33 protein-coding genes and 4 pseudogenes are annotated in these 41,852 nt (G+C 67.7%); 18 read left to right on the top strand and 19 right to left on the bottom strand.

The window, feature by feature from the left end:
* Positions 1 to 297 precede the first annotated feature (297 nt).
* Positions 298 to 558 carry a hypothetical protein gene (locus tag OG521_39580; GenBank protein WUW26530.1) on the bottom strand — a complete coding sequence of 87 codons (261 nt, stop codon included), beginning with the start codon at positions 556 to 558 and terminating at the stop codon, positions 298 to 300.
* Positions 559 to 834: 276 nt separating this feature from the next.
* On the opposite strand from OG521_39580, the gene OG521_39575 reads away from it, so the two are divergent.
* Positions 835 to 3,321 (top strand): Helicase associated domain protein, encoded by a 2,487-nt coding sequence (locus OG521_39575; protein WUW26529.1) that lies wholly within the window; start codon positions 835 to 837, stop codon positions 3,319 to 3,321.
* 219 nt (positions 3,322 to 3,540) lie between these two features.
* Here OG521_39575 and OG521_39570 read toward each other — a convergent pair whose 3' ends face one another.
* From OG521_39570 to OG521_39540, 7 genes are all read right to left on the bottom strand, one after another.
* Entirely contained in the window at positions 3,541 to 4,014 is a 474-nt protein-coding gene (locus OG521_39570; GenBank protein ID WUW26528.1) for an SLATT domain-containing protein, read from the bottom strand.
* 364 nt (positions 4,015 to 4,378) lie between these two features.
* A complete protein-coding gene (locus OG521_39565; protein WUW26527.1) occupies positions 4,379 to 4,582 on the bottom strand; it encodes a hypothetical protein in 204 nt (67 codons plus the stop codon).
* Positions 4,583 to 5,403: 821 nt separating this feature from the next.
* The gene (locus OG521_39560; protein ID WUW26526.1) at positions 5,404 to 6,738 is read right to left on the bottom strand and encodes a SpoIIE family protein phosphatase; all 1,335 of its coding nucleotides are present in this window, start codon (positions 6,736 to 6,738) and stop codon (positions 5,404 to 5,406) included.
* Between the two features lie 703 nt (positions 6,739 to 7,441).
* Complete coding sequence (locus tag OG521_39555; protein ID WUW26525.1) at positions 7,442 to 7,999, bottom strand: XRE family transcriptional regulator; 558 nt, start codon at positions 7,997 to 7,999, stop codon at positions 7,442 to 7,444.
* Positions 8,000 to 8,011: 12 nt separating this feature from the next.
* Positions 8,012 to 10,234, bottom strand: coding sequence for a helix-turn-helix domain-containing protein (locus OG521_39550; GenBank protein ID WUW26524.1), 2,223 nt, complete (start codon positions 10,232 to 10,234; stop codon positions 8,012 to 8,014).
* Between the two features lie 1,058 nt (positions 10,235 to 11,292).
* Positions 11,293 to 11,829: a hypothetical protein gene (locus tag OG521_39545; protein WUW26523.1), complete on the bottom strand. Its 537-nt coding sequence runs from the start codon at positions 11,827 to 11,829 to the stop codon at positions 11,293 to 11,295.
* Between the two features lie 371 nt (positions 11,830 to 12,200).
* Positions 12,201 to 14,012 (bottom strand): alpha-amylase family glycosyl hydrolase, encoded by a 1,812-nt coding sequence (locus tag OG521_39540; GenBank protein ID WUW26948.1) that lies wholly within the window; start codon positions 14,010 to 14,012, stop codon positions 12,201 to 12,203.
* A 155-nt stretch (positions 14,013 to 14,167) separates the two neighbouring features.
* Between OG521_39540 and OG521_39535 the strand changes: the two genes are divergently transcribed.
* A complete protein-coding gene (locus tag OG521_39535) occupies positions 14,168 to 15,583 on the top strand; it encodes a hypothetical protein (GenBank protein WUW26522.1) in 1,416 nt (471 codons plus the stop codon).
* Positions 15,580 to 16,332, top strand: coding sequence for a hypothetical protein (locus OG521_39530; GenBank protein WUW26521.1), 753 nt, complete (start codon positions 15,580 to 15,582; stop codon positions 16,330 to 16,332). The genes OG521_39535 and OG521_39530 overlap by 4 nt, the downstream gene beginning before the upstream one ends.
* Here OG521_39530 and OG521_39525 read toward each other — a convergent pair.
* The 5 genes and pseudogenes from OG521_39525 to OG521_39505 all read right to left on the bottom strand — a co-directional run bounded on the left by OG521_39525 (position 16,304) and on the right by OG521_39505 (position 22,876).
* Positions 16,304 to 16,665 (bottom strand): annotated as a pseudogene (locus OG521_39525) (hypothetical protein). The gene OG521_39530 and the pseudogene OG521_39525 overlap by 29 nt on opposite strands.
* 9 nt (positions 16,666 to 16,674) lie before the next feature.
* Complete coding sequence (locus OG521_39520; protein ID WUW26520.1) at positions 16,675 to 18,561, bottom strand: hypothetical protein; 1,887 nt, start codon at positions 18,559 to 18,561, stop codon at positions 16,675 to 16,677.
* A 456-nt stretch (positions 18,562 to 19,017) separates the two neighbouring features.
* Positions 19,018 to 20,148: a TniB family NTP-binding protein gene (locus tag OG521_39515; protein ID WUW26519.1), complete on the bottom strand. Its 1,131-nt coding sequence runs from the start codon at positions 20,146 to 20,148 to the stop codon at positions 19,018 to 19,020.
* Positions 20,145 to 22,274: a helix-turn-helix domain-containing protein gene (locus tag OG521_39510; protein ID WUW26518.1), complete on the bottom strand. Its 2,130-nt coding sequence runs from the start codon at positions 22,272 to 22,274 to the stop codon at positions 20,145 to 20,147. The genes OG521_39515 and OG521_39510 overlap by 4 nt, the downstream gene beginning before the upstream one ends.
* Entirely contained in the window at positions 22,271 to 22,876 is a 606-nt protein-coding gene (locus OG521_39505; GenBank protein WUW26517.1) for a TnsA-like heteromeric transposase endonuclease subunit, read from the bottom strand. The genes OG521_39510 and OG521_39505 overlap by 4 nt, the downstream gene beginning before the upstream one ends.
* 550 nt (positions 22,877 to 23,426) lie before the next feature.
* Between OG521_39505 and OG521_39500 the strand changes: the two are divergent.
* From OG521_39500 to OG521_39490, 3 genes and pseudogenes are all read left to right on the top strand, one after another.
* Positions 23,427 to 24,661 (top strand): annotated as a pseudogene (locus OG521_39500) (dihydrofolate reductase family protein).
* Between the two features lie 134 nt (positions 24,662 to 24,795).
* Positions 24,796 to 25,089 (top strand): hypothetical protein, encoded by a 294-nt coding sequence (locus tag OG521_39495; protein ID WUW26516.1) that lies wholly within the window; start codon positions 24,796 to 24,798, stop codon positions 25,087 to 25,089.
* A 552-nt stretch (positions 25,090 to 25,641) separates the two neighbouring features.
* Positions 25,642 to 25,980 (top strand): thioredoxin family protein, encoded by a 339-nt coding sequence (locus tag OG521_39490; GenBank protein WUW26515.1) that lies wholly within the window; start codon positions 25,642 to 25,644, stop codon positions 25,978 to 25,980.
* Positions 25,981 to 26,191: 211 nt separating this feature from the next.
* On the opposite strand, the gene OG521_39485 is transcribed toward OG521_39490, so the two are convergent.
* On the bottom strand, positions 26,192 to 26,446 hold the full coding sequence (locus tag OG521_39485) for a hypothetical protein (protein ID WUW26514.1): 255 nt from the start codon (positions 26,444 to 26,446) through the stop codon (positions 26,192 to 26,194).
* A gap of 325 nt (positions 26,447 to 26,771) precedes the next feature.
* Here OG521_39485 and OG521_39480 point away from each other — a divergent pair, with 325 nt between their 5' ends.
* The 5 genes from OG521_39480 to OG521_39460 all read left to right on the top strand — a co-directional run bounded on the left by OG521_39480 (position 26,772) and on the right by OG521_39460 (position 29,599).
* Positions 26,772 to 27,041 carry a hypothetical protein gene (locus tag OG521_39480; protein ID WUW26513.1) on the top strand — a complete coding sequence of 90 codons (270 nt, stop codon included), beginning with the start codon at positions 26,772 to 26,774 and terminating at the stop codon, positions 27,039 to 27,041.
* A 255-nt stretch (positions 27,042 to 27,296) separates the two neighbouring features.
* Complete coding sequence (locus OG521_39475) at positions 27,297 to 27,542, top strand: hypothetical protein (GenBank protein WUW26512.1); 246 nt, start codon at positions 27,297 to 27,299, stop codon at positions 27,540 to 27,542.
* Positions 27,543 to 28,081: 539 nt separating this feature from the next.
* Positions 28,082 to 28,219: a hypothetical protein gene (locus OG521_39470; GenBank protein ID WUW26955.1), complete on the top strand. Its 138-nt coding sequence runs from the start codon at positions 28,082 to 28,084 to the stop codon at positions 28,217 to 28,219.
* 54 nt (positions 28,220 to 28,273) lie between these two features.
* Entirely contained in the window at positions 28,274 to 28,642 is a 369-nt protein-coding gene (locus OG521_39465; GenBank protein ID WUW26511.1) for a DUF4259 domain-containing protein, read from the top strand.
* 165 nt (positions 28,643 to 28,807) lie between these two features.
* Positions 28,808 to 29,599, top strand: a complete 792-nt coding sequence (locus OG521_39460; protein ID WUW26510.1) for an IS5 family transposase — start codon at positions 28,808 to 28,810, stop codon at positions 29,597 to 29,599.
* On the opposite strand, the gene OG521_39455 is transcribed toward OG521_39460, so the two are convergent.
* On the bottom strand, positions 29,556 to 30,104 hold the full coding sequence (locus OG521_39455) for a hypothetical protein (GenBank protein ID WUW26509.1): 549 nt from the start codon (positions 30,102 to 30,104) through the stop codon (positions 29,556 to 29,558). The two genes, OG521_39460 and OG521_39455, sit on opposite strands and share 44 nt — an antisense overlap.
* Before the next feature lie 549 nt (positions 30,105 to 30,653).
* On the opposite strand from OG521_39455, the gene OG521_39450 reads away from it, so the two are divergent.
* The gene (locus OG521_39450; protein ID WUW26947.1) at positions 30,654 to 31,469 is read left to right on the top strand and encodes a class I SAM-dependent methyltransferase; all 816 of its coding nucleotides are present in this window, start codon (positions 30,654 to 30,656) and stop codon (positions 31,467 to 31,469) included.
* A 581-nt stretch (positions 31,470 to 32,050) separates the two neighbouring features.
* Positions 32,051 to 32,917: an aminoglycoside phosphotransferase family protein gene (locus OG521_39445; protein ID WUW26508.1), complete on the top strand. Its 867-nt coding sequence runs from the start codon at positions 32,051 to 32,053 to the stop codon at positions 32,915 to 32,917.
* Between the two features lie 395 nt (positions 32,918 to 33,312).
* Here the strand turns inward: OG521_39445 and OG521_39440 are convergent.
* From OG521_39440 to OG521_39430, 3 genes and pseudogenes are all read right to left on the bottom strand, one after another.
* Positions 33,313 to 33,479 (bottom strand): annotated as a pseudogene (locus OG521_39440) (IS5/IS1182 family transposase).
* Positions 33,480 to 33,806: 327 nt separating this feature from the next.
* Positions 33,807 to 34,016 (bottom strand): hypothetical protein, encoded by a 210-nt coding sequence (locus tag OG521_39435; GenBank protein WUW26507.1) that lies wholly within the window; start codon positions 34,014 to 34,016, stop codon positions 33,807 to 33,809.
* Positions 34,017 to 34,082: 66 nt separating this feature from the next.
* Positions 34,083 to 35,245 (bottom strand): IS3 family transposase gene (locus tag OG521_39430; protein WUW26506.1). Its coding sequence is split into 2 segments (ribosomal slippage): positions 34,083 to 34,958 and positions 34,961 to 35,245, totalling 1,161 coding nucleotides; the frame shifts between segments, so codons are not numbered across the junction.
* 261 nt (positions 35,246 to 35,506) lie between these two features.
* Between OG521_39430 and OG521_39425 the strand changes: the two genes are divergently transcribed.
* Positions 35,507 to 36,739, top strand: coding sequence for an IS4 family transposase (locus OG521_39425; GenBank protein ID WUW26505.1), 1,233 nt, complete (start codon positions 35,507 to 35,509; stop codon positions 36,737 to 36,739).
* Positions 36,740 to 37,099: 360 nt separating this feature from the next.
* Positions 37,100 to 37,429, top strand: a complete 330-nt coding sequence (locus tag OG521_39420) for a hypothetical protein (protein WUW26504.1) — start codon at positions 37,100 to 37,102, stop codon at positions 37,427 to 37,429.
* Positions 37,430 to 37,906: 477 nt separating this feature from the next.
* On the opposite strand, the gene OG521_39415 is transcribed toward OG521_39420, so the two are convergent.
* A complete protein-coding gene (locus OG521_39415; GenBank protein ID WUW26503.1) occupies positions 37,907 to 39,085 on the bottom strand; it encodes a beta-lactamase family protein in 1,179 nt (392 codons plus the stop codon).
* Positions 39,086 to 39,679: 594 nt separating this feature from the next.
* Between OG521_39415 and OG521_39410 the strand changes: the two genes are divergently transcribed.
* The 3 genes and pseudogenes from OG521_39410 (at position 39,680) to OG521_39400 (ending at position 41,681) form a co-directional block, all read left to right on the top strand.
* Positions 39,680 to 40,978 carry a lipase gene (locus tag OG521_39410; protein WUW26502.1) on the top strand — a complete coding sequence of 433 codons (1,299 nt, stop codon included), beginning with the start codon at positions 39,680 to 39,682 and terminating at the stop codon, positions 40,976 to 40,978.
* A gap of 256 nt (positions 40,979 to 41,234) precedes the next feature.
* The gene (locus OG521_39405; protein WUW26501.1) at positions 41,235 to 41,357 is read left to right on the top strand and encodes a transposase; all 123 of its coding nucleotides are present in this window, start codon (positions 41,235 to 41,237) and stop codon (positions 41,355 to 41,357) included.
* An 18-nt stretch (positions 41,358 to 41,375) separates the two neighbouring features.
* Positions 41,376 to 41,681: pseudogene (locus OG521_39400) on the top strand (IS5/IS1182 family transposase).
* The last annotated feature ends 171 nt before the right edge of the window (positions 41,682 to 41,852 follow it).

The following is a 41,852-nucleotide window of genomic DNA, read 5'->3' as shown; positions in this document are numbered from 1 at the left end:
GCGCAAGGCTTGTGAGGCCGTTTCACGGCCCGGGGGTCCGTCCGCTACGCTCCCGGACCAGTCCGGCTCCGCCGGGCAGCTGGCTACAGGGCAGGGGGTATCGGTGTGCCACGCAAAGGATCGCCGCGAGCACTTTCCCTGCCGCCCGTCAGGCCACCTCGTCCCAGCCAGCTCCACATCCCCGGGCCCGCATCCGCCCCGGGAGCAGATGCGGTCCCTCCGCCTCTTTCCAGGGCGGTGGCAGGAACGGTCCGAGCCGGGGAGCCTTGCGGTGGTGGCCACGAATCGGGCGGGGATTCACTCCTGCTGGGGGTGGCCGCCATCACCCTCGACCACGAGCCGGTCGGTGCCGGGCTCCTCGGCTCCCTCGACCACCGTCACGTCGATCTCCCCATCACCGGTGGTGTCGAACTGGTAGAGGTCGGCTGTGCCGTCGCCGGTGGTGTCTGTCATCCAGACGTCGGGTTTTCCGTCGCCGTTGGTGTCAGCACTGAGGACGACGTGATGTTCGTCCCCCTGTGTGGTGACCGCTTCTTCGGTGCCTTCGTTGGTTTCCATGACAGGCCGGTTGCCCCCGGGAGGCGGTTCGAAACTGTGTCGTACGAGCCACTGTAAAGGTGAGTGCTTCAAAATTTAGTTGAGATAGACTCTGGAATGAGGCAGGACACTTGATGAGGGTGCACCAAAACACCTTGCATGCTCTGCTGTTTCACTTGCGGTTTACGGGGTGCGCAGGCGGCCGGGCTGGATCGTGTGCGGCTCGGATTGGCAACTCATCTTGTTTCTGTGGGTGTTTGAGGTGAGTTGGTGAGCGTGGTACCGGAGGGAAGTGGCGTGCCGGCCAGAGAGCTGAGGCCTCATCAGCGTGAAGCGGTCGATGCGGTGTGCAGTGCGCTCGAAATCCCTGCAAGATCACGTGTGCTCGGGCAGGGCCTGCGTACACAGGTGATCATGGCGACCGGGTCCGGGAAGACACTCGTGGCGGTCCGCAGCTCGGAGGAGCTCCGTGCGGGCCGGGTGCTGGTGGTCGTGCCCTCTCTTGACCTGCTCGCCCAGACGGAGTCAGCATGGCGCGAGGGGGGCCGCCGGGGGCCGGTGATCGGGGTGTCCTCGTTGCGGGGCGAGGAGGTGTCCTTCCCCAACACCACGGACGTGGACGAGCTGGTGGAGTGGACCCGTGGCCTGGACAAGGTCACCGTGTACGCCACGTACGCCAGCCTCGGTCTGGGCACGCTGGAGCGGGCGCACGTCGCCGGCCTTTCGGCTTGGGACCTGATCGTCGTGGACGAGGCCCACCGCGTTTCTGGCCGGATCGGGAAGCCGTGGGCGGTCGTCCACGACAACCAGAAGATTCCGTCCCTGCGCCGCCTCTACATGACGGCCACGCCCCGGCTGTGGCAGCTCGGGGACGAGGACGAGACCGGCGCACCGGGCGAGCTGGTCGCGAGCATGGACGACAACCCGGACGGGCCTTTCGGTAGCCGCTGCTTCACGCTGACGCTCTCGGAGGCCATCGACCGGGGAATCTGTGCCCCCTACCAGGTTGTATGCGTGGACGTCACCGACACCGCGCTCCAGGCCGCGCAGCTCCTGGGCGCCGAAGGCCGCTCGGCAGAGGTCCGCGGGGCCCGGCTCGCCGCTCTCCAGACCGCGCTGGTGAAGGCATCCTCGGAGGAGGGCTTCCGCCGCACGCTGGTCTTCCACCACATGGTGAAGGAGGCCGAGGCGTTTGCGGCCGGCCTCCCCGACGTCGCCGCGCAGCTGCATGCCTCCGACCCTGAGCTGTATCCGGCCACGATCTGGGCAAACTGGCTGTGCGGCGACCATAAGCCGCTCCACCGGCGGCGTCTGCTGGGCGAGTTCGCCGACGGGATCGCCACCGATGGCACCGTGGTGGAGAAGTGTTTCCTGTGCTCGGTGAAGGTCCTGGGCGAGGGCGTCGACACCAAGCACTGCGACTCCGTCTACTGGGCCGACGTACGCGGTTCCATGCCCGACCTGGTCCAGGCCGTGGGCCGGGCGCTGCGGATGCAGCCGGGCGAGGGCAAGGTGGCCTCGCTCGTGGTGCCGGTGCTGCTCGGACCGGGCGAGACGGCGGACAACATGCTGACCTCCCGGGCGTTCGGCGGGCTGGCCAAGCTCTTGGAGGCGCTGCGGGCGCACGACGCGCGGATCGTGGAGGCCCTCGCGGAGCAGCAGGCCCCGAGCGCCTGCAAGCCCGTCAGCAAGGGGAGCGGCGAGGGCTCCGGGAGCGTGAGCTCCCCCGCCAGGGCCCTGCTGAAGTTCTCCACGCCACGCGACCCGGCTGCTTTGGCAGCGTTCATCAACCTGCGGGTCATCAATCCGGAGCATGAGCACTGGCGCCGGGGTGTGGAGGCCGCTGTGATCTACGCCCGCGAGCGCGGTGACCTGCGGGTGCCGTTCACGTTTCGTGTCCCGGCCGTCAACGACCAGGAGTCTGAAGGCCAGGGGTGGCCGGCCTCGCTCGCCGGGTTCCCGCTGGGGCAGTGGACCGCCGACGCCCGCCGCTTCTACGCCCGCGGGGATATGGACGAGGCCCGTGTCGCCCAGCTGGAGAAGCTCGGCATGATCTGGTCCCACTTCGACGTCGCATGGGAGGCGGGCCTGACCGCCGCGCGCGGGTGGGCCGCCGAACACGGCCACCTCCTGGCCCCGCTGGACGCCACCTTCCAGGGCGCGGCGGTGGGCATCTGGCTGAAGAACGCGCGGGCCGCCGCCCGCAAGGCTGCCGAGAACGAGCAGCGGCGTGCCGAGGGCCTGCTGGTGGGATCGGTGGCCGGGGCGCTGTCGGAGGACCGACGCGAGCAGCTGGAGGAGATCGACGCGTCCTGGTGCCCGTCGTGGCCCGTGACGTGGCAGCGGTGCTTCCACCTCGTGCGGATGCACCTGGACGCGGGCGAGGCGGTGCCCGCCGAGGCGGGCGAGGTCCTGCGCCAGGGTGAAGACCTCGGGCGGTGGGTGACGTCGGTTCGCTACGGGTGGGACCAGCTGAGTGGCGTGCAGCAGTGGATGTGCGAGCAGGTCCTCGGGGTCACGCCTGTGCCCGAGGAAGAGAAGCCGAAGCCGCGTCGTACGCAGGCCGATAAATGGGTCGCCAACCTCGCGGCCGCCCGGCAGTTCTTCGAGCGCGAGGGACACCTCAAGGTGCCACGTAAGCACGTGGAGATCGTGCTCTCCGAAGACGGCCACGAGGACCAGTTCCGCCTGGGGGCGTGGGTCAACAATCAGCGCAGCCGGGCCGCCGCTCTGACCCCGGAGCGGATGGAGCAGTTGTCCGAGGTCGGAATGCGGTGGGTGTAGCAGCGCGCGGGGCGGGTCGAAGCGCAGCCCATGCAACTGTTTCTCGTTAACGCCCAGGGAGAGTTCGCCCCTGCAGAGGATGAGCTTTCCCGTGTGCCAGTTGGCGCCGGCGCTCTCCGAGCTCTGTACGAAGAGGCCCCGCCGCGCACGGGGCGGGGCCTCTTGGCCGTCTGGGCGCTTGTGTGACCGCTGACCACGTCTGCCCGCGGCGCGTCCTCGTTACTCCTGGGTGCGGTCGCCGGGCGCCGCCGGGAGCGTCGGTGGCTGGGCTCCGGCCAGTGGGGTGCGGGTGAGGCTGCCCCAGTTGCTGGCATCCTGGCTGAGTGTCGCGTCAAGCAGTTCCATCGCCTCTTGCGCGATGGTCTGCCGGTCCTCGCCCGCCGCTTCGCGACGCTCGACATTTCTGATGATGCGTTGGAGTTCCGCAAGGATCAGGCTCCGCTGCTGCCACAGATCGTGGTGACGCATGAGGCCGCTCCACGCCGTGATCACGCCGATCACGCCTGCTACCGCGGTGCTGGCCAACCCGAGCCAGGGAGCGTAGGCCCGCCAGGCCGCGACTGCTACGCCCAGCACCGCGATCATTCCGTTCAGAGCGGCGATGCCCACCGTGGTCCGTCGCGCCTTCATCTTCATCAACTCGCGGGTGCGCGTGTACTCCCTGCGGAAATGTTCCAGGTAGTGGGTGGTCACCTCAAGGGCGTCGGCTCCGGTCGGAGGCGGTTCCGTCGGGCGCATGCCTGTGAACCTCTGCTGCCTTACGGCCTGTTGCTCCGTTCCGGGCCTCTGAGTCATGCACGGGATCCTAATCTCGGTAACTTCAGCCCCGGTCGGGGCCGTCCTGCCCGGCCGTGTGTATTCCTCACGTGCTGTCCGGACCCACCTGCGGCGGCGAGGGGTCCGCGTTGTCGTTCCATAGCCGTCCGACCAGGTTGGCCGTGGCCTGGAGCGAGGCCCGCTCGGTGGCCGTCCGCCCGATTTCGACGGCAGGGCATACAAGTTCGGTTGGGCCGGCCCCCTTGCCACCCGCTTCGGCGGAATGGGGTGCCGGCCGTTTTCAGAGATCCTCATCATCGTCCGGGGCATCCGGCGAAGCGAAGTGAAATGGCACGCCAAGATGGCGGGCCGGCGCCCGGCCCGCCTTGGCGGCGGCAATGCCGGGCGGAGAGCCGTCAGGGCGGCGGTAGTCGGTCGCCAGGCGGCTCGCCCCGTCTGGGGAATCCAGGACCGCGACCAGGAGCACGAACCAGTAGTCGTGCACGGTGTCGCCTTCCCGGACGCCTCCACCGCGGCCACCCGGCCCGGGAGGGCTGCGGCGCGCGCTGCGAGTGACGGAAGGTCGAGCGGATCCGGCGGGGTGTGCTGCACTCGGTCGCCGAGGGCCTCGTATCGTGTGTGGGCCACCCGCTCGGCCTCGTGCAGGCCTATCCCCGGCGGACGCGATGCCTCCCAGACGGACCTGACCGCCGACAGCCGACGATCCCGCAGCACGGCGGCGTCCACCTCCCGGCAGGTCCGTTCCTCCAGGTGGGCCCACCAGCCGCTCACTGGGCCACCGGTCGGGTTTTCAGGGCCTGCTGCGTCATAGGCCCGAACGTACGTCAGGGCCCGGAACCCGGACCAACGGCTCCTTGGTGCTGCAGGATCCCGGGCTCTGGCGCAACTTCCGTGCCCCGTCGGCCGGGGCTCGCGCTGGCCTCTGGACGCGCTGCTGGCCTGCTGGTTCGCCAGGGTCGCCGGCCTCGGACGCCGAGATCGGTACGGTTTCACGGAAGTTGTGCCAGAACCCAGTCTCGTGGAGAAGGCCAGGTGACGGACAGCCGTCCAAGGAAGGTCTCGTTCACAGGGCCGGGCAGGGCCGGGCAGGGCCGGGCAGGGCCGGGCAGGGGGTAGCCGGACGCGGCGGCGCGGGCAAAGGCTGTTCCGAATTCCGCATGGCTGTCCGGGCCCGCGATGCCTCAGGGGGCAGCACGTAGGTGTCAGGGCTATGGAACCGGGCGTTGGGGGCGGTCAGGTCGTGGTCGGGTCCGCCCGCGTGGTCCATCTGACCGGCATGTCACTCCTGGGGGCTGGTGGAGACCGTCAGGCGCTGGGGGGGGGGACGCGCAGGGCCAGCAGGGCAGTGTCATCGCTGGCCCACCCGCCGTGGTGATCGGACAGCACGGCGGCCAGCTCTTTGACCGTCGCGGCAGCGTCCAGGCCGGTCGTGGCGGCCAGCGCCGCGGCGAGCTCGGCCTCACCGAAGGTCGGCGGGGCGGCGGCCGGGGTACCGGGGCGCGGCCGGCCCTCACAGGCCCCGTCGGTGTAGAGCAGCAGCAGGTCGCCGGGCGCCAGGCGGTAGCGCACATCGGTCAGCTGCGTGGTGGGCAGCACACCCAGCAGCGTGCCCGGCGTTCCGAGCTGCTGGATACGGCCGTCGACGCGGCGCACCAGCGCCGGCAGGTGGCCTCCCAGTGCGATGCGCCCGGACAGCCCGGCCCGGGTGATGCGGAAGGCGGTGTATACGGCGGTCAGGAAGCGGGGGGCCCGCTGTTCCAGCATCGCGGTGTTCAGCCGGTCCAGAAGCGCGGCCGGTGACGGTGTCTGTCCGGCGTCGGCCCGAACCGTGTAGCGAGCCATCGAGGTCACCTGCGCTGCGGCCACGCCCTTGCCGCACACGTCTCCGAGCACCGCTCCGTAGTAGTGCCCGTGGGTGTGGAAGAGGTCGTAGAAGTCCCCGCCGACCTCGACCCCGGCCCGTCCGCTGGTCGATGCCGGGAGGTAGGACGCAGCGGTCTCCAGGCCCGGTACGGGGCGCAGTGTCGGCGGCAGCAGTCCCTGCTGGAGGCTGTGGGCGAGATCGGCGGAGACCCGGTGCGCCTGGCGGGAGGATTCCAGGCTCTGCCGCAGGTGAATTTCCGCCGAGACCGAGCGAGCCAGTGTTGCCAGGGTCGTCAGATCTCCCGGTGTCCAGGTGCGGGGTTTGTCGTCGATGACGCAGAGACTTCCCAGTACCTGCCCCTGCGGGGACAGAAGGGGGTAGCCGGCCCATGCGCCGATGCGCATGGGCGTGAGCGAGGGGTGGTCGCGGGTACGCGGGTCAGCGGCCGCGTCGTCCACGATGAAGGATTCCCCGTCCAGGCCGACAAGGAAGTAGCAGAAGCTCTCGCGCACCGCGTTCTGCCGGTCGGACAGCTCTTCGGCGTCCACGCCGATGCAGGTCTTCCAGAATGAGCGGTCGGCATCGACCAGGGTCACGAACGCCCGCCCGGAGCCGGTCACCCGCGCCGCCAGCGTCGCCAGGTCCTCGAAGGCCTCCTCCGGCCCGGTGTCCAGCAACCGCGTGGCCGCCACCGCTGCGAGCCGCACCGAATCCGACAGCGCCGCCGGCAGGCCGTCCGGCCGCACGCCCCCCGCGAAATGCACCCCGCTCACCACCGGTCCAGCAACTCCCTCGGGCCCTGTTCGGGCACATAGCAAATCACGCCCCCATCCCCCACGACAGCCTTCCTGTCGCCCGCCCTCGCTGACCACGATCAGTCACGTCCCCTCAGTGATCGGACGGCACATGCTCAAGATCGCGGTGGGCTCGCCGCATCACAGCTGTTGTCACCCGGACCCTCTGGGTTCGCCGGCATCACAGTCGTTGTCACCCGGACCCTCGTGGAGTCCTCGGCGAGGTCGGCGGCCGGCTCCCACGCCCAGGGGTGGGAGCCGGCCGGCGGGCAGGGTGGGCGCATCCGGTGGGAGCCGGGCAGCCCGGTCGTCCAGGTCGGCAAGGATGCCCAGTGCCTCTGTGAACCTCGTTGCGGGCCAGGTCTTCGCCTGCCGTCTGACCGAGGCCGGGCTTTTCGGCGAGCTGCGGGTCTGGGAGCCGCCGGATCTGCTTGACCGTGGGCTCTGCGCGGTGCGGTTGCTCATACAGTGCCGGATCACCCGCGTAAGGGCCTGGCCCTGTCCTGCGTTCGCAGCGCAGGGTCAGGTTGTCGAACGCCTCAAGCCGCTGTCTCATCCAGTCCTGATTCACGGGCCGCATTCCAGGCGCGGAGTCCGGCAATTCCCGGTCTCACCGGCTCGGCAAAGCCAGGAGCAGCGGTAAGGGCCCGCGCCCAGAGGGCGGTTCGGGCCCTTCCGCTGGGATCTACAGGTCGAACTCGAGGTGTTCGATGTCCGTGAACCGGACCTCTTCCAGGCTGCCGGCGCGGCGGCCGCCGTCCTGGAAGTACACCTCCTTGAGCGCTTCGGCCGCGATCTCCTGGAGCCGCTGGTCGGTGGCGCCTTGCTCCTGGGCGTCGAAGAGGCGGGCGGCGTAGCGGGGCGGCAGGGCGATGGTCAGGTGGCGGATGCGGTCCTGGTCCGTCGACCCGATCGGTGCGGTGTAGCCGATGCGGGCGCGGGTGTCGACGACGATGCCGCCCGTGGACGCGGCCTTCGCCTTGGCCTTGGCACGGATCTGCGGCTGCCAGCGGGCCTTCACCTCGCGCTCCAGGCGGGCGGCGAGGTCCGGGCGGGGCTTCCTGATCTGGTCCTTCACGTACCGCTCGACGGTGCGCTGGGAGATGCGCAGCATCTGGGCGACCGCCTTGGTGCCCCCCAGCTGCTTGACCAGGTAGCGCATCTGCGGGCCCGCGCTCTTCGGCGCCGGGCGGGTGAACGCCTTCTGCACCGCGGCTTCCAGGCCGTCCCCGAACAGGCTCATCGTCGCGTTCTCCTACTCTCCCCTGTCGACGTCGGTGACGGTGCCGTCCTTGATGTACCGGGCGAGGTTGAGCTCGGGGGCGTGGAACTGCTCGCGGACGCCCTCGCCCCACAGCACGCTCTGGGTGCCCTCCCACTTCACCAGGCCTGGGTTCACCCCGAGCTTGAAGCCGCCGGGCAGCGGCTTGCCGTCCCGGTAGGGCAGGAAGTCCAGCGGGGAGGGCCCCTGGGAGGCGTAGACGGCGCAGTCCGAGAGGACCGCGACCGGGTACTGCCCGGTGAAAGCGGCATGCCTGACGATCTTGCGGTGCATGTTGATCCGGGTCCGGGAGATAACGGCGGCGCGAATGTCCGGCCGCCAGGTGGGCCGGGCGAGGGCCCGCCAGGGCTGCCCAGGTTTCCAGCCCTCGCCGCGCGGGCGCTCGCGCAGCTTGCCGATGCCGCCCTTCACGGACGCCTTGACCGCGGACACCACGATCGCCAGCTCAGGGTCACGCTGCCGGTAGCCGTCCATCGCCTTCAAGAACTCCTCCGGCGACAGATCGGCGCCCACCCCGAGGTCGGCCATCGTAGCCAGGTAGGCGTCACGCAGCCGCTGGTACCAGCCGTCCAGGTAACGGCCGTTGTCGTACCGGACCCATGCCTCGATCGGTGTCACGTCGTAGCCGAGCTCCACCGCGTAGGCGACGGTGGGCGTGGCGTACCACGCCGGGCCCTCGGGCCGTTCACCCTTCGGTGTGAACGGGCTGGGCAGCAGCGAGCCGTCCAGGTCCGCCCACGTGTCCTTGGCCACCTTCACCCTCGACAGGTCGGCATGGGACAGGTCGACCAGCCAGGAGCCGGGCAGTTTCGCGTCGAAGACGGGGTTCTTGACGTGCACCGGTGCGCCCAGGCCGACCGTGAGGCCGTTCGCGCCGGCGGCGAAGGCCATGTTCACATCGATGCCCACCAGGTTGCGGTGCAGGCATTCGGCGTCAGTGAGCGGGCGCGCCCAGTCGTACGCCTCCTCCACCAGAACCTCCGCCGGGGTGCGGTGGTGGAAACGCGGCAGGTCCGCGAGCAGCGGGTGGCCGTCGGGAGCCTCGCACGGTGCACACTGAACCGGGTCCCTGCCCAGCGAGCCGGGGTTGTGCTCGGAGTGCCGCTTGCCCCTCTCATCGGGTTCGGAGGCACGGGTCGGCGGATGCAGGGCGGTCATCAGTTCCAGACCGGTCACGGCGGTCGATCCGCGCGGCGTCATCACCCGGGCCGCATACGTGCCCAGCAGCCGGGCCAGATCCGCCGGTGGCAGCTGCCCCGTGTCCGCCCAGTGCCGGGTGTCGAGCGCGTCCCACGACGGGATGCACAACTGCACGCACGCCCGCTCCGAGCCCTGCGCGGGGCGGTAGATCCGCGCCCACGGCCCGAAGCCGCGCTTGGTCAGCTGCCAGCTGGCGCGCGTCAGCTGCTTGATGACCTTGTGGCCCTCCGGGATCCGCCCGGCCAGGCGCTCCTGTGGTGCGAGCGTGACCGGCAGGCCGTAATACTCCAGCGCAGCCCTGGTGAGCACGAGCAGCGGATCGCCGTCCTTGCCCGGCCCGGACAACTTCGGCTGACCGAGCCGCCCCTGGCTCAGCGTCCACTCCACCAGAGCGGCGATCGACTTCGCCGGTACGTCCAGGACCAGGCCCCCGACGCAGTACGCCAGCACCTGACCATCTGCGTCGACGTCGACGACCGCGAGCGGCCCGTTCTCGAACCGTGCATCACCACCACCGCCGTCGCTGGCGGCGGGGGCAGCCTTACGCGCGGGCGGCCGACGCGGTGCCGGCCTGGTCGTGGCCACCGGATCCGGCACGACGGCAGAGACCAGCGCGGTGTCCTCGGAAACAGGCCCCGGCGCCTGGTCTGCGGGTTCGGGGCGGGCTTTGGCCGGTTCAGCTCCCGTTGGCGCAGGAGCGGCTGCGAGGACAGGCGTCCCGGGGACCGCCGTGTCCTCACAGGGCACCGGGGCGCCTGCGGGGTAGAGCTGGGCAAGCTGCTTCAGCAGGCGGGCGTAGGCATCACGCTCCGGCGGCCGCGGTTCGGTCCTGCCGGCCTCCCAGCCGGACACCGTGGCCCGGCGCACCTGCAGAGCGGCGGCCACCTCGTCCAGCGTCAGGCCGTGCGCCTGGCGCAGCCTCTTGCGTTCCGCCGGAGGCGGCAGCGTTGAACGGGACGAAACCAGCGCATCAACCGCATCGAACAACTCTGACATGCAGCACCTCCAGTCCCCCAACCCTAGCCTGAAGCGCACCTTTCGCGTACTGAACGCGTACGGATGACGTAAATGACGGTTGTGGCCCGGCATCCCCGCCCGTACCGCGAGTCGGCCTGGGGGTGGCGCGTACCGGCCACCACTGGTGGCAGCGTCCCCCGGAGCCCGGGAGGGCATCGGCATCCACGACCCGGCCAAGTCCTCCGCCGGCGTCGCCATCGCCTCCGGACCCCCGGTGGCTCCACACCCCCCGGTTCCGGGCCGCGGGAGAGTAATCGCTCAAGCGCGCCCGAGGCAACGGGATGCCACCTCCAACAGGAAGCACCGGCACTGCCGGTGTACGCGAAGGGATCCGTCAGGACGGAACCAATGATGTACACGGTGCTCTCGGCGAAGGAGCGCCAAGTTCCCCCGGGCACAGCACCCGCCGGCCCGGACGCTCTGCAGTGATGCCACCCTCGCCCACAACGCGTGAAAGGCAGACCGTGCACACAGCGCCTGAACAGAGGCCGACAGCCGGATGCACCGGCGAGCCCGGATACGGAAGACCAGTCCCGGCACCCGCCGCACGGCCAGGGCCGCATCCGGCACGGCTCCCGTACCAGTACCAGTACCGGCTCCCGTACCAGCTCCAGTTCCAGTACCAGTTCCAGTACCGGCCAGAACGCGAGGGACACGAGGGACACGAGCAGCGGGCACGCCACAATCGGCGGCCAGACGGCACAGGTAGTCCAGGACAGGCAGGAACAGGCGCTCGGCATCGTCGCACACCAGCACATGCGGCCCTTGCCGCGCTGCGGCCAGAGCCTGGTCAGTGGTGCTGCGCCGGCTGGCACAGCGCACCTTCAGCGCGAACGCGTCGGCGATCGTGCAGCGCAGCCGGGCGACGGCCGCGCCCACGGGCACCGTGACCCGGCGTACCGCCGGGCCGGGGCCGGCAACCCGGTACTCGTGTAGGTTCGCGCCGCCGGTGTCATTCCGGACCGCGGTGACCTGCTGCTTGTGCTGCTGTCTCATCAGATGTCCCGCGGTTTCGGTCTCAGTTCGGTGGCATTTCCTCACGCGGCTTCGCCTTGCTGGGCTTCGTCGGGCTTCCAGGTCTGGTCGAACCAGGTGATGAAGTCCTTCACGGTTCCGATGCGGGCGATTCTCTCGTGGATGGCTCGCTGGTCGTGGCCGGGGAGGAAGTCGCCGCGGCTGATGGGTTTGCCGCATCCGCAGTTGCATTCGCGGTTGCCGAGGGGGGAGTCGAAGTAGGTGATGGGGTTCTGCTGGGTGCCATTCGGGGCGGGCTTGCCGACGTAGTGGTCGTGGACGGGGTGCCCGGGGCCGAGGATGCGGCCTTCGAAGGCCCGTCGCCCGCCAGGAACGTCGACGATCCGCTCAATCTCCATGGCCTGGCGGATGATCCCGCCGCCGTTGACGACCGCGAACCGCTCTCGTTCGACGCGTGATCCGGGCATGACCCAGACGCCGCGGGCGATGTCGTGGAGCTGCTGGTCGGACAGCCCATCGCTCCAGCCGATCTGTGAGCGCTGGAGGGGGTCGCTGTTCGGGTCGACGTTCTTCTTCTTGCCGAGGGTGATCTGGATCATCGCGCCTCCTTGCGAGGCCGCCTCGGTGGTGGGAGATACCGAGGTGACCTGTTCAGGATAGACTATGCATCCCCGTTATGACGGGGTATTGCTGGTCTCAATCTCAAAGTGCGATCGGTTCTCCCCGGGCGGCGGCCGGGCAGGTCGTGCCGTCGGCCCAGGTAGCTGATCATTCCTAGCGAGAAGCCGGTCTACTCGGCGAGCTCGCGGCCCGCTGCGAATGTGAGCGGCGCTCACCAGCCTGCCGAATCAGTACCGCCCCCGCGCCGGCCGTGAGAGGCAGCCGGCCTGTTTGTCTGAGGATCTGCGGCCGCGAGTTGCACTCCCCCAAGGGAGGCGTCGTCCGAGCCTCCGCCTTGGGTGCCTCGCCCTCACGCTGAGGGGCCAAAAACGCCAACTCCGAGCGCCGGGAGCGTGACATCCGCGACAAGCTGTCCACCAGGCGCCCGGCGTACCGAGATCGCTGCGCGAAAGTAGAGAAGGTCCTGCAGGGAGGGGTTCCAGGGAAGGTGGTTGTGGCTGATGGGGGCCTCTGGTTCGAAAAGCGCGTGGACGGGCAGCTCGCGGGTGAGTGGGCGAGAGCTGGTATTCAGCACGACCAGAACACGTTCGCCATCGCGGTGGCGCACGAAGGCGTAAATGCCTGGTCGGTCGAGTTCCGAGAACAGGATCTTCTCTTCCCCGAGGTGCAGCGCCGTATGCCGTCGGCGAAGCTCGATGAGCCGCCTGGTCCACCGAAAGAACGGCGAGGATCTGTCGAACCTGTCGCCATAGGAGCTGGGCGACGTGAACCTTCCCTCGGGAAACATATCCTCTCTGTTTCCCGGATCAGCAGGATCCTGAAGATGCTCAGGTTCCAGCCGCTGTGTAGATTGGCGGAATCCCTGCTCGGTTCCGTAATAGAGCATGGGAATGCCGATCGAGAGGATCAGATGGGCGAGGGCTACCCGGAGGCGCCCCACAGGCTCGGCGTCCCGGAGGAATCGGTAGACGTCATGGTTGTCGATGAATCTGATCGTGAATCCGTGATCGCAGCTGAATGCCTTCGACGCGATATCGAAGCTCTCCTCCAGTTCTCTCGCGGGTGCCTGGCCGTGGAGGGCCCAACTCTGGCGTCGGTATTCACCGTAGTTATAGACGGCGCCCATTCCGGAGTCGAAGCATGAAGCAATCAACGTGTCGTCGTCGCTTGCGTGCTCCCCGATGATCAGAAAGTTGTCCTTCCCCAGGTGATCGGCATAATTCCTGACGGTGTCACACAGTCTCGCCACGAAGGAGCGGTCCATGTGTCGGACCGCATCAAGACGGATTCCGTCGATATCGGACTCCCGGATCCACCAGCACGCGATGGACTGAAGGATTCGCTGCGTATCCGGGTTCTCCGTCGCGAGTCTGCGATAGTCCGGTGGGAAATCCCCCAGAGTCTCCTGCTCGGTGTCGTTCCAATCGTCAATGACGCCGTGCCGCGAGAAGTGTTGCGGCGAGGCAAGTTCAAGCGGACGGATCCAGATCTCGTTGTCACGAATGCTTGCAGCCTCCCCCCTGCCCCTCCAGATGTTACTCCCGTCGGCATACTCGAACACAGGACCGGCGTGGTTCAGTACGAGGTCGAGCACGACACGGATGCCGCGGTCGTGGGCTCCGGAAACAAGCTGCCGGAAATCCTCCATGGTGCCGAGCCGAGGATCCACTGCCATGAAATATCGGGGCGCATATCCATGATATGAGCCGGGGCCGTTGAGTACGACTGGAGTGAGATGAATCGCCGTGCCACCAAGATCGCGGATGTAGTCGAGTCGTTTTGAGAGCCCTCGGAGATTTCCCCCGTGCCGTGAACGACCATCGCCCGGATCTCCCTCAACAGTCGCTGGCGTATCGGTCTGGAAGCGGTCCACGACAATGGAATAGAGGATCTCTTTGCGCCAGTCATCCGGTGAGGCGTGATACTGGCGCGCATCAGACTTCGCGAGTGAGATCTCGGCGATACTCTCCGGCGCCCCGACTTCCGGAACGGGGCCTTCCGATCGCGGACACGGCGACTGGTGTGCGGCAGGAATCATGGTCGGGACCATAGACATTTCCGGCCGACCGGTCCAGACCGTGCACTTCAGCCGGTCTTGTTCCGCTGCTGGATCCGTGCTGTACTCGAACGCGAACTCGGCCGGCCGGGACTGGGGGATCATGATCAGCACTGTGCGCTCCTTATTTCATCGAGTGGCGTGGACGGTCAAACGATGGCGCCTGCGGCGCACCGATCCGTTCATGTACAAGTGAATCGGCCGATGCTGTGATCACTTGGGGAGTATCTGCGCTTTCCCACGACGCGTCCCTGGCCGTTGTGCAGGACGAGAAATTTGTTTTCGCAGCGCATTCAGAACGCTATTCCCGGATAAAGAACGATGCTTTACTCCATCCCGAGCTGATCCGAGAAGCCAGAAGTTTCGGCGCGCCGGACGAGGTCATCTGGTACGAACGACCGTTGGTTAAGAAGCTGCGACACATGCGGGCGGGTCAATGGCATCACGCGATGTCGACTTCCGACCTACCCAGTCGGTATCTGCGGTCGATCGGCCTGCCACACAGGACGCCCGTCTCCTACGTGAGGCATCACGAAGCGCACGCCTGGGCCGGAATTGCCACAAGCGGGTTCGACTCGGCGGCCGTCATCGTCGCCGACGCCATAGGGGAGTTCGATTGCTTCACCGTCTTCTCCTACTCCCCGGAATCAGGCCTTCAACTTCGCTATCGGCGCCGCTATCCGCATAGTCTCGGGCTGCTCTACAGCGCATTCACTCGACGATGTGGTTTCAAGCCCAACGAGGACGAGTACATCCTCATGGGCATGGCCGCTTATGGGCGGCCTCGCTACGTCGATGACATCCTCGACACGTGGATATCCCTGGACACGCCGGGTTACTCGCTGACGTATAACGTCCACCGGGGCATCGGAGGGTGGCTACCCGACGCGCGCCCCGAGGACCTCGCTGCCAGCATGCAAGTAGTAACCGAGAGGGTGCTCGTCGAGGCCGCGTCCTGGGCGCGCAAGGAAATCGGTGCGCCCAACCTGATCCTCATGGGCGGTGTGGCGCTGAACTGCGTCGCCAACTCCGCCATCGCCCGCGAAGCCGGCTTCTCCCGCCTGTGGATCTTCCCCAACCCAGGGGATGCCGGTTCGAGCCTCGGAGCCGCCGCCGCCCATCTGCGGAAGCCGTTGCGATGGAGCGGGCCATACCTGGGAACACCTATCCAGCGTGACCTTGACATCCCGGCGGTGGTGAGAAGTCTGAGGACGGATGGCATGGCCGCCGTCGCCAACGGCGCCGCGGAATTCGGGCCGCGAGCGCTGGGCAACCGGTCTCTCCTCGCCGACCCCCGGTCGGCGGACATGAAGGACCGCGTCAACGGGGTGAAGGGGCGTGAGAAGTTCCGGCCGTTCGCGCCCATGATCCGCGAGGAGCTGCTCCACGACTACTTCGACGTCCCTGTGCCGAGCACCCCGTACATGCAGTTCACCGCACGGTGCCGCGAACCAGCGGAATTTCCCGCCGTTGTGCATGTAGACGGCAGCAGCCGGGTCCAAAGCGTCTCCCAGAGCGAGCATCCGGTCCTGTACGAACTGCTCCGGCAATGGGAGGACGCGTCAGGCTGCCCCGTCCTCCTCAACACGAGTCTGAACTCCCGTGGGGAGCCACTGGTGAATACCTGGCAGGAAGCCAAAGCCTTCGGCGACAGGGAAGGAGTGAGCGTCCATTGACTCCCCTGACGTCTCAGCCCGTCCGCCTTCTCGTCGCCAACGGGTGCAGCTACACCCGTGGAGCGGAACTGGGGCGGGCACAGGATGCGTGGCCGACCCTCGTAGCCAATGCACTGGATGTGCCGTGGGTCAACCTGGGCTGCGACGGAGGCTCGAACCGGCGGGTCGTCCGCACGACCGTTGGCCAACTAGACCGCCTGGCCGCAGAACACCGGGTGTCCGTCGAGGAAGTTTTGGTGATCTGCATGTGGACCGGCCTCTCCCGTCACGAGTGCTTCACGCGGCGGCGGGACAAAGGGCACGGCTACCGACCGAACCTCCCCGACGAGTTGCGCTGGCACCGTTTGAGCAGATGGCGGATCCAGATCGAGGACCAACTTTCCGAGGCCTACTACCGGCACCTGTGGAGCGCTCAAGGGGCCATGACCAACTTCGCGCTGGACTGGCTCATGCTCGACGGATACCTGCGCTCCAGAGGCGTTCAGGGCAAGTACGTCTTCGCATGGGACGTTCTGCGATTCCGGCAGGACGAGCAGACTCGAAGGCTTCTCAGCGGCCTGGACCCGGCAACCGTCTACGGCGGTTCGGTGACGAACTCGCGCACATCGTTCTATACGGACATCATCGGCCGATTCCCGACCGGGGATATGCAGCACCCGCTCGAGGGGGCCCACGCTTCCTTCGGCTCCTCCCTCACCGACTGGCTGCGGGACCACGGCATCAGGGATGCCACCCCGAAGCCCTGGTAGCCTTCCGCACGCAAATCTGGGCTGGATCGATGAGGGTGATGAACAGGCGCTGGATCTCGTCGCAAGACGCGGGATGAGCCCGACCGGTGCGGACGGGGGAAGTGAGCGTGTTCGCCGGCGCGAACCACAGCTAGAAAAGCGTGGGCGAGCCTCGCGAGAGTGCCCCAGCGGATCCAGGAGGGGTAGCGGCGGACCTGGTGCTCATCGAGGTCGGCCAGTCTTTTCCCACTCTGCAGTCTCCCCCACCTGCCATCTCGATCCAGCAACCTCCACCAAGTCGGTCAGCGGCATCGATTCGGGTGAGTAACAGCGGTAGTAGGCGCCGAACTGGCCCGGGATAGGTCATGCAGCCCTGCTATAACGGCGTATTGCCGGTGTGCTTCTCGGGGGAGATCGGATTTCCCCGGGGTGGCGACCAGGCAGATCATGCCGGCGGCCCAGGTAGCTGATCATTCCGAGCGAGAAGCCGGTCTCCTCTGCGAGCGCGCGGCAGGTGCGGCCAGCGGCGCGTTGGTCTCGGAGCCAGTCGAGATCGATCTGGCGCCAGCGGGTCGCTTCACCGTCGCGCTTCATGCCGTATTCGCGGACCAGGACCTTGATCGCCTCGGCGTTCACGCCGACGTGCTCCGCGATCCACTTGAGCGAGCGGTATTCGTCGAGGTAGAAGCGTGCGAATTTGTCTCTGGGGAGAGCTTCACGAGCCCGTCGAACAGTCGCTCCTCTCTCCCACTTCGCGCTCTTCGCCTCTGCGGGTGGTGCCGGCTGCTCCTGCAGGACGAATCGGACAGCATCATGGCTGACGCCCAGGCGACGGGCGGCCTGTGCTGTTGTCAGGCATTCGTCCCTGATGAGGCGGTGGAGCATGCCGGGGTCGATGCCCCGCAGATCGCACCCGGGCAGCTCAAGATCGCGGATGATGTCAGTCGGAGGTTGCCAGGAGAGAGGTTCGTCGCGGATTCCCTGCTGGATGAGGAAGTCGGCTGCGTGTCCTTCGAGTTGGCTTATCAGCGTCGGGGTGAGATCTGTTTCGAAGGTCCGCAGCATGGTCCGCAGTTCCGTGGTGCTGGGCGCGTAGGCGGCCGGGGCGAGGGTGCAGGGGAGCCCGCTGAGCCGTTCGAACAGCAGCGCTCGGGCGAACTGGTGGCGCCGTACTCCGCCAGCCTCGAATCCGATGTCCCGGCAGAGCTGCGTCCAGGTGTCCAGCGGCAGCAGGTTTCGGTAGTCGACCGTGCGGCGACGGTTGTAGTCGATCGGCGATCCTTCCTGGTCGAGGTAGTCCGCCAGCACGGACAGGCCGAGGCTGATGTCCCTGAAGTGGCCGCGCTTCGTGAGCCGGAACGTCATGTGAGATCCCAGCCTGTCTTCCACCGGTGCATGAAGGAGACGAGCCGCTGCGGGGAAGTCCCCAGTGCCCCCGATCAGCAGGAGGTAGCACGATAGGGCAGGGCGGATGGTGCGCGAGAGGGCCCCGTTCTGGGGACTCAGCCGGGCGGACCAGGCCGGCCAGAGCTGCGTCGGAATCTTGCGGGCCCGCTCGGTGGCCCGCGTTGCCGCCGAGCGTCCGGGCCTGCTCGGCCGTCGGTCCGCGGTGCGGTAACGCAACTGGTCAGTGCCCTTGAGGCGGGGTGCGAGGGCCGCGAGATGGATCGCGTCGAAAACCGGGCTGGTGTGGGCCCATCGGTGTGCGACCTTGAGCGGGATGGTGCCGTCGACGTCGCTGATCAGGTGTCGAAGAGCGGCTCCGGCCGCGTGGATGTCACCGTGCTCGAGGATGTGCAGGGCCGTGCTGACTGCGAGGGCGGCAGTTGCGGCCCGTTGCGGGGCAAGTCGTCCCGGACGGGTTTCCTCGACGGGGTCGAAGGACCGCCGCTTCTTGGGCAGGGGCTGCCGGTGCAGCGCCAGGATCTCGGGCGGGGCGAAGCCCGCCAGCCGGTCAGGATCGGGGACGCGGCGAAGGAGGATGCAGGTCAGTGCCCGGAGGTCTCCGAACAGCGCAAGGCTGGGCTGGGGACGATCCTGGTAGACGCCGAAGCCGGCCCGATTGCAGGCGATGGCCTCCTCGATGAGCTTCTGGGCGGCGATCACAGGTCCGGTCGCGGCGAGCGTGAGTGCGGGAACCTCGTCGAACGGCTGGCCGCAGCGCGCCGGCGGCGCATCGTTCTCCGAGGGGCTGTGGCAGCGGCCCGGAGGGAGCGGGTGCCGGGTGGTCGTCGGGAAGTGCCGGGGCATGCGGCTGCAGCAGGGGCAGGCGGTGATCGAGGCAGGCGAAGGACCAGCCGAGTCTCCAGTTCAGCCGCCATCTGCCGCCGGTCGCGGCCAGGCAGGCCGGGCAGTAGCGAGACCCGCGGGCCCTCCCCCAGACATGCCTCGCCTCGACGCGTCGCCGCTGTGCGTCGACGACGAGGGCTCGTTGGTCGTAGCGGGCCAGGGTCATGGCGTGTGCCTGTGCCGGGGTGGGGCCGGCCGACCATGAGATGGCTGCTGCCTGGTCCGCGTCGAGGAGGGTGACCAGGCGTCTCAGGATGCCCGAGTCCACCGGCCGGGAGGATCCGCAGGGCAGCAGTCCCATCGAGGTCAGGACGTCGCCGGTGGTGGTGCCCAGTCTGTGGGCGATCGCCTCCCACCAGGAGTCGAGTGCCTCGCCTGGCTGCGGGGCGAGGCGGATCGGCAGGGTCCGCGCGTGCGTCACCGGCGGGCCGCCTTCTGGCGGGTCCGTCGGGAGCGCTGTCCCTTCAGGAGATTGCGTACGTCGTCCTGGGCCAGGTGCGCCGCCTGGTCGATCTTGACGCGGCTGAGAAGTTCCTCGTCCAGACGCTCGGCGCCGGTGCGGATGGCTCGCTGACAGCCGCGGTTGATGAGGGTCATCAGCGAGCCGATGTGGCCGCTGGAGCGGATGAACAGGTAGTCGAACAGGTAGTTGGCGAGCATGCCCCGGTAGGTGTCGCGCAGGACCAGGCGCTTCTCCAGCGCCAGCAGCAGCCGGCGCCACTGGTCGCGGCCCTGGTCGGTGGTCAGTTCGAAGGACCCCATGTCCAGACGGGTCGTGCGCCGGCCCGTCTGGGCCAGGACCGCGTTGTCGTAGGACTCGCCCTCGGAGAACAGGCCGCGCTTGGCCAGGCCGACCCCCACGAACAGCAACGTGACCGGGAACTCGTTCGCGACGTACTTGAAGTGGTTGCTCACTTCGACGCCGCCGGCCGCCCTCCAGCGCAGGAAGTGCAGATCATCGACGATCAGCAGCTTCACATCGCAGGAGAGCACGCAGTCCAGGGCTCGCTGGGCGAACTGCGCGGTGGTGCCGGTAGTGCGGCCGGGGTGACCGAAGAACTCCAGCATCGCCCGGTTGAAGTCCTTCATCCCGGTGTTCCCGGTCAGGCCCACCCGGCAGACGGGGAGCCGTTCGTGCCCGCCGGCGGTGAACGCGCCGCCCTCGGCGATCTCCCGGCGGTGGAAGTCCCGGGCGAAGGCCAGCACCGCGGTCGTCTTGCCCAGTCCGGGGACGGCGTCCACCGCCACGGCGCCCTTGGCCTGGGCGCCGTCCTGCTGGTTGCTGTCGAGGATGTCCCACAAGTCCTCGTGCAGCTCGGCCAGCTGCGGGGTCCGCAGCGGCCCGAGGTTCGCGTGCCAGACCCGCCGGGCCTGGTCATACTGCGCCTTCGCGCGCTCGCCCAGCGCCATGTACTCGCCGCAGGGCAGTAGTTCCGGCTGTGTCCGCGGTGCGGCTCCCGCGAACGCCGCCCAGCCCTCCTTGCGCGAGAGCGTCAGCGCGTCCAGGCGGTGGGAGTCCCCCGGCGTCCAGGTGCCCTCGCTGTTCACGCGTCCTCCAGAGCGCCCGAGTAGAAGTCGCTGTCGTCTTCGAGCTCCACGAATTCGGCCTCGTCAGCCGCGTCGTCGTCGCCTGTCTCCGGTGCGGCCCCGGAGGCGAGTTGCGGTTCTGCCTCGTCCGGCAAGTCCATGAGGCGTCTCACGCTCGGCAGCGTCGCGACGCTCTCCTCGGGCTCGGGCAGATCCAGGGCCTTCTGTTCCCGGGCGAGCCGCAGCGCCATCCGGCGCTCGACCAGCGTGACGCCCAGACCGAGGTTCCAGCGTTCGAACAGGTCACGGACCGCAGCCTTGTCGTCCGGGAACCGGTCGCGGGACGCGGCCAGGCGGCGGGCGAACTGCAATGCCTCCTCGCTCACCGGCATGTCCCGGCCCGGTGCGTGCTCCCAGGCCAGCGCATGCCACCTGCGGTTCGAGGGATCGCGGAAGTAGACCGCGTTGATGTCGTCCGGGTTCACCGCGACGGGCCACTTGCCATCCCGCTCGCCGCTGAGCAGACCGCGGTAGGAGTCCAGGGCGGCGCCGTTGTAGCGGCGTGCGTCCAGGTCGACGCCATAGTGCTGGATCCTGCGCCGTTCCACCCGCAGGAACTCAAACGCCAGATCCGGATCGCGCGGGACCTTGATGTAGCCGGCCCGGTTCAGCCCGTGCTCGAACATCGCAGCCGGCGACATCCGCAGCCCCGGCACCCCGGGATCGACCAGACTGGTGTGCGGCCGGTGGTGATAGACGCAGGCCACCCACTCACGGATGATCGCCTCAAGCTCGTGGAGGAAGAAGAACGCCTCCCCTTCCGGCCGCTCGCCCCGGGAGTGCAGATCGGGCCCCTTGTAGCCGGGCAGGGCCTGCAGCAGGTCCTCGCGCAGGGTCAGAAAAAATCTCTCCAGCGGGCCCTTGTCCCGGCCAGTCCGCAACCGGGCAGGCTGCACCGAGATCCCCAACCGGCGGCAGACGCTGGTCAGATGCTCCGAAACGAACACCTTGCCGTGATCGACCAGAACCGTCTCCGGCACCAGCGCGGGCGACGCCGCCCCACGCATCGGCCCCTCAAGCGCGGTGACGTCGATCAGCACCGACCGAGGGATGCCGTGTTCGGGCCAGACCGCGTGCGCCGGCCAGTCGGCCCCCGCGGGCCGGGGGCGGAACGCCTGGTAGAGGGCGACGCTGGCGTCGACGGCCTTCGTCGACACCGGCGTGACCCTGATCCCCAAGACGCAGCGGGTGTACCAATCCATCGCAACGGTCAGCTCCGCCTGCAGCCACTGCAGAGTCACCGGGTCCAGGGCGAAGACGTCCAGCCGGTTGGTGTCCATCAGCAGGTACTCGCCCGGCCGGGTCGGCCGCAGCTTCCCGTAGACGCCGCCGGGCCGGCCGGCGATGTCCCGGTTCCGCTTCGTGCTCAGCCGGAACGTCGGATGACGCCGCTCCAGGTCCTCCAGGAGGCGGTAGGTGGTCGCCCGGCTGGGCAGGTCCTCCTCCGCAAAGCCCCTGGCCAGCAGCCGGGCCCGGGTCCGCTCGATGACCATCTTGCGCGACGGCTTGGACTGGCCCGTGTGCTCGACCATCACCTCCAGCGCCGCCTCCGACCACACCTCCGCGTTCCGGTGCCCCGAACGCGGCCCGCTGCGGGCCGGCACCAGTCCCGCTTCACCATCCTGACGGAAGGCCGCGACCCACCGCTTGACCGTGCGAGTCGCTACCTCGAGCTCGGCCGCCTTCGCCGCGTACCGACTCTCCATCGGCTCACCCGCCGCGTAGGCAGCACGAGGCTCCCCCGCGGCCGGCAGTTCCTCGCTGCCACTGCGGAAACCGGTCAGCACCTCCCGGACATGCGCGGCCCGCTCCAGCACCCGCTCCCGCTCGCCGGCGTCGAGCTGGCCCAGCAACACCGCCGCTGTCTCATGCGGATCGTCGGAGGCCGGCCCCGGCCCGTCCGGGATGATGCGAGCGCGGTCGGACAGCAGCAGTTCTTTGACGGCCAGCCGCAGCAGCCGGCCCCGGCCGTCCTTGAGGACCACCTCGCCGCCCGCCTGCGTGCCGGCGAATTCCACCACCTCGACGACCTCGCCGTCGTAGGAGAAGCGGCTCCCCACTCCCACCCGCACCGCAGCCCGGCTCACGGCGCCGTCCTCAGCACGCTGCGGGCGCTCAGGGGAACGCTCAGGTCGACCGACCACTGCTGCTTCCAGAGCAGGTGCAGGACCCCGGCCCGCACCAGCGGAGCCGGACGACCGGGCAGGCAGGCGAAGGTTTCTCCCAGCGTGCCCCCGTCCACAACCCGGTCGCGTACTTCATCGAGGATGACCGGGTCGAACAGCCGCTCAGGCGGTGACTCCTCCTCCACCGCCTGGTCGTATATCTCCTCGGTCAGGTCCGGCTCGAACAGCCAGTCGCGGCGGTAGCCCGCGAGGAACCGGACGTTAGCCAGCTCGGCTTCCGGCGGTTCGCTCCACACCTCGTAGTGCCATCCGCGGGACTCGACCGCCTCGCGGGTCCAGGCGAAGGTGAACGCGTGCTCCGGCTTGGCCGCCCGGTGCCGTGGCTTGACGTCGACGATCAGTGGGCCTGCCGTGGTGGCCATCAGGTAGTCCGGGATGTGCCGGCGCAGCACTCCGTCCACTTCGGCCCGCAGCAAGAAGGGCTGGGCCACGATCGCCGTCACATCCCGGTCGAAGTCCGCGTAAAGCAGCCGTGCCAGCTCCAGCCGCGACTCGTAGATCACGTGATCCGACTGCGTGCTCGACCAGTACGAACCCGATTAGTGCTTCTGCCCCATGTACCAGCGAAACGTCCGCCACGGCTCGGCCGCGTACAGCATCTCCAACGGCACTGACTCCCAGGCAAGGCCCTCAGACGCCTCCTCCTCGGCAAGCCGAACACACACCTCTACATCCACCGTCCACCCCAGCACTCGTGTAACTGACCTTGATCGCAGGACAGTTGCACGGGCACTGAGGTACGAACGATCACACGCGCTTTCGATCACTCGAAAGGGTGATCATTCCGGGCTGGGAGTCTCAACGCCGCGTCATAAGTGCTACTCAGAAGTCATCGCTTGCAAGAACATGACGCCGATTCTGAGTACCTACAACTCGCGGCCCGGGCCGGTCTGCAGACCGGCCCGATTGCCGGCGAACCCCGGCACCACCCACATCATCGGCCGGCTCGACCACACCCTTGCCCCGCCGCCCGTGAACAAGGCGCCGCACCGTTCCGGGAAGCTCCCGACCGGACCGTTGCCCACCCCGCCTGAAACGCTGCCCTTCCCACCCATGCCCTGCAGACGCACCACGCCCCGCCCGCATGTCCCGCTCTCCACCGCCGCCTCCCCCGACAGCTGTCTCGACACCCACCCCGGACAGGACCTGCTGCCCAACCCGCAGGACCTCGACCACGTCGACTCCGCACGTGCCTTGGCCGACGCAATCCACATCGACGCCGGCACCCTGCGCGCCAACAACCCCCGTCTCCTCGAGAAATCGGAACAAGGGCGTGCCGAACGGGCAGCGGCAGGTCTTCCGGCGTACCCGTGAAGATCACCATCACGGGGACCGAGGACTACGACCCGGCCCGGAAGTTCTGGCACAACGAGGGCGAGAAACCTGTCCTGGCCATCGGCAGTAAAGCCGCCACGAAGGCAGGCAAAACACTCGGGCCCCTCGCCACCATTCAGGGTGTCCCGCACGATGTGTTCCGCACGATGCAACATGGCCGGTCGCACTCGATGTCCTGGCGACCTGCACGGGGTACGGCGGCCGATGGCCGAAGACGGCTACACCATCCACACCCAGCTCCTCGAACAGGATCTCGCCGACAGACTCCACCGTCTCATCACCCCACTCCTGACCGGACAGAGCGACGCCATACGGATACTCGGCCCGGCCCACTACACGGGCAGGCCCTGCACCGGCTCCGGCTCCCGCTCCTGGAAACCCGGCAGGCCGGCAACGTGGCACTCCCGCGGCACTCCCGCGGTACGCACCCAAAGACATCACCACGGAGCCCCGATGACCGATCACCCCTGCCCCACCGGCTGTGACAGGCTCGGCCCCGGCTCAGGCCCCGAGGCCACCACCGACCCGGCCCGGCTCGCCGTCGCCTGTGAACTCGCCACCCAATGCCCACCCTCCGACACCGCGTTCAGCATCTGCGCGACCATCGTCACCGAAAACGGAACCGAGCCGGCCCGCGGCTACTCCCGTAAGAACGACCCCCACGACCACACCGAAGAAGACGCCCTCACCAGACTCGGCCACGATGAGCGGCGCCAGAACGGGGCGACACCCCACAACTCGCCGGAACCCTGCGCGAAACGCGCCTCACAACCCGCCCGTCCGCCCAGCTCATCCAGGAAGCCGGGATCCGGCGGGCCGTCACCGCATGGCGCGAACCCAACACCTTTGTCCCCGGAGCACAGGGCACCCAACTCCTCCACAACGCCGGCGTCACCGTCACCGAACTGCCCGAATACACCGCCGCAGCCAAGGCACCGAACCAGCATCTGCTGCAGCCACCCGCAGCCGGAGCCACCGGCGAACCCGATGTGCCCGACGCGTGGGCATCGAACACCAAATCCAGACGCGACAACCTCACCCGGGCCCAGCTGGACCCGCTGCGGAAGCTGAGCATGTAATAGGCGGCATGAATCCCGGAGAGGAAGAACACGAGGCGCAGCTCGCGGCTCCTGAGGTCAGTATTGAGACCGACGGGCGACTGACCGTACCCGCCGACCACGTCACCGCGCTCCTGCGCTCCATCGCCCATAGCTGGGCAGCCGGCACACGCGACGGCATCCCCGTACGTGTCGCAGAAGAAGGCGCCGCCGTCAGTCTGGAGCCCGTCACCGTCCGGGCCCTCGCCGACACCCTCACCACCATCGCCGACGAACTCGACGTCCAGTACATCCACATCACCACCCACAAAATCACCGGCTGAACCAGAGCCTGGTATGAAACTCCTGGCCGCGGGGGCTGCGTACAGCCCGGATCTCTCACCAGAGCCTGCCACTCCCCCGCACCCCATGTGCTGGACCCGCCATCGACAACGAGGTTCAAGGAGGGGGCTCTCAGGGGGCGTATCGCCGGAGCAGTGGAAGCAGCAGCTGCGGCCCAGTTCGCTTGTGCGAGTTCCAACAGGGCACAGACCGCACAGGCCGCAGCCGCCGGGCCACCGCACGAACTCGGCCGCCAGGGCGCCGCCGTCCTCGACATCCCCCGCCCACCCGCCCGTGACCCCGAGCAGCAACCCGCCCACCGGTCCACCGATCCACCGATCCACCGATCCACCGACCAGAACTGCGAACATCCGATACGGAAGCAGAAGCGGGAGCATCATGTCCCGGTCGAAGCCCGCCAGACAGTCCGCGTCGACGCGCAGTTCCCCGTTCGACTGCCGGGCCGGCCCCATCCCGACAGAGGGGGCCGACCCGGCACACCGCGCAAGGGATGATGGGGATGGAACGACAAAACGCGAGGTCAGGAGAATTCCATGGCGAAGCGGGTACACCGCCCCCGTGAGGATGCCGAGTTCAATTTCATCCTCAAGATGAGCGCACTTCCGGTCCTCGCATACTTCACCGGGACGTGGCCCAAGGCGATCGAACCCTGCCGAGAGATGGACCTCATCGTGGGTGGCATCGCCGACCACTACACAGACCGCCTGACGGCCGTCCGCGCCGACATCACACGTTGTCCGGCCGCAACCAAGCAATACGAAATCACCGAAGCCCCGTCCTACATCCTGTTGAAGGAGGGAAAGACAGTCGCGCACGCCACCGGGCCCATGACCACCTCCGAGCTACGGAAACTCCTCGACAACCACCTCTGAACGGCCACTGCAACACGTAACCACAACACCCCGTCACATCCCGTCACATCTGGTTTCATCTACGGGAGCTACGCCGCCCGAGAGGCTGCTGCCCCTCCGACTCTGATAACTGCGCTTTCGCGGTCAGGGGGCAGGGGGCAGGGGGCAGGGACAGGGGTGGGCGCCGGTTTCGCGGCACGGATGAGGTACGACACCAGCTTCACCGCTTGGCTCAGTCGGCCTGTGGGTGACACGGGCAGCTGCACAGCGCCCCAGTGAATTTGTGGTTGAGCCTGCACCTGGCGTGCATGCGGTCCCGCACCCCTGGGAGGTCGTCGCGGTCGGGGTTGCGGGCGATGGCCTTCGTCAGGAGCAGCGCGGTTTCGCAGGCGGTCGACAGGTAGGTGCGGGGGCCCAGGAGGGCGAGGATGCCGTCGGGGAGTTGCTCGCTGGTTGAGCCGGGCGGGTTGGTCACTTCTTCCTCCATGCTGCTGATCGCCGCAAGGCCCGGTTGGCCCGCGGTGAGGGTGCGTAGTCGGGAACGATGTGCTCGCCGGCGGGGCGGAGTTCGCTCTCCCACGGAGTCCCTTGGTGGCCCGCCTGTTCGCCGCCCGGGCTTCTGCCGGGCCCGGTCACAGGTACCGCCCGGTGGGCACGGTTCGAACGCGGCGGCGGCGCTTCCTGGGGATGTCGAAGCGGGTCGGTCCGCGGGTGGCGGGTCGGCTGTAGTCGACGGGTACGCGTCGCATGCGGGGGACGGTGGTGGCATCCCGCTGGGCAGATGCTTTCGTCGCTTCCATACAATCCCGCCGGTGAAGAGACAGGTGCGGTTCACAGAGCAGGTTGCCCGGTTCCGGGACCATTACATGCCGGCCACAGATCGGGAGACGTTCTTGCGTCCCGTTGACAGGATTGCCGCCGACCCTGAGGGGGGCGGCAGCTATCTTGCCTTCACGACTGACACTGTGACACGCGAAGTCTGGGACAACCACATAATGATCAACTACGTGGTGACGAGCTTCTTCCTGGTCATCATCGACGCGGACATCTACGACGCGTCGCGTGGCTTCAACGAGGTGTAGCAGACCACTTGCGGGCAGGCACCTCGGAGATCAGAACCGTTGAAGTCACGCACCCCGCCGCTCCCCCACCGGGTCTGCTGCGGGGTGCGTGAACCGACTGGTCTGCCCAGTTCCCGGCCATAGGCGATCGCGGCCCAGGCGCAGCCCCCGAAGCAGTCCCCCGACGAAAGCACCTGAGTTCGCGACTTCTGAGGCGCCGGCCTCACGAACTTGGCCCCTGCCACCCGGGATCCTCGTGGGCGGTACCTTCCCTTCATGTCGCTCACTCCCGACAGTGATGCCAGAAGCCGCGAGGAGCTGCTCGCCTTCGTCGGAGAACTGCATCAGGGCTACCTCCGCCGGGGAAACGAATGGGAGAACCAGAGCCTCCATCACTTCCTTGGAGCCCTGGCGGCGTGGATGGATGCCTCGCCGGGCTGGTACCGGAACTCCGGGAAAGAGCTTCCAGAACAAGGGGATTGGGCCTTCCTGGCCAGGGCTCTTCAAGCCGCCACCTTATGAGGGAATCCGCCCCCGGAGCGGCCAGGCCGGGGTGAGCCAGTCTCGGTATGCGCCATCGATGCCGTCGTCGCGGTATGCCGACGCGTTCGGGAATCTGGCTGTCGACCGCACGCTGAAAATGGTTCGGGGTGAGCTCGTACCGGATCTCCCTGCAGACCTCCACCAGCTCCCAGTCGATGCCCTGGACCAGGTGGTCGCCGGGCTGTCTGAACTCGCCGAGATGTCGGGCCGAGCCCGCAGACGGCCCAAATGGCTCGCCGGGGCGTCACCGCCTCCGCGAAGTCCTCGACCACAGCGCATTACCGAATCAGAACCCGTCCCTCGCCGCGAAGCCGATATTCCGAAGGCCCACCCTTCTACGTGCAACCCCTCCGGCACCGCCGGCCGCTGACTTCGGAATCCTTTAAGAAGATGGCACTCGATGAACGTCGTTCCAACGTCGGCTGCTGGACCGGCGGCGTCCACACGGTTTCCGGGAGTACCCCGGATCTGCCCCAGGTTGCTGTCGCGGCCTGCACTCCTGGCCAGAGCGGCCGCGAGTGGCCGAACTCATCGCCCAGTGGCCCCGGACCTCAGGCGTCACCGAAGGGAACGTCAACCGCATCAAAATGATCAAGCGCCAGATGTACGGACGCGCGCGCTTCAAGCTCCTGCACAGGGTTCTGCTTGCCGCCTGACCGCACTGTCGGTGGTCAATGCGACGATCCCCGGACAGCCACACGAGGAGAGACATGGGCACCTGGGACATCGGCCCCTTCGACAACGACACCGCCGCCGACTTCAGCAGTGCCCTGGACGACGCAGCATCGGAAGCACGTGAATCCATGATCCGCAGCGCAATCAAACGCGCCGTCGACTCTGCGGACCACCTGGATGCCTCCGACGGCGAGCAAGCAGTGGCCGCGGCTGCCCTGGTCGTCGCCCAGCAGCCTGACGGCGAGCCGACTTGCTCGGACTATGGCCCATCAAAGCCGCTACCGGAGCTGCCCGCAGACCTTAGAAGGTGTTGCTGTTCCGGCCTTGAGGGGTGGGTGTCGAACGGGAGTCTCGTTCGGGTGACCGTGGCTGGCTGCGGGCATGAAGGCAGGGCCTCTTGGTAGCTCGGGGTTGCGAAGCCAACCGAGATCCAGGAGACCCCGTTGCCGCAGTTGTACGTGCTAGCACCGGTGGAGTTCAACTCGGCTGCTCTGTCGTGTGATTGTGTCGCTCACCGGTTCGGGAATGCCGCCGACCATCCGGAACGTGTTCGGAGATATCCCTCGGACATGACGGAAGCGGAGTGGGCCGTGGTCCGGCCGCTCCTGCCGGTGCCGGGCTGGTTGCGGGGCCGGGGCGGGCAGCCGGGGGCGTACTGCCACCGGGCGATACTGGACGCGATCCGCTATCTCGTGGACAACGGGATCAAGTGGCGGGCGATGCCGGCCGACTTCCCGCCGTGGGACCGGGTCTATGCGTTCTTCCGCCGCTGGCGCGACCACGCGCTGGTCAGGGAATTCCATGACCGGCTGCGCGGCCGGGTCCGCCAGAAGGCGGGCCGGGACGTGGAGCCGACGGCCGGTGTGATCGACTCGCAGTCCGTCAAGGCGGACGCCGTCGTCGGCGCCGACAGCCGCGGCTTCGACGGCGGCAAGCTGATCAACGGCCGCAAGCGGCACGTCGTGGTCGACACCCTCGGCCTGCTGCTGGGCGTCATGGTCACGAGCGCGGCCATCGGTGACCGCGCCGCCGCGAAGGAACTACTCGCCCAGGTGGCCGGCGCCCACCACCGGCTGGAACTCGTCTGGGCCGACGGCGGCTACACCGGCAGCCTCGTCGAGCACTGCCTGGCCGCCCTCGCGCTGGTGCTGGCGATCGTCAAGCGGAGCGACGACATGCGCGGATTCGTGGTGCTGCCGAAGCGGTGGATCGTCGAGCGTCTCTTCGCGCACCTGATGCGAAGCCGCCGCCTGGCACGCGACTTCGAACGATCCACCACCAGCTCCGAGGCGATGATCTACTGGTCGATGACCATGATCATGACCCGGCGTCTGGCCCGCTCACGCCCCGCGCGAGCGTGAACCGACCCGCCGCTGGCTCGGCCAGCCAGCCCCGCGCGACCAGGCGTTTCGCCTTCGACCGCAGCCCCTCCACCTTGGCCGGCACCACGTCCATGCCGAACGCGACGGTCATCTCCTGACAGGTCAGCGGCCCTTGACCGAGGCGGGCTCGATCCGCGAGCACGGCCAGGATGCGCTGATAGTCCGCCGACAGTGCCGTCCGAGCCAACCCCTCGCGCCAGACCGGAACCTGCGACTTCGCCTTCGCCACCACGGGCGGTGACGCCCGCACCTCGGTTTCTGTCACGGCGCCGTCTGGCCCATCAGTGACCACCGCGTCGGCTGAGTCACCGCCTGGCGCGGACAACACCACAACCACCCGCTCGCGGGCGATTGTCCACTCCAGCCACTCCTGCTCGGCCGCCGCGAGCTCGGCCTGAATGCGGTCGGCTTCCTCGCGCAGCCCGTCCACACGACGGCGGGCGGCAAGCTCGTGCTGTTCCAGCAGTCCGACAACCGACGGCATTCACGACCTCCACGGGAGCGACGAAACGACCCCCCATCGCTCCCACACGAACACCACTCCTATCCCTGACCAGCGGAAACGCAGCCGTCATGCACGGAAAGACAACAGCTTCTTAGACCGCTCGCCGTCGATGCTCTGGACCAAGCGGTCTCCGATCTGTCGGAACTTGCCGAGCTGTGGGCACAAGCTCCAGACGGCTCGAAGTGGCGCCAGCACATCGCCCGCCTTCGGGACGTCCTTGCCCCTCCGATCCCGCCACAAGACGAAACCCTCTTCGCGATCTGACCGGTGCCCCACAGTCAAGGACCACCGAACCTGTGCCAGAACCCGAGTTGGCTCTGGTCCACTTCGTGTGATCGCGTACACAGAATGGCTGTTGATCTTCGTCCAACAGTGGTTCTACTGGTCGTAGGCGGTCAGTGCCCATGGCTGACATGGCTGACTGGCCGCGAATGAGCCCGGCCTCCCTCATCGGGCCCCTCCGAATCGATCATCTAGGCTGGCGCAGTGGCTAACGAGCAGGAGCAGGAGCAGGTGCAGCCGTCGGGAGTGTGGGCCACGGCGGTGGGGGTGGCCAGGGTGCGGGCGCTGGAGACCGGGCGGGAGAACGCACTGTTCCGCGACCCCCTGGCACAGGCCTTCGCCGCCGCCGGCGGCCTGTGGCCCTCCTCGCCGCCGCTGCCCGATGACGAGGCCGCGCGACGCCGTCGGCTGGCCGTGTCGCTCTCCATCGTCATCAGGACGAAGTTCCTCGACGACCTGTTGCAGCAGGCCTCCGCTTCCGGGGTCCGGCAGGTCGTGCTGCTCGGCGCCGGCATGGACAGCCGGGCCTTCCGGATGGACTGGCCCGAGGGCACCCGGCTGTTCGAGGTCGACACCGCTGCACCACTGGACTTCAAGGCTTCGGTGCTGCGCCAGGAGCGGGCCGTCGCACGCTGCGAGCGGATCACCGTCGCGGTGGATCTGCGTGAGGACTGGCCGGCCGCACTGGCCGCTGCAGGGCACGACCCGGCCGAGCCCACAGCTTGGATCGCCGAAGGACTACTGATCTATCTGCCCGAGGACGCGGTGGAACTGCTGCTGGCCCGGATCAGCACACAGTCGGCCTCAGGCAGTCGGATGGGACTGACCTTGGGCTCGCGCGGCGTGCTCGAGCGATTCGGCACGGACGCCGCGCCGGGATCGGCAGCATCCATGTGGGTCTCGGAGATGCCCGACGACCCGGTGGCCTGGCTGGCCGGGCACGGCTGGGAGGCCGACAGCCACACCCTGCGCGAGCGCGCTGCCGCCTACAACCGTCCGATCACCACCCCACCGCAGCGCGACGAACAGCCCGGCGGCCTGATCTCCGCGGTCCGTCAGTAGCACCTCCCGGTGGCCGGGCAGCAGTTCTTCGCGCCCGGCGGCCCGCCCGGCCGGAACCGGATCGGTTCCGGTTCACCGGCTGGAAACCCGGTCTTCGCGTGCAGCATCCTGGGCCCTCTGCGGACGTGGGCAGGTGTCCGTTTGTGTGGCCCAGACCGCTCCCAGGGCCGCCGGCGGTCCATGGCCAGTGGTCGCGTCAGGCGAGGCTGGGCATGGGCGGCGATCACCAGCCAGGTCCACCGATCGGCCGTCTCCGAATTGTAGTCCGGGGCTTGGTCCAGCCCAGTGTCCGCTTGAACAGGCGAGGCGTGTGCTCGAAGTCGCAGCGCCGCGAGAGGGACTGCCAGCAGCGGTCGCCCGTCCCCTTCGGTGGGCGCTGATGCCCGACCACCACGGCCATACCGGCTTGGCACCGGCCCCGCGGCACACACATACAGCCTTGTTGACCATCTCAGTGAGGGTGGCGAACCTGCGGGCCAGCGCTCTATTACTTGGCGGGCGCCTGTACCGAGCCGCGATCAGTTGGCACCTGTTCCCCGCTGGTTGGCACCGCCTCCGCTCATCCATGCCAAGATTCGCGGATGGAGATGACCGACATCGCGCGTGCGATCGCGGCTGCGACTTCGGTCGCTTCATCACTCGGCCTGCCGGCCGACGACGCGATCGTTCTCCACAACTCGAACAAGCTGGCACTGCGGCTGACGCCATGCGGCGTCTTTGCCCGAGTCGCCCCTGTGGGACAAGAGGTTGCACAGTTCGAAGTCGAGCTCGCTCAGCGGCTCGCCGATGTCGGATGCCCTGTGTGTCCCTTGGAACCTCGGGTGGACCCACGTGTGTACACGCGCGATGGCTTCGTAGTTACCTTGTGGACCTACTACGAGCCTGTGACGCCTCACCTCTCACCAGTCGACTACGCCATGGCTCTGGAGCAGCTGCATGTCGGCATGCGCGAGGTCGATGTGCCAAGCCTGAGGTTCACGGACCGGATCACGGAGGCGGAAGAAGTTGTCGCCGACCCGGATCGCTCGCCGGAGCTCGCCGGCCCGGACCGCGCTTTCCTCGGAGGCAAGCTGGCAAGCCTGCGACGGGCGATCGACGAGCGCGGTGCCGTGGAGCAACTCATCCACGGCGAGCCACATCCAGGCAATGTGCTCAGCACGAAGAACGGCCCGTTGTTCATCGACCTTGAGACGTGCTGCCGCGGCCCCGTCGAATTCGACCTCGCCCATGTTCCCGAGGCAGTCTGCGCGCACTACCCGAGCATCGACCAAGAGCTGCTGGACGAGTGCCGACAGCTCGTCCTCGCAATGGTCGCCGCGTGGCGTTGGGAGCTTGGCGACCAGTTTCCGAACGGGAGGCGCTTCGGAGAAGAGTTCCTGCACGCATTGCACGACGGTCCTCCTTGGCCGACGCTCGACACGATGAACAAGCGACTGGGCGAGCTGTAGGAGCCGCCGAAAGCCACGTGATAGCGGCAAGGGACCGCGGACGAGACTGCCGCCCGCCTGCTTGAGCAGCCCGATCCGGCACCCGACTTTTTACCTGCGCTTGCAGAGCTCGCGGTCAAAGCCGGGCGGGCGACCACCTGCCGTGCCTGGCGGAGCCGGTGGCCGGCCCAGTTGCGGTTTCCCGGGATCGTGTGCGGGATCTGGAGGCGGCGCAGGCAGGCCCGGATCACCCGGGAGGAGCACGCAGGGTCGGCGATCACGCGCGAGGCCCGGGTGTGCGTGCGTCCGCCGCTGGTCCGGGCGACGCGGATTCGATCCACAAGCCGGGTGAACTGCGGGGCGCCTCCGCGCTGTCCGCCGGTGACCGTGACGGCCAGGACGTGCCCGGAGCCGGCCACCGCCAAGTGGAGCTTGGTACTCAGGCCTCCGCGCGAGCGGCCCAGCGCACGATCGTACGGCTCCGCCGCCAGTTAGTTCGCACACGTCCAGCCCGGATCGTGATCCCCTTTCTGCGGGCACCGGCGGCATGCTGATGCGCCCGGCAAACCGTCGGGTCGAGCAGAACCTCCCACGATCACGCCGTCTGCGTCAGCCTCGACCCGGAGTTCGCCCAGGACGCAGGCCCAGGTCCCGTTGATCTGACAGCGCCGGAAGACCGAGTACGCGGCCTCCCACGGCTCGTACCGGGCCGGGGACATCCCGCCACGGCGAACCGGTTCTGGCCCACCACCAAATCCCGCCGAAGACCTGCCCTCGGTCCCTCGGCGGCCGACCCATCTTCGGCAACAGCGGCAACAGCAACTCCACCCGCTCCCACTGCTCGTCCGTCAGATCACCACGCGCCACACCAAGATCATTTCATCGGCTCGACCGACGCCTCGATCCCGCGTCAGGACGCCGCCTCCCCCGTCCCTGCTTCCTCATCCGAGCCGTACATCTCGACCAGCAGGCGCTCACGCGCCGCCTTCAAACGCTCGTCATAGTCCGGCATGAAGACCTCAGCGAGCGTCGTCTCCAGCGCCCCGGACATTGTGTAGATCGGAGACCAGACTGCACGGTCCGTCTTCAGCAGGTCATCCAGCATGTCGGACTGGTGCATCGCACGGTAGAGCCAGTCCGACAGCACAAGAGCCGGGTCTGCTGCACCTTCAGGTGACAGGTTCAGTCACGCGGCCTGAAGGGCCGGTGTGGTCATGACGGTCTCGTATTCGACGGGTGTGAGTCGGCCGAGTCCTGTTTGTCTGCGGCGTCGGTGGTAGGTCCGTTCGATCCAGGTCACGATCGCGATTCGGAGTTCTTCGCGGGTGGCCCAGGTGCGTCGGTCGAGGACGTTCTTCTGCAGCAGGCTGAAGAAGGACTCCATGGCCGCGTTGTCACCGGCTGCTCCGACTCTTCCTATCGAGCCGGCCATCCGGTGGCGGCCGAGGGCCTGGACGAATTTCCTTGATCGAAATTGCGATCCTCTGTCGCTGTGCAGGATGCATCCGGTGACGTCCTGGCGCCGGGCGACGGCGTTGTCCAGGGCGGTCACGGCCAGCCGGGACTTCATCCGTGCGTCGATGGAGTAGCCCACGATCCGGTTACTGAAGACGTCCTTGACCGCGCAGATATACAGCTTGCCCTCGCCGGTGGGATGTTCGGTGATGTCGGTGAGCCACAGGCGGTTCGGGCCGGTCGCGGTGAAGGTGCGGTTCACGAGGTGGTCGTGGACCGGCGGGCCCGCCTTCTTTGTTCGGCCGCGTTTCTTGCCGAACACGCTCCACCACTGGTTGTCCCGGCAGATCCGCCACGCGGTCCGGTCCGCCATCACCGCTCCGGTGCTGCGGGCCTCGTCGGCCAGGAAGCGGTAGCCGAACTCAGGGTCGTCACGGTGGGCGGAGAACAGCGCGTTCGCGCGATGCGCCTCGGCGTGCTCGGCTGGGGTCACCGGGGCGTCGAGCCAGCGGTAGTAGGGCTGTCTGGCGAGCTTGAGTACCCGGCACGTCACCGTGACGGGCACCCCGCCTGCGGCCAGCTCTTTCACGAGCGGGTAGATCCTTTTCCCGGCAGGTTCGCCTGCGACAGATAGGCCGCCGCCCGCCGCAGAACCTCGTTCTCCTGCTCCAGCAACTTGATCCGCCGACGTGCTTCCCGCAGTTCCACGCTCTCCTGGCCGGTCGTCCCGGGCTTCACGCCGTCGTCGATGTCCGCGCGGCGCATCCACTTCCACAACGTCATTGCGTGGACGCCAAAGTCGGCGGCCACCTGCTCGACCGTGACGCCCGGGCCGCGGTTCCTCGCGACCCGCACAACGTCCTCGCGGAACTCCTGGGGATAAGGCTTGGGCACAGCGACATCCTTCCCACCTGCCATACAGGGCAAGCCAGTTCAGATGTCACCCGTTCGTGCGGCAGACCCGCCTGATCGCGCGTGAACTTGATGGTTATCGGTTCCTCTGCCACGGAGGAACCGTAACCGGCACACTCGATGAACGCCCGCGTGGGACGGGTGCAGCCGAGCCGGTTCCCAATCAGCCTCTACGAGTACAGCGCAAATACCTCCTAGGTCCAATACCGGTGACTTTGAGTTGTGTTGGTCGTTGGATGTGTTGTGCCAAGGCCTGGGCAGGTGAAGTCGTCGGGTGAGCGGTTGTCGGACCGGATCGCCTTGGGTGTGTTGACGCGGGTGTATCCACCCGGGGTGGTGGATGAGGTGATCGCGGAGTGCGGGCGCCGGGAACAGCGTTCCCGGCTGCTGCCGGCCCGGGTTGTGGTGTATTTCGTGCTCGCGATATGCCTGTTTTCCGGCCAGGGCTATGAGGAGGTGGCCCGGCTGCTGACGCAGGGCCTGGAGCGTGTGCGGCAGTGGGAGAAGCCGTGGCAGGTGCCGACGACGGGGGCGATCGGCAGAGCCCGCAGACGGTTGGGGCCGGAGCCGTTGAAGGCTCTGTTCGCGAGGGTGTGCCGACCGGTGGCCGCCCCGGACACGGCTGGCGCCTGGTATTGCGGGTGGCGGTTGGTGGCCGTGGACGGCACCGTCTTCGACGTCCCGGACACCGAGGCGAACAGCACGTTCTTCGGCCGTCCCGGCTCCGGCCGGGGACAGCAGCGCAGTGCATATCCGCAGGTGAGGGTTGCCGCTCTGGTGGAGTGCGGGACGCATGCGGTGTTCGCCGCGGCGACCGGTCCGCTGTCGCTCCACGAACAACAGCTCATTCCCGCATTGCTGGGCCGGCTCGAGCCAGGAACGCTTCTCATGGCCGACCGCGGTATCACCGGCTTCGAGCTGTGGAAGGCCGCTTCAGGCACAGGCGCGGACCTGTTGTGGCGCGTCCGCAAGAACGTCGTGCTCCCGTTCCTCGAAGCCTTGGAGGACGGCTCCTACCTGTCCGAGATCGTGGCCACCAGCGACCGTCACCGCCGTGATCCGGCCCGGATCCGCGTCATCGAATACACCCTCGGCCGAGATGGTGACGAGACGGTCTACCGGCTGATCACGACCATCTGCGACCCGGCCCAGGCGCCCGCCACCGACCTTGCCAACCTCTACCACCAGCGGTGGGAGATCGAGAACACCCTGGATGAGATCAGAACCCACCAAGGTGGCCGCCAGCTGGTCCTTCGATCGCAATACCCCGATGGAGTCGAGCAGGAAATCTATGGTTTCTTCCTCGTGCACCACGCATTACGCGACGTCATGCACCACACAGCTCACCAAGCCGGCCTCGACCCCGACCGGCTGTCCTTCACCCGCACCCTTCGCATCGCCCGCCGCCACGTCACCGACCAAGCGGCGCTTTCCCCCCTCACGACTCAGTCAAGCCCTGACCCACACCACCCGTGAACTGCTGGAACGACTCCTCCCGCCCCGCAGGCAACGCTCCAACCCCCGCGTCATCAAACGCAAGATGAGTAACTGGCACCTCAAACACACCCACCACCGCAACCCACCCCAACCACCCACCAGGGCAATCACACTTGTCCCACCCACCAAAGCAACCCGCAGACCCCAGAAGACCACCTAAATCACCGGTATTGCTCCTAGGTCCTGTCTGGAATCGTGATCAATGCGGTCTGTTTCGCACCCGAGCGCCACGCCGAGTTGGTACAACCCTCCGGTGACGCGACGTGAACCGAGCGATGCCGAGTGGGAACTGATAGAGCCATTCCTGCCGATCGGACGGTACGGCCCTTTCCGCAGCGCTTGCACGAAGAGTTCCAGGGCGCCATCTCTCGGATCCGCGCTGGTAGCCAATGGCGCGAAAAGCCTGAGGAGTTCAGGGCCCGGCAGACGATCTACAGCCACTTCGCCCAGCGGCGCGACGTCGGCATGCTCGCCGGGCCGATGGAGGGGGTGGTCGTCGAGACCGCGCGGCGCGGCCAGGCAGGCATGTCCCTGATCAGCCTGGGCTCCGCGGTGGCCCGCGCACATCGCGAAGCGGCTGGGATGGTGGTGGAACCGGAGGTCCTGGCGGTGCAGGAAGAGGCCGCGGCGCAGAAGAAGCAGAAGAAGGGGCCACGAAAACCGGGCTAATCATCCCGGAGACCGTCGACTCGCCGATCTGTGAGTAGGAGCGGGCCGAGCGCCGACGGCTGCGTCGGCGCCGCCGGGTCCGGCGCAAGGCAGCGGCGCTGGGTTTCTCACGCGGTGGTCTGACCAGCAAGGTCCACCGGACCACGACCGGTCCAGCCCGCCTCGCCCTGGGAATCACGCGGTGGAGGCGGGCCCGGGCCCGGGCCGCGCTCCACCGGGGCGAACCGCAGGTAGACGGTCCGCCCCGACGTTCTCGGAGCACTGCTCTTTTCCCTGATGGCAGGTGCCGTCATCGCTAGCCTGCGTGTTTGGGCTTGACCGGGTCGCGATCCTGCGGACAACGACATGGATCACGCCTTCAGTTAAGGCGGTTGGCTTCTCGTGCGCGATGCGGTCGAAGGCGGCTGTAGTGCCTGGGGCGAGCTCGTGCGACGACGAACTTGTCCGCAGCGGTCCCGGTCGCCACACTTTCTGTACTCAGGTGCGGGTGAGTAGGTCTGCAACCCGAGCGATCATTTGGTTCTCCTCACCGTTTCGGGCGGTCGTCGGGTTGCAGGAAAGCACGAAGCGCCGTTGTTGGTCACGAGTGGAGAACGCGGCGTTCTTATAGCCATACGTCTCGCCGGTTTTGCCCCAGAGAGTTACACCATTGACGGTGACCTGCTGAAGCCCGGCGCTGTAGCGAGCCGGAGAGCCGTCCAGCATGCGCACGTCGTCCGGTGGCAGGGTGAACATCAGCTGAAGTAGCTCCGGCGGGAGCAGTTCGCCGGAGAACAGGGCAACGAGCATCCGGTCGAGGTCACCCGTGGTGGAGATCATGTCGCCCTCGCCCCGAGCGGACGATTGGTCGTACGCGGTGATGTCCCGCAGGCCACCGTCGGCCATCGCCAGGTATCCACGCACGTGGCGACCCCGAATACGCAGATCGTTGCCGGGTACGACAGTGTGGGCCAGGTCCAGCGGGCGCAGGATGCGGGCCTTGACCGCCTCTCCGTACGGACGGCCGGTCACCTTGTCGATGATCAGTGCGGCCAGAGCATAGTTAATGCCGCGGTACTCCTGTCCGGTACCCGGGGCGAACTTCAGCGGCCCGTTTGTCACCGTCGCCACCCACTCCTGCGGCGACCAGTGGTCGAAACGGTGGCGGAAGACGTCCTCTGCGGATACCGGTTCGGGGATGCCGACGTGATCCGGCAATCCGCTGGTGTGGTTCAGCAGATGTGCCACGGTGACGGGCGAGAACCGGGCCGGCAGCAGCCCCGGCAGGACGCGCTGTACCGGTGCGTCCAGGCCGACCCGTCCTTCACCTACGAGTTGCAACACCACCGTGGCGACGAAGGCCTTGGTGATGCTGCCGATGCGGACCTTGTCGTACACCGTGACCGGCCGTCGCGTCTCGACGTCAGCCACACCCTCGGCACCACGCCAGTAGCCGGCCGTACCGCCGACTCGCAATTGGGCTGCGGTCGAGGGCGGACGCTCCAGGTCGTCGATCGCCGCCCGCAGCACGGCGGCATTCAGTGGTGGGAGAGGAGCGGAAGGCACTGGAGATGCGATGGCCCGGCGCGTGGGTAGAACAGTAGTGGCGGCCAGCGCCGCCGCTCCTGACAGGGCGGCGCCCGCAAAGGCCCTTCGTGACATACGCGTTGGTCTCATGCTCCTCACGCTGCCAGCGCGTCCAGGACCGAGCATCGGGGCCGTCCCCGAGTGATCCCTGACTGCCCCCTGATCCGTTCCGGACACCAGTGACTCACTGACGCATGGCACATTCGATGCACCCAGGGCGCTTGGCCAGGTTCCCGACGAAACAGTGGACAAGGTCGTCCGGCGTGAACATCCGGCTGAACAAGCGCTCCCGGAGCTTCTCCTCCAGGCCCTGCTGCCCGTACTGGTGGCGGTACTTGCGGTAGGACTCGCGGATGCGCTGCCCTGTGGTGCTCTGCCTGCCTGGTGTCCCGCTCGCCCAGACGTCAGGCGAAGGGCCCTTCAGCGTGTCTGCGTCAGTGCCCGGCTCGACATCTCCTGGTGTGGCCCCCGCGGTGTCTCTCAGCGCGGTACGTGAGCCGCCAACTGCGCACACTTGCCGGGGCGAGCCGGGGTCGAAGGTGCCGACCAAAGGGCAGCAACACAAGCAGGCTCGTTGCGAGCGGGGGCAGGCACCAGCACGATCCGGGGGCGTCCACCCGTGCGTCGGAGTTCGTGACGCGTGAGGCTTAAGGCGTACTCATCGAGCCGCACTTGGGAGAACTGATGGTCATCCTCACCTCGACATCCTCGCGCAAAAGGTCCCCGTACGGCGGCCGCCGCCGGGCGCAGATGGCAGCCGTCTGCTGCTGCCTGTTGCTGAGCGCACCGGCCGTCGCCACTGCCGCCACTCCCCCCGTCGCCCATGCCCAGGAGCAGCACAAGGAGCATGGCCGAGGCACGCTGGTGTCCTTCGAAAGGCTGTACACGCTCGCGAGCCCGCAGGCCGTGGCGGGTGAACTGGGCGCGGCCGGATTTGAGAACGACACTGTCCGGCATGGCGTGGTCGCGTACCGGCTGGTCTACCGGACCATTGATGTGTACGGACGGCCGACCACAGCCAGCGGGCTGTTCGCGATACCGCTCAACAGCGAGAGACGGCTGCAGGCGGTCTCCTTCGCACACGGCACCGGAAGCCACAAGGACGATTCGCCGTCCATGCAGCGTGCGAAGTTCGTGTCCGCTCCAGTGATCGCTCATGCGGCTGCCGGCGCCGCAGGAGTCGCACCCGACTACCTGGGGATGGGCAAGGGGCCCGGCTTGCACCCCTGGATGGATGTCGGCTCCGAGACCACGGCCTCCCTGGACATGCTGAGGGCGGCCCGCGCCTTCGCGCCCCGGACCGGGCACACGCTGGAGCGCGACGTCATGGTCACCGGCTTCTCGCAGGGCGCCTCGGCAGCGCTGGGACTCGGCCGGGCTCTGGAGGGCGGCGCGGACCGCTGGTTCAGGCTGGGCGCGCTGGCACCGGTCAGCGGCGCCTACGACTTCGGTGGCACGGAATTGCCCGCGATGCTCGAGGGGAAGCTGGAACCCAAGTCCAGCGTGCTGTACGCGGCCTACACACTGGTCGCGTTCAACCGACTCCACCACCTCTACGACAGCCCTGGCGAGGTCTTTCGAGCCCCTTATGACAGCACTGTCGAGGCCCTCTTCGACGGCGCCCACACGGGAGAGCAACTGATGCGCGGCACCCCCGGCGCCGTGGATGAACTGCTGACCGAGAAAGGCCGCCACTTGCTCGCACAGCGGACAGGGCCGCTGGCAGAGGCACTACGCACAACGGACGCCGTATGCACCGACTGGACACCTCACGCCCCGGTGCGTCTCTACATGGCGACCGGGGACGAGCAGGCCGCGACCGGGAACACCGAGACCTGCAAGGCGGCGCTGCTCAAGAGAGGCGTAGACGCACCGGTCATCGATTTGGGAGCCGTCGATCACCAAGGATCCCGTCACCTGGGGTCCAACGTGGCAGCCACATCGTCGATCGTGCGTTGGTTCGGCGAGTTGCGACAGCGGTGACTGGAACGCCCCGGCTCCATGCCTCTCCTTCACGGGGCCGGGGTGTCCGAGCACAGGAGCAGCTGACAACAAGGTCAGCCTGAACGCCCGCGAGGCTGAGCAACCAGGCCGTGGCCGTGTGTGATGGATCAGATGGTCGTTCTTGCATGGCGTGGGAGTTCGTGGGGGCCTGAGTGATGGCCATTGGAGACTGATCGAGCCACTACCACCGGACCGGACACCTCGTCGGGGCCGTCGGTAGACGGATCATCGGCGGGTGGTCGACGCGGTGGCGTTCAAATACCGCAACAACCTCGCCTGGCGTGACGTGCCTGACGAATGCCCTCCCTGGCAGACGCTGTTTGACCGGTTCACCCATTGGGCCCGCGATGGCACCTGATACCGCGTCCTCGTCGCTTTGCAGGCCCGCGCGGACGCGGATGGCGATCTGGACTGGCTTTCGGGCGTCGATTCCACGGTCGTCCGCGCCCACCAGGTCCGCGTCCACCAGCACGCCGCCGATGCCGCGAAGAAGGGGGCTCGGGCCGGGGAGCCGGACGACCACGCTCCCGGCCGATCTCGCGGCGGACTGAGCACGAATCTCCACCTGGTCACCGACGCCCGATGCCGCCCAATCACCTTTGTAGTCGCCGCTGGACAAGCAGGTGACGCACCGCAGTTCGAGCGTGTCATGGCCGCTATCTGTGTCACCGTGGTCCTGCGCGCGCAGGCCGGCCCGCTGCCCGTCGCCTGGGTAGCGGCCGATGCCGCCTACGACAGGACTCCCGCTTCCGACGCTTCCTGGAAGACGCCGGCCTCTCCTGCGTCGTGGCCGTGCCCAAGTCCCAGCAGGTGCACGGCCCCCGCATCGAATACCTCATTGGCCAAGCTCCCG

This window comes from Streptomyces sp. NBC_01463, from assembly GCA_036227345.1.
Classification (GTDB): domain Bacteria; phylum Actinomycetota; class Actinomycetes; order Streptomycetales; family Streptomycetaceae; genus Streptomyces.
This window is presented reverse-complemented; position numbering and strand designations above follow the sequence as displayed.

Excerpts from the sequence above, each read along its gene's own strand:
- OG521_39580 (WUW26530.1), bottom strand. The coding sequence starts at position 558 with ATGGAAACCAACGAAGGCACCGAAGAAGCGGTCACCACACAGGGGGAC.
- OG521_39555 (WUW26525.1), bottom strand. The coding sequence starts at position 7,999 with ATGAGCCTGTTCGGGGACGGCCTGGAAGCCGCGGTGCAGAAGGCGTTC.
- OG521_39550 (WUW26524.1), bottom strand. The coding sequence starts at position 10,234 with ATGTCAGAGTTGTTCGATGCGGTTGATGCGCTGGTTTCGTCCCGTTCA.
- OG521_39545 (WUW26523.1), bottom strand. The coding sequence starts at position 11,829 with ATGATCCAGATCACCCTCGGCAAGAAGAAGAACGTCGACCCGAACAGC.
- OG521_39540 (WUW26948.1), bottom strand. The coding sequence starts at position 14,012 with ATGATCCCCCAGTCCCGGCCGGCCGAGTTCGCGTTCGAGTACAGCACG.
- OG521_39520 (WUW26520.1), bottom strand. The coding sequence starts at position 18,561 with ATGCCCCGGCACTTCCCGACGACCACCCGGCACCCGCTCCCTCCGGGC.
- OG521_39495 (WUW26516.1), top strand. The coding sequence starts at position 24,796 with ATGAATCCCGGAGAGGAAGAACACGAGGCGCAGCTCGCGGCTCCTGAG.
- OG521_39490 (WUW26515.1), top strand. The coding sequence starts at position 25,642 with ATGGCGAAGCGGGTACACCGCCCCCGTGAGGATGCCGAGTTCAATTTC.
- OG521_39485 (WUW26514.1), bottom strand. The coding sequence starts at position 26,446 with ATGGAGGAAGAAGTGACCAACCCGCCCGGCTCAACCAGCGAGCAACTC.
- OG521_39475 (WUW26512.1), top strand. The coding sequence starts at position 27,297 with ATGTCGCTCACTCCCGACAGTGATGCCAGAAGCCGCGAGGAGCTGCTC.
- OG521_39465 (WUW26511.1), top strand. The coding sequence starts at position 28,274 with ATGGGCACCTGGGACATCGGCCCCTTCGACAACGACACCGCCGCCGAC.
- OG521_39460 (WUW26510.1), top strand. The coding sequence starts at position 28,808 with ATGACGGAAGCGGAGTGGGCCGTGGTCCGGCCGCTCCTGCCGGTGCCG.
- OG521_39455 (WUW26509.1), bottom strand. The coding sequence starts at position 30,104 with ATGCCGTCGGTTGTCGGACTGCTGGAACAGCACGAGCTTGCCGCCCGC.
- OG521_39445 (WUW26508.1), top strand. The coding sequence starts at position 32,051 with ATGGAGATGACCGACATCGCGCGTGCGATCGCGGCTGCGACTTCGGTC.
- OG521_39435 (WUW26507.1), bottom strand. The coding sequence starts at position 34,016 with ATGCACCAGTCCGACATGCTGGATGACCTGCTGAAGACGGACCGTGCA.
- OG521_39415 (WUW26503.1), bottom strand. The coding sequence starts at position 39,085 with ATGAGACCAACGCGTATGTCACGAAGGGCCTTTGCGGGCGCCGCCCTG.
- OG521_39410 (WUW26502.1), top strand. The coding sequence starts at position 39,680 with ATGGTCATCCTCACCTCGACATCCTCGCGCAAAAGGTCCCCGTACGGC.